Source organism: Pseudomonas sp. GL_139_B (genome assembly GCF_057834475.1).
The window spans coordinates 4600382-4657205 of sequence record NZ_CM174403.1 but is presented as its reverse complement, the minus strand read 5'-3'; the positions used below and the strand labels follow the sequence as shown (position 1 = coordinate 4657205).

General features: G+C 57.7%; 56 protein-coding genes (2 of these 56 cut by a window edge). 49 read left to right on the top strand and 7 right to left on the bottom strand.

The features are described from left to right. From AC3ISI_RS21315 to arfB, 7 genes are all read left to right on the top strand, one after another. A protein-coding gene (locus tag AC3ISI_RS21315) for a segregation and condensation protein A (protein ID WP_489333668.1) crosses the window boundary here: on the top strand, positions 1 to 782 show its 3' portion. It extends 40 nt beyond the left edge of the window; 782 of the gene's 822 nt are visible here — the last part of the coding sequence; its start codon lies off the left edge, out of view; its stop codon occupies positions 780 to 782. An 11-nt stretch (positions 783 to 793) separates the two neighbouring features. Further along, positions 794 to 1759, top strand: coding sequence for an SMC-Scp complex subunit ScpB (gene scpB / locus AC3ISI_RS21310; RefSeq protein WP_489333667.1), 966 nt, complete (start codon positions 794 to 796; stop codon positions 1757 to 1759). 303 nt (positions 1760 to 2062) lie between these two features. Next, positions 2063 to 3349 carry a 23S rRNA pseudouridine(2605) synthase RluB gene (gene rluB / locus AC3ISI_RS21305; RefSeq protein ID WP_223519546.1) on the top strand — a complete coding sequence of 429 codons (1287 nt, stop codon included), beginning with the start codon at positions 2063 to 2065 and terminating at the stop codon, positions 3347 to 3349. Between the two features lie 803 nt (positions 3350 to 4152). Then, positions 4153 to 5574: an amino acid permease gene (locus AC3ISI_RS21300; protein ID WP_150781131.1), complete on the top strand. Its 1422-nt coding sequence runs from the start codon at positions 4153 to 4155 to the stop codon at positions 5572 to 5574. 236 nt (positions 5575 to 5810) lie between these two features. Next, positions 5811 to 6311, top strand: coding sequence for an Hcp family type VI secretion system effector (locus tag AC3ISI_RS21295; protein WP_489333666.1), 501 nt, complete (start codon positions 5811 to 5813; stop codon positions 6309 to 6311). Further along, a complete protein-coding gene (locus AC3ISI_RS21290; protein ID WP_489333665.1) occupies positions 6304 to 6990 on the top strand; it encodes a DUF4225 domain-containing protein in 687 nt (228 codons plus the stop codon). The genes AC3ISI_RS21295 and AC3ISI_RS21290 overlap by 8 nt, the downstream gene beginning before the upstream one ends. A 435-nt stretch (positions 6991 to 7425) precedes the next feature. Then, positions 7426 to 7839, top strand: coding sequence for an alternative ribosome rescue aminoacyl-tRNA hydrolase ArfB (gene arfB / locus AC3ISI_RS21285; RefSeq protein ID WP_489333664.1), 414 nt, complete (start codon positions 7426 to 7428; stop codon positions 7837 to 7839). Here the strand turns inward: arfB and AC3ISI_RS21280 are convergent. The 6 genes from AC3ISI_RS21280 to phhA all read right to left on the bottom strand — a co-directional run bounded on the left by AC3ISI_RS21280 (position 7836) and on the right by phhA (position 12263). Next, positions 7836 to 9035 (bottom strand): MFS transporter, encoded by a 1200-nt coding sequence (locus tag AC3ISI_RS21280; RefSeq protein ID WP_489333663.1) that lies wholly within the window; start codon positions 9033 to 9035, stop codon positions 7836 to 7838. The genes arfB and AC3ISI_RS21280 overlap by 4 nt on opposite strands. A gap of 104 nt (positions 9036 to 9139) precedes the next feature. After that, complete coding sequence (locus AC3ISI_RS21275; protein WP_489337765.1) at positions 9140 to 9322, bottom strand: hypothetical protein; 183 nt, start codon at positions 9320 to 9322, stop codon at positions 9140 to 9142. Positions 9323 to 9398: 76 nt separating this feature from the next. Then, a complete protein-coding gene (locus tag AC3ISI_RS21270) occupies positions 9399 to 9530 on the bottom strand; it encodes a hypothetical protein (protein WP_489333662.1) in 132 nt (43 codons plus the stop codon). A 280-nt stretch (positions 9531 to 9810) separates the two neighbouring features. Then, positions 9811 to 11004: an amino acid aminotransferase gene (locus AC3ISI_RS21265; RefSeq protein ID WP_489333661.1), complete on the bottom strand. Its 1194-nt coding sequence runs from the start codon at positions 11002 to 11004 to the stop codon at positions 9811 to 9813. Beyond that, positions 11004 to 11360, bottom strand: a complete 357-nt coding sequence (locus AC3ISI_RS21260) for a 4a-hydroxytetrahydrobiopterin dehydratase (protein WP_489333660.1) — start codon at positions 11358 to 11360, stop codon at positions 11004 to 11006. Before AC3ISI_RS21260 ends, AC3ISI_RS21265 begins: the two co-directional genes overlap by 1 nt. A 117-nt stretch (positions 11361 to 11477) precedes the next feature. Then, complete coding sequence (phhA, locus tag AC3ISI_RS21255; protein ID WP_489333659.1) at positions 11478 to 12263, bottom strand: phenylalanine 4-monooxygenase; 786 nt, start codon at positions 12261 to 12263, stop codon at positions 11478 to 11480. Positions 12264 to 12589: 326 nt separating this feature from the next. Between phhA and AC3ISI_RS21250 the strand changes: the two genes are divergently transcribed. From AC3ISI_RS21250 to flhB, 40 genes are all read left to right on the top strand, one after another. Continuing rightward, entirely contained in the window at positions 12590 to 14149 is a 1560-nt protein-coding gene (locus AC3ISI_RS21250) for a sigma-54-dependent transcriptional regulator (RefSeq protein ID WP_489333658.1), read from the top strand. Between the two features lie 163 nt (positions 14150 to 14312). Next, entirely contained in the window at positions 14313 to 14480 is a 168-nt protein-coding gene (locus AC3ISI_RS21245; protein WP_489333657.1) for a periplasmic nitrate reductase, NapE protein, read from the top strand. A 40-nt stretch (positions 14481 to 14520) separates the two neighbouring features. Further along, on the top strand, positions 14521 to 14787 hold the full coding sequence (locus tag AC3ISI_RS21240; RefSeq protein ID WP_489333656.1) for a chaperone NapD: 267 nt from the start codon (positions 14521 to 14523) through the stop codon (positions 14785 to 14787). After that, positions 14778 to 17282 (top strand): nitrate reductase catalytic subunit NapA, encoded by a 2505-nt coding sequence (napA, locus tag AC3ISI_RS21235; protein WP_489333655.1) that lies wholly within the window; start codon positions 14778 to 14780, stop codon positions 17280 to 17282. Before AC3ISI_RS21240 ends, napA begins: the two co-directional genes overlap by 10 nt. An 11-nt stretch (positions 17283 to 17293) precedes the next feature. Beyond that, the gene (locus tag AC3ISI_RS21230) at positions 17294 to 17785 is read left to right on the top strand and encodes a nitrate reductase cytochrome c-type subunit (protein ID WP_489333654.1); all 492 of its coding nucleotides are present in this window, start codon (positions 17294 to 17296) and stop codon (positions 17783 to 17785) included. A 9-nt stretch (positions 17786 to 17794) separates the two neighbouring features. Then, on the top strand, positions 17795 to 18391 hold the full coding sequence (locus AC3ISI_RS21225) for a cytochrome c3 family protein (RefSeq protein WP_489333653.1): 597 nt from the start codon (positions 17795 to 17797) through the stop codon (positions 18389 to 18391). Positions 18392 to 18602: 211 nt separating this feature from the next. Further along, positions 18603 to 19343, top strand: a complete 741-nt coding sequence (locus AC3ISI_RS21220; RefSeq protein WP_489333652.1) for a flagellar basal body rod protein FlgF — start codon at positions 18603 to 18605, stop codon at positions 19341 to 19343. A gap of 45 nt (positions 19344 to 19388) precedes the next feature. Next, the gene (gene flgG, locus AC3ISI_RS21215) at positions 19389 to 20174 is read left to right on the top strand and encodes a flagellar basal-body rod protein FlgG (protein WP_489333651.1); all 786 of its coding nucleotides are present in this window, start codon (positions 19389 to 19391) and stop codon (positions 20172 to 20174) included. A 52-nt stretch (positions 20175 to 20226) separates the two neighbouring features. Continuing rightward, positions 20227 to 20922 (top strand): flagellar basal body L-ring protein FlgH, encoded by a 696-nt coding sequence (flgH, locus tag AC3ISI_RS21210; protein WP_489333650.1) that lies wholly within the window; start codon positions 20227 to 20229, stop codon positions 20920 to 20922. Positions 20923 to 20949: 27 nt separating this feature from the next. Continuing rightward, positions 20950 to 22038 (top strand): flagellar basal body P-ring protein FlgI, encoded by a 1089-nt coding sequence (locus AC3ISI_RS21205; RefSeq protein WP_489337764.1) that lies wholly within the window; start codon positions 20950 to 20952, stop codon positions 22036 to 22038. Between the two features lie 11 nt (positions 22039 to 22049). Continuing rightward, positions 22050 to 23339, top strand: a complete 1290-nt coding sequence (gene flgJ, locus AC3ISI_RS21200; protein ID WP_489333649.1) for a flagellar assembly peptidoglycan hydrolase FlgJ — start codon at positions 22050 to 22052, stop codon at positions 23337 to 23339. Between the two features lie 23 nt (positions 23340 to 23362). Beyond that, positions 23363 to 25375 carry a flagellar hook-associated protein FlgK gene (gene flgK / locus AC3ISI_RS21195; RefSeq protein ID WP_489333648.1) on the top strand — a complete coding sequence of 671 codons (2013 nt, stop codon included), beginning with the start codon at positions 23363 to 23365 and terminating at the stop codon, positions 25373 to 25375. A 13-nt stretch (positions 25376 to 25388) separates the two neighbouring features. Then, positions 25389 to 26978 (top strand): flagellar hook-associated protein 3, encoded by a 1590-nt coding sequence (locus AC3ISI_RS21190; protein WP_489333647.1) that lies wholly within the window; start codon positions 25389 to 25391, stop codon positions 26976 to 26978. A 312-nt stretch (positions 26979 to 27290) separates the two neighbouring features. Next, positions 27291 to 28220, top strand: a complete 930-nt coding sequence (locus AC3ISI_RS21185) for a ketoacyl-ACP synthase III (RefSeq protein WP_489333646.1) — start codon at positions 27291 to 27293, stop codon at positions 28218 to 28220. A 249-nt stretch (positions 28221 to 28469) separates the two neighbouring features. Further along, positions 28470 to 29891: a flagellin N-terminal helical domain-containing protein gene (locus tag AC3ISI_RS21180; RefSeq protein ID WP_489333645.1), complete on the top strand. Its 1422-nt coding sequence runs from the start codon at positions 28470 to 28472 to the stop codon at positions 29889 to 29891. Positions 29892 to 29965: 74 nt separating this feature from the next. Beyond that, positions 29966 to 30316, top strand: a complete 351-nt coding sequence (locus tag AC3ISI_RS21175) for a flagellar protein FlaG (RefSeq protein WP_489333644.1) — start codon at positions 29966 to 29968, stop codon at positions 30314 to 30316. A gap of 81 nt (positions 30317 to 30397) precedes the next feature. After that, the gene (gene fliD / locus AC3ISI_RS21170; protein WP_489337763.1) at positions 30398 to 31783 is read left to right on the top strand and encodes a flagellar filament capping protein FliD; all 1386 of its coding nucleotides are present in this window, start codon (positions 30398 to 30400) and stop codon (positions 31781 to 31783) included. 154 nt (positions 31784 to 31937) lie between these two features. Beyond that, the gene (fliS, locus tag AC3ISI_RS21165; protein WP_477795284.1) at positions 31938 to 32327 is read left to right on the top strand and encodes a flagellar export chaperone FliS; all 390 of its coding nucleotides are present in this window, start codon (positions 31938 to 31940) and stop codon (positions 32325 to 32327) included. A gap of 24 nt (positions 32328 to 32351) precedes the next feature. Beyond that, positions 32352 to 32648, top strand: a complete 297-nt coding sequence (gene fliT, locus AC3ISI_RS21160) for a flagellar protein FliT (RefSeq protein ID WP_489333643.1) — start codon at positions 32352 to 32354, stop codon at positions 32646 to 32648. 175 nt (positions 32649 to 32823) lie between these two features. Then, positions 32824 to 34299 carry a sigma-54 dependent transcriptional regulator gene (locus tag AC3ISI_RS21155; RefSeq protein WP_489333642.1) on the top strand — a complete coding sequence of 492 codons (1476 nt, stop codon included), beginning with the start codon at positions 32824 to 32826 and terminating at the stop codon, positions 34297 to 34299. 110 nt (positions 34300 to 34409) lie between these two features. After that, complete coding sequence (locus AC3ISI_RS21150) at positions 34410 to 35633, top strand: sensor histidine kinase (protein ID WP_489333641.1); 1224 nt, start codon at positions 34410 to 34412, stop codon at positions 35631 to 35633. Positions 35634 to 35638: 5 nt separating this feature from the next. After that, the gene (locus AC3ISI_RS21145; protein ID WP_489333640.1) at positions 35639 to 37024 is read left to right on the top strand and encodes a sigma-54-dependent transcriptional regulator; all 1386 of its coding nucleotides are present in this window, start codon (positions 35639 to 35641) and stop codon (positions 37022 to 37024) included. Between the two features lie 238 nt (positions 37025 to 37262). After that, positions 37263 to 37592, top strand: coding sequence for a flagellar hook-basal body complex protein FliE (fliE, locus tag AC3ISI_RS21140; protein WP_007948901.1), 330 nt, complete (start codon positions 37263 to 37265; stop codon positions 37590 to 37592). Positions 37593 to 37606: 14 nt separating this feature from the next. Next, the gene (gene fliF / locus AC3ISI_RS21135) at positions 37607 to 39388 is read left to right on the top strand and encodes a flagellar basal-body MS-ring/collar protein FliF (RefSeq protein ID WP_489333639.1); all 1782 of its coding nucleotides are present in this window, start codon (positions 37607 to 37609) and stop codon (positions 39386 to 39388) included. Further along, the gene (gene fliG / locus AC3ISI_RS21130; RefSeq protein WP_223517055.1) at positions 39381 to 40400 is read left to right on the top strand and encodes a flagellar motor switch protein FliG; all 1020 of its coding nucleotides are present in this window, start codon (positions 39381 to 39383) and stop codon (positions 40398 to 40400) included. Before fliF ends, fliG begins: the two co-directional genes overlap by 8 nt. 7 nt (positions 40401 to 40407) lie before the next feature. Further along, positions 40408 to 41208, top strand: a complete 801-nt coding sequence (gene fliH / locus AC3ISI_RS21125) for a flagellar assembly protein FliH (protein WP_489333638.1) — start codon at positions 40408 to 40410, stop codon at positions 41206 to 41208. Then, positions 41198 to 42556 carry a flagellar protein export ATPase FliI gene (gene fliI, locus AC3ISI_RS21120; RefSeq protein ID WP_489333637.1) on the top strand — a complete coding sequence of 453 codons (1359 nt, stop codon included), beginning with the start codon at positions 41198 to 41200 and terminating at the stop codon, positions 42554 to 42556. Before fliH ends, fliI begins: the two co-directional genes overlap by 11 nt. A 6-nt stretch (positions 42557 to 42562) precedes the next feature. After that, positions 42563 to 43012, top strand: coding sequence for a flagellar export protein FliJ (fliJ, locus tag AC3ISI_RS21115; protein WP_489333636.1), 450 nt, complete (start codon positions 42563 to 42565; stop codon positions 43010 to 43012). Between the two features lie 81 nt (positions 43013 to 43093). After that, complete coding sequence (locus AC3ISI_RS21110) at positions 43094 to 43402, top strand: STAS domain-containing protein (protein WP_489333635.1); 309 nt, start codon at positions 43094 to 43096, stop codon at positions 43400 to 43402. Between the two features lie 5 nt (positions 43403 to 43407). Next, the gene (locus AC3ISI_RS21105; RefSeq protein ID WP_489337762.1) at positions 43408 to 45111 is read left to right on the top strand and encodes an ATP-binding SpoIIE family protein phosphatase; all 1704 of its coding nucleotides are present in this window, start codon (positions 43408 to 43410) and stop codon (positions 45109 to 45111) included. Positions 45112 to 45141: 30 nt separating this feature from the next. Beyond that, positions 45142 to 45489, top strand: coding sequence for an Hpt domain-containing protein (locus AC3ISI_RS21100; protein WP_489333634.1), 348 nt, complete (start codon positions 45142 to 45144; stop codon positions 45487 to 45489). Between the two features lie 105 nt (positions 45490 to 45594). Continuing rightward, a complete protein-coding gene (locus AC3ISI_RS21095) occupies positions 45595 to 46893 on the top strand; it encodes a flagellar hook-length control protein FliK (RefSeq protein ID WP_489333633.1) in 1299 nt (432 codons plus the stop codon). Positions 46894 to 47118: 225 nt separating this feature from the next. Continuing rightward, positions 47119 to 47616: a flagellar basal body-associated protein FliL gene (fliL, locus tag AC3ISI_RS21090; RefSeq protein ID WP_489333632.1), complete on the top strand. Its 498-nt coding sequence runs from the start codon at positions 47119 to 47121 to the stop codon at positions 47614 to 47616. Positions 47617 to 47625: 9 nt separating this feature from the next. Continuing rightward, positions 47626 to 48591, top strand: a complete 966-nt coding sequence (gene fliM / locus AC3ISI_RS21085) for a flagellar motor switch protein FliM (RefSeq protein ID WP_489333631.1) — start codon at positions 47626 to 47628, stop codon at positions 48589 to 48591. A gap of 70 nt (positions 48592 to 48661) precedes the next feature. Further along, the gene (gene fliN, locus AC3ISI_RS21080) at positions 48662 to 49120 is read left to right on the top strand and encodes a flagellar motor switch protein FliN (RefSeq protein ID WP_411741852.1); all 459 of its coding nucleotides are present in this window, start codon (positions 48662 to 48664) and stop codon (positions 49118 to 49120) included. Beyond that, positions 49121 to 49567: a flagellar biosynthetic protein FliO gene (fliO, locus tag AC3ISI_RS21075; RefSeq protein ID WP_489333630.1), complete on the top strand. Its 447-nt coding sequence runs from the start codon at positions 49121 to 49123 to the stop codon at positions 49565 to 49567. It begins immediately after the preceding gene. Beyond that, on the top strand, positions 49567 to 50325 hold the full coding sequence (fliP, locus tag AC3ISI_RS21070; protein ID WP_489333629.1) for a flagellar type III secretion system pore protein FliP: 759 nt from the start codon (positions 49567 to 49569) through the stop codon (positions 50323 to 50325). Before fliO ends, fliP begins: the two co-directional genes overlap by 1 nt. Further along, the gene (gene fliQ, locus AC3ISI_RS21065) at positions 50322 to 50591 is read left to right on the top strand and encodes a flagellar biosynthesis protein FliQ (RefSeq protein ID WP_007948918.1); all 270 of its coding nucleotides are present in this window, start codon (positions 50322 to 50324) and stop codon (positions 50589 to 50591) included. The genes fliP and fliQ overlap by 4 nt, the downstream gene beginning before the upstream one ends. Positions 50592 to 50594: 3 nt before the next feature. After that, complete coding sequence (gene fliR, locus AC3ISI_RS21060) at positions 50595 to 51380, top strand: flagellar biosynthetic protein FliR (RefSeq protein ID WP_489333628.1); 786 nt, start codon at positions 50595 to 50597, stop codon at positions 51378 to 51380. A 3-nt stretch (positions 51381 to 51383) separates the two neighbouring features. Beyond that, positions 51384 to 52523 (top strand): flagellar biosynthesis protein FlhB, encoded by a 1140-nt coding sequence (gene flhB, locus AC3ISI_RS21055; protein WP_489333627.1) that lies wholly within the window; start codon positions 51384 to 51386, stop codon positions 52521 to 52523. Positions 52524 to 52569: 46 nt separating this feature from the next. Here the strand turns inward: flhB and AC3ISI_RS21050 are convergent, their stop codons facing one another. Beyond that, the gene (locus AC3ISI_RS21050; RefSeq protein WP_489333626.1) at positions 52570 to 53685 is read right to left on the bottom strand and encodes a hypothetical protein; all 1116 of its coding nucleotides are present in this window, start codon (positions 53683 to 53685) and stop codon (positions 52570 to 52572) included. A 296-nt stretch (positions 53686 to 53981) separates the two neighbouring features. Here AC3ISI_RS21050 and AC3ISI_RS21045 point away from each other — a divergent pair, with 296 nt between their 5' ends. Together AC3ISI_RS21045 and flhA are read left to right on the top strand one after the other, a co-directional pair. Further along, positions 53982 to 54647: a hypothetical protein gene (locus AC3ISI_RS21045; protein WP_489333625.1), complete on the top strand. Its 666-nt coding sequence runs from the start codon at positions 53982 to 53984 to the stop codon at positions 54645 to 54647. Positions 54648 to 54795: 148 nt separating this feature from the next. Then, positions 54796 to 56824 carry the 5' portion of a flagellar biosynthesis protein FlhA gene (gene flhA, locus AC3ISI_RS21040; protein WP_489333624.1) on the top strand. The gene runs 101 nt beyond the window's last position, so 2029 of the gene's 2130 nt are visible here — the first part of the coding sequence; its start codon is at positions 54796 to 54798; the stop codon falls past the right edge of the window.

Below are 56824 nucleotides of genomic sequence, written 5' to 3'. Positions count from 1 at the left end.
CCCAGCAAGAGCTGCCCTTCGCGATGGTGTATGGCCAGGCGGTATTGGAAATGCCGCTGGACCTGTACATCCCGCCGGATGCACTGGAGGTATTTCTCGAAGCCTTCGAAGGCCCGCTTGACTTGTTGCTGTACCTGATCCGCAAACAGAACATCAACATCCTCGATATCCCGGTGGCGGAAATTACCCGCCAGTACATGGGGTATGTCGAGTTGATGCAGTCGGTGCGCCTGGAACTGGCCGCCGAGTACCTGGTGATGGCCGCGATGCTGGCCGAGATCAAGTCGCGGATGCTGTTGCCGCGAGCCGAAACAATTGAAGATGAAGAAGACGACCCGCGCGCCGAGCTGATCCGCCGCTTGCAGGAGTACGAGCGCTTCAAGGCGGCCGCCGAAGGCATCGATGGCCTGAGCCGCGTCGGACGTGACGTGGTGGTGCCCAAGCTCGATGCCCCGGAAGCCCGGGCGCGCAAACTGTTGCCGGACGTGCGCCTATCTGAATTGCTGTTGTCCATGGCCGAGGTCCTGCGCCGTGGCGACATGTTTGAAAGCCACCAGGTCAGCCGCGAGGCGCTGTCCACCCGTGAACGCATGAGCGATGTGCTGGAACGGCTCAAGGGCGGCGGTTTCGTGCCCTTTGTCGAGCTGTTCACGGCTGAAGAAGGACGACTCGGGGTGGTGGTGACCTTTATGGCGATCCTTGAACTGGTCAAGGAGTCCTTGGTCGAGCTGGTGCAGAATGAGCCGTTTGCAGCGATCCACGTGCGAGCCCGAGCCGAATAACGAGTTGAATCATGAACCTGACTGAACCCCGCGAGCTGGCGCCACTGCTTGAAGCCTTTCTGTTGGCCTCGGGAAAACCGCAATCGCTTGAGCGCCTGTTCGAACTGTTCGAAGAAGGCGAGCGGCCGGAGCCGCCGGTCTTCAAGAAAGCGCTGACGATATTAGCCAAGTCCTGCGATGGTCGCGCCTTCGAGCTGAAGGAAGTAGCTTCGGGCTACCGATTGCAAATCCGCGAAAAGTTTTCGCCGTGGGTCGGGCGTTTGTGGGAAGAACGGCCGCAGCGTTATTCCCGCGCCATGCTCGAAACCATTGCGCTGATCGCCTATCGCCAGCCGATCACACGGGGCGAGATCGAAGACGTGCGGGGCGTGGCGGTCAACAGTCAGATCGTCAAGACGCTGATGGAACGGGAGTGGATCCGCATCGTTGGCCACCGCGATGTGCCCGGCAAACCGGCGATGTTCGCGACCACCAAGGCATTTCTCGATCACTTCAACCTGAAAAACCTCGACGATCTGCCGCCGCTGGCCGAACTGCGTGAGCTGGAGCCGGACCCGGTGCTCGATTTTGACGATGCCCCCGTGCCTGCCAGCCTTCAGGCATTGGCAGACGCCAGCGCCGAGCCCGAGGAACCGAAGGAAGAAACCAGTTTCCACACGTTGCTGCTGGAGCTGGACACTATGGAGGAGGGGCTCAAGACTGACTTCGACGATTTGTTGCGCGATGGCGAGTTACCTGCGGTTGAGCCTGAGATCGACAGTGAACTTCAGGTCGAGTCCGAAGCCACAGTCGAAGAAGAGCCGGAGCCAGAGCTTGAAGACGACGTGCTAGGCGTCGCCGAAGCTCGCGAAAAACTCCTGGCTGCCGTCGCAGCCCTCGAACAGCCGAAACCCGAGCCCGAATTGAGCGACGAAGAAGCCGAAGCCCGGGCCCTCGCCGAAGCCATCGAAGCCGAACGCCGCGAGTTCGACGACTGACCCCAACTCTGTAGGAGCCGAGCTTGCTCGCGATGACGCCAGTACATTCAACATCAAGGTGAATGGAAGTCCGCTATCGCGAGCAAGCTCGGCTCCTACAAGCTCGATAGGCATACGGCGCCACCGGTCGGCGGAAAAGCAGGTAACTCTGCGTTCATCAGCTAGTCTCTGATGCGAAATCGCCCGCATGAGCGTATGATTCGCGACCCTTTGGCGATCCCTTCGCCCTTGCGCACAGTTTTACATCGCTTCAGGACGCTCAATTCAGGGCAGCCTGAACAGACCACACCGGGAGGTGCCCAGATGAGTATCAACGACCAGAAAGACGACCAGGAAATCGGCCCAGCAGGCGAAAAACTGCAGAAAGTCCTCGCCCGTATCGGCGTCGGCTCGCGCCGTGACGTAGAAGCCTGGATCAGCCACGGCCGCATCAAGGTCAATGGCAAAGACGCCACGCTCGGTCAGCGTGTCGACATGCATGACGCCATCACCATTGATGGCAAGGTGATCAAGCGCGAAGAAGCCGCCGAGTCGGTACGCCGCGTGATCATGTACAACAAGCCCGACGGTGAAATCTGCACCCGTGTCGACCCGGAAGGTCGTCCGACCGTGTTCGACAAGATGCCGCGCCCGAAAGAAGGTCGCTGGATCAACATCGGCCGTCTGGACATCAACACCACCGGTCTGCTGATGTTCACCACCGACGGTGAGCTGGCCAACCGCCTGATGCACCCTTCCTATGAAATGGACCGTGAATACGCGGTACGTGTGCGTGGCGAAGTCGATGACGAAATGATCGAGCGTCTGAAAGCAGGTGTCGTCCTTGAAGACGGCCCGGCCAAGTTCACCGACATCAAGCAGGCTCCCGGTGGTGAAGGTTTCAACCACTGGTATCACTGCGTGGTGATGGAAGGTCGTAACCGCGAAGTTCGTCGTCTGTGGGAATCCCAGGGCCTGGTGGTCAGCCGTCTGAAGCGCGTGCGTTTCGGCCCGGTGTTCCTCAACTCCGACCTGCCGATGGGTCGCTGGCGCGAAATGAGTCAGTACGAAGTCGACATTCTGAGTGCCGAGGTCGGCCTGACGCCGGTCGCGATGCCGCAGATGAACGCCAAGAGCAAAGACAAACTCGATCGCATGCAGCGCAAATCGTCGCGTCCGATGGGCAAGACCGAGCGCGTGCGTACCTTGCGTCCAGCGGCCGGTGCACAGCCGACTGTTGCTCCGCGTGATTCCCGTGAGCCACATATTGAAGGCGAGCGTCCAGCCCGCAAGCCAGCAGCGCCTCGTGCTGATGGAGAGCGCGGTCCGCGCACGCCACGTCCGGCCAACGGTCGCACCGAACGCGGCGAAGGCCGTGGTGCGCCAAGCGGCGGTCGTAGCGATCGCGGTGCTCCAGCAGGTCGTGGTGAGTCGGGTCGCGGTACGCCAGTGGCAGACCGTCCTTCCGACACCAAGCGCCCGGCCAAGCCAGCGCCGAAGAAACGCCCAGGGATCGTCCTGGTCGACAAGGACGCGCCATCGGGCAAGCGCCGCGGTGCGCCAGCCGGTTCGGGCCAGCGTCCGGGCTTTGGGCGTCGCAAGCCTGAGTAATCGGTAATCGCCACATAAAAAACGCCATCCCTCGGGGTGGCGTTTTTTTTGGTCTGATTTTAATAGTTGTGGTGAATGGTCGGGCGTCATCGCGAGCAGGCTCGCTCCCACAGTGGACCGAGTTCTCACGGGGAAACGCGATCAAATGTGGGAGCGAGCCTGCTCGCGATGACGGCAGTAGCGGCGCCGCAAGCTTTCTGTCGTCAACGTGCAGCCGTCTCGCGGACGAATCCGCCCAGGAAAATATTCGTTACGGCATGTAAAGAAATCTTGACGAAATATCGCCTAAAACCCGTTGGGGTGAAGCTTACTGATCGGGTGTAAGGAAAACCTGCCGAAATCAATCTGCTGAACGATCGTCCAAGGCTCTGGCCCGCTTGTTTCAGCGGCGCCGTAAGGGTCAGATGCGCCCCATGCCTGTCGTGCAGGTGCATAACAAGAAGGAGGCGCAATGTACGCCGTGACTCATCTCCATCTCCTATCGAGGGGCGATTTTTCGATTGCTCCCGTCAATGACCTGCAAAGGTCTGACTCAATTTTTGCAGCCGCCCGAGACGCTCGGGGTGGACACAGGCAATCCCGGCAAACGACACGCTGATCAGGCGGGTCTGGTAGCAGGGGGTTACAGGTGTACAATGCGCCGCGTTTTAACTGTGACCTCCTGCGCATCAGCGCAAACCTCAAGGCTATCCGCCTTGTTCACTCCGCCACGCCACGAGTGTGTCGGGTTCGATTTCGTCACAGATAAAAACAAACAGGTGACGCATGACCGTTGTAAATACGCAGAACGTGAGACCCTTTTCATGAGTGGACAAACCTCGCAGTCAGGCGAGCTCAAACGCGGCCTGAAAAATCGTCATATTCAATTGATTGCCCTTGGTGGCGCGATCGGTACCGGCTTGTTCCTCGGCTCGGCTGGGGTACTGAAATCCGCCGGCCCGTCAATGATCCTCGGCTACGCCATCTGCGGCTTCATTGCGTTCATGATCATGCGCCAGCTCGGCGAAATGATCGTTGAAGAGCCCGTTGCCGGTTCCTTCAGCCATTTCGCGCACAAATACTGGGGCGGTTTCGCCGGCTTCCTGTCGGGCTGGAACTGCTGGATCCTGTACATCCTGGTGGGCATGTCGGAGCTGACCGCGGTCGGCAAATACATCCACTACTGGGCGCCGGACATCCCGACCTGGGTCTCGGCAGCCGGGTTCTTCGTGCTGATCAATCTGATCAACCTGGCCAACGTCAAAGTCTTTGGCGAGGCCGAGTTCTGGTTCGCGATCATCAAGGTCGTCGCCATCGTCGGCATGATTGCCCTGGGTAGCTACCTGCTGGTCAGCGGCAATGGCGGCCCGCAAGCGGCGGTCAGCAACCTGTGGTCCCACGGTGGGTTCTTCCCGAATGGTGTCAGCGGTCTGGTGATGGCCATGGCGATCATCATGTTCTCCTTCGGCGGCCTGGAAATGCTCGGTTTCACCGCTGCTGAAGCCGACAAGCCGAAAACCGTGATCCCGAAAGCCATCAACCAGGTGATCTACCGGATCCTGATTTTCTATATCGGCGCCTTGGTCATTCTGTTGTCGCTGACGCCATGGGACAGCCTGCTGGCGACCCTGAACGCGTCCGGTGACTCCTACAGCGGCAGCCCGTTCGTGCAAGTGTTCTCGATGCTCGGCAGCAACACTGCCGCGCACATCCTCAACTTCGTGGTGTTGACCGCGGCGTTGTCGGTGTACAACAGCGGCACTTACTGCAATAGCCGTATGCTGCTGGGCATGGCCGAACAGGGCGATGCGCCGAAGGCCTTGTCGAAGATCGACAAGCGCGGCGTGCCAGTACGTTCGATTCTCGCCTCGGCGGCGGTAACGCTGATCGCGGTGCTGTTGAACTACCTGATCCCGCAAAACGCGCTGGAGCTGTTGATGTCGCTGGTGGTTGCGACCCTGGTGATCAACTGGGCGATGATCAGCTTCTCGCACTTCAAGTTCCGCCAGCACATGAACAAGACCAAACAAACGCCGCTGTTCAAGGCGCTGTGGTACCCGTACGGGAACTACGTCTGCCTGGCGTTCGTGGTGTTCATCCTGGGCGTGATGCTGCTGATTCCGGGGATCCAGATCTCGGTGTACGCGATTCCGGTGTGGGTCGTGTTCATGTGGGTCTGCTACGGCATCAAAAACAAACGCAGCGCCCAGCATGCACTGCACGCAGCAGGCTCCAGCGCGAAGTAAGCGCAGAGTGCAGAAACAACAAACCCGGCCAATGTGCCGGGTTTTTTGTTCTTGTTGCGTTAACTTTAGATTGCGCTGTAATCCCGCTCCCACATAAGCATTCCTTGTTTACTACAGTGATTTCTGAAATTTTTAAAAAGTTGGCTGATGCTCGTTGATTCAGAAGCAGCCTACACCCAGCCCAATGCTTTTTTTGCCATAGTCTCGCGCTCTGAATACATCAAGGATTAGCGCTTATGGCCAGTCACAGCTACATGAGTATTACCGGTAAGCGACAAGGGCTTATTTCTGCCGGCTGTTCAGGCCAAAGCTCACTTGGTAACAAGTGCCAGTTCGCGCATCAGGACGAAATCATGGTGCTGGCTTACTCGCACGATATGGTCACCGGTAATGATGGCAGCATTGCAGGTGGCCGCGGCCAGCACAGGCCGATCATGATTACCAAGGCTATCGATAAGTCATCGCCTCTATTGGCAAGTGCGCTGCATGAGCGTGAAGAGGTCGAGTGCATTATTAATCTCTTCCGTACCGCCTCGACTGGGGGGCAGGAGCGTTATTATTCTATACATCTTACGGGTGCGCGTATTGCGCATATCAGTCAGCAAGTTCCCCACGCTATTCGTATGAATGATGCAGAACCGCAAGAACTGGTGTCCATTCGTTATAGAGAGATTGCCTGGGCGCATGTTCCTGGTGCGACAAGTGCTTATAGTACTTGGGGGAATGAGGATGAATGAGACTTCCTGCGATATTCACGATGTGACTAAAGCGGCTTCTGATTTGGTGGCGGTTGGATGCAGCATTGGCATGGCGCATTTTTCTGATGGAGTTATGCGGCTTCGCTTCGGTTCAATGATTTCATCTTATGCCGATGAGGTGCTTCAGGCGGTTGATGAGGGGCTCATCAGTGCATGGCAAGGGGTTCAGGAAATCAGAGCGGAGTACGAGGAGTTGTCGTCAAAGGCTCGTTTTTACCTTCAGAACGGCATTGGGGTTGTGGCGGGTGTTATGCAGGTCAGGACAGGTGTTTCGGTCATTGGTAGCTCAGGGGGGCTAGCTGTAGTTCCGGGGGGGCTGATGGTCGGACATGGTGCAAATAATATTTATGAAGGCTTGGCTAATATCTATCATGGGCCGGGAACTCCAGGCTCGGTCGGGCCTGTTCGGCGTCTCTACAGAACTTTATTTGATGATGGTCGGGGGGATGTCGCTTATTACTCTGTGGATTTGTTTGTTTCGGGGTACGGAGTTTCTAGGAAGGTACTAAAACCTGGAGCGGTGGAGCTTTTCAGGCGTGATCCAATTAACTACGAGAGAGCTTATCGGCAAGCTGGAAAATTGGCGTTGGCTTTCGAGGCGCTAGTCGATTTTCTAACCATAAATATAATGTTTTCGGAGGAGGAAACTTCCCGTTGATGTGGTGGCATTGTGTGAGGTGAACTATTTATGTCTTTTCTCGCATTCTTTGGATGTAAAAAGCCAATCCAAAAAAAACAACAATAGCATATGTTGTCAAGTAGGTTGCATCTAAATATTTTTCATCTATGTCAATTACTTCTCTTATGCAAAATACAATTAGCCCGCTCGGCAGCCCAGAACAGCCCAAAACCATGAGGGTGACTGCAATATGGTATCGAATATTTTCAAGATTCATTAGCTAATGTAGCTCGTCGATGTGAGGTCTTAGATTAATATTGCCATTCGAAACAAGGCAACACCAACTTTGTAAATCCGAGAATGCTGTAAGAGATGTCTGGCATGACTTCATTAACTTCGCCTGCTCCAGTAATTGCCTGCTAAACAGAACCTCATTCGCGGTATCCTGACCACCCTGAACCCGGACGCTTTTCCATGCTGGTGATTTCCAACAACGTGCATCTGCCGGATGCCGAGATCGAGTTGACGGCCATCCGCGCCCAAGGCGCCGGCGGGCAGAACGTCAACAAGGTTTCCAGCGCGGTGCACCTGCGCTTCGACATTCCGGCCTCGTCCTTGCCCGATTTTTATAAGGAACGGCTGCTGGCGCTGCGCGACAGTCGCATCACCAGCGAAGGCGTGTTGATCATTAAGGCTCAGCAATACCGCACGCAGGAGGCCAATCGCGCTGATGCGCTGGAGCGGCTGACCGAGTTGATACTCAGCGCGACCAAGGTCGAAAAGAAGCGCCGCCCGACCAAACCGACGCTGGGTTCAAAAAAACGTCGACTCGAATCGAAGACCAAGCGCGGGAGCATCAAGGCCGGGCGCGGCAAGGTCGATTTTTAACGCGACTCGCGCGCTTCGCGTTGCTTTGGCGCTTGCCGATACAAGTAAACGCTCAAGGCCAAACCGCTCAGCGCGGCAATCGCAGCAAACAGAAAGATCGAAGCAAAACCAAATCCAGCCGCAATCGCTCCCGCCAGTGGCCCGGTAATTCCCAGCGACAAATCAATGAACAGCGAATATGCCCCGACGGCCGCGCCACGGCTGGAGGCGGGCACCAGGTTGACGGCCTCCACGCCCAGCGCCGGAAAAACCAGCGAAAAACCGAAGCCGCTCAGCGCTGCACCGGCCAGAGCCCAATGTGCATCCGGCGCCAGCCACAGTAGCAACAACCCCAGGGTTTCCACGGAGAGGCAGACAATCGCCACGCGGAACCCGCCGAGGCGGTTGATCAGGTTGCCAAACAGCAGGCGCGCGCCGATGAAGCTGGCGCCGAACAAGCTCAGGCACAACACCGCGTTGTCCCAGTGCTGCGTGGCGTAATACAAAGTGATGAAGGTGGCGATGGTGCCAAAACCAATGGAGCCCAGCGCCAGGCCGCAACCGTGGGGCAGTACGCGTCCCAGCACATGCATGAACGGCAAACGCTCACCCACCACAATTGGCGCAGCGGTTTTTGGCCAGGCCAGTGCCAGGCCCAGCACGGCCAGCAGCACGATGCTCACGCCCATGCTCCACAAGCCCAACTGATGAACCAGCAGCACCCCCAGCGGCGCGCCAACGGCCAGTGCACCGTAGCTGGCGATGCCGTTCCAGGAGATCACCTTGGCGGTGTTAGCCGCGCCGACCCGGCCAATGCCCCAGCCAATCGATCCCGAGCCGACCAGGCTTTCAGCGCTACCGAGCACCAGGCGGCCAATCAGCAGGCTGATCAAGCTGAGCATCGGCAGACTTTGGGTCCAGGCTGAAATCAGCATGAACACACCGCTCAAGCCGCAACCGGCCAGACCGTACATCACCGCCAGTTTGCTGCCCTTGTTGTCGATGATTTTGCCGGCATATGGTCGGCTGAGCAGGGTGGCCAGGTATTGCACGCTGATCACCAGCCCGGCGATGACGGCGCCGAAACCGAGGTCGCTGTGGACGTAGCCGGGCAATACGGCCAGGGGAATGCCGATATTCAGGTAGCCGATGAAGGTAAACAGAACGATGGAAACGACTTGCAGCGTGACCGCCAGGGGGCGCTGGTTTTCAGACATGGGTAAAGGTCCACGGGAAAGCAGGATAGATAGGCTGCTTATGATAACGGCGCGAGCGGCTGCGGGTCGTGGAAAAAGTAAAACTATTTGCCGGGCGGCGTGGATCAGGGTTTGGCGGGGGCAACCAATTGCGTCGTGACCAGGGCGGCCAGGGCGTTTTCTTGAGTGCCGAAACGGGCGAGCAGTGCAGCTTGCTTTTCGGGGGGCAGGCGATTCCAGATCTCGATCATCTTCTCGGCTGTACCGATCAGGACGCTGGCTTGGGTTTCTGAGAAGTCATCGGTCATGGTGCGGGGCTCAAGGTTCAGGCGGTGTGGAAAGCGCATGTTAGCGCTTTCCACACGGTCTGGCATTGCAGGTGTTTCAGTCTTCGCTGTTGGCCTGGCGGCTTTCAGTGGCTTCTTTTGGCTCGGGCTGTTGGGCGCCGGCTTGTTGCGTGGTTGTCTGCTCAGTTTCGTGCAGGCTTGGGAAGGGGAGATTAGGAATCTCGTGCATATTTCGCGCTCCTCGCTAAGTCTGTTGATAGATCTGGTAGATCCGCGCTTATACAAAGCTTGGGCAGGATACAGCAGTAAAAATGACAATCAGACTTTTATATCCATTTGTTTCGACGGATGGGATTGTCTAGACAGGTCTGTAGGTGGGAGCGCTGCAAAACAAATGTGGGAGCGAGCCTGCTCGCGAAAGCGGTGGATCAGTCAATGTTGATGTCGACTGATACTTCGCATTCGCGAGCAGGCTCGCTCCCACAGGGGGGATGTGTTGTACCTGATGGTTATTTGCAGACTTCGGCAATCGCCTCAGCCAGCAAGTCCAACCGCGTCGCATCAATCCCGGCCACGTTGGCCCGGCCGGAGTTGACCATGTACACGCTGTGATGATCGCGCAGCTGTTTAACCTGATCAGCCGTCAAACCGGTGTAGGAAAACATCCCGCGCTGCACGCCGATGTGCGCAAAGCGCTCACGCAGGCCATACGGTTCCAGCGCTTCGACCAGGCCGTTGCGCAACTGGGCGATACGCAAACGCATGGCTTCCACTTCGTCGGCCCAGAGGCTTTTCAGCTCCGGGTCGCCAAGAATCGTCGCGACCACGGCGGCACCGTGATCCGGCGGTGTTGACCACAGATTGCGGGCGATGTTGGCCAGTTGACTGCGGATGTCCACGAGCTTGTCAGCGGTTTTTGCGCAGACAATCAGCGCGCCGGTGCGGTCGCGGTACAACCCGAAGTTCTTCGAGCACGAACTGGTGATCAGCACTTCCGGCAACGCGCCAGCGAACAGCCGGGTCGACCACGCATCCTGCTCCAGGCCATCGCCGAAGCCTTGGTAGGCGAAGTCGATCAACGGCAACAGATCGCGACTGCGCACCACGTCCAGTACTCGGTGCCAGTCGTCATGGGACAGATCGAAACCGGTCGGGTTGTGGCAGCAGGCGTGCAGCAGCACCACGTCGCCCTTTGGTGCGTCATTGAGCACCGCGAGCATGGCGTCGACGTCGAGCCGATTGTCGCTGCCCACGTACGGGTAGTGACTGACTTTGACCCCGGCCGCCGCGAAAATCGTTTCGTGGATCGGCCAGGTCGGGTTGCTCAGCCAAACGCCACGGCCCGGCAGGCACTGCGCGATGAAGTCGGCACTCAAGCGCAATGCGCCGGTGCCGCCCGGCGTCTGGGTCGCCCCGGCGCGTTGACCGGCGATCAGTGCGCAGTCCGCACCGAGCACTAGCTCGCTGATGGCTTTGCCGAACGCCGGGTCACCGTGACCACCGATGTAGGTTTTGGTGGTTTGACGATCAACCAGACGCTGCTCGGCAAGCTTCACCGACTGCGGAATTGGCGTCAGGCCTTGGGCGTCTTTGTAGACGCCCACGCCGAGGTCGAATTTGCGCGGGTTTGGATCCTGCGCATAGGCTTCCATCAAACCGAGAATCGGATCACCGGGGACTCGGCCTATGGCGTCGAAATGCATTATTTGCGGCCCTCGGCGTCCTTGGCCACTTCGTCAGTGCGCGCGGCCATGATGAAGTCGTTGCGGTGCAGGCCCTTGATGGAGTGGCTCCACCAGGTGACGGTGACTTTGCCCCATTCGGTCAGCAGGCCTGGGTGGTGACCTTCAGCCTCGGAGATTTCACCAACGGCGTTGGTGAACGCCAGTGCGTGCTTGAAGTTTTTGAACAGGAACAGCTTTTCCAGCTGCATCACGCCGTCGCGGACTTCGATGTTCCAGTCCGGAATCTGCTTGATCAGGATCGGCAACTCTTCGTCGCTGACTTGAGGGGCGCCGGCTTGGCAGGCTTCGCAGTGGGCTTGGTTCAATGTGGACATGATGAATTCCTGAAATCGAATTATTGGACATCGGCCGTCAGCGGAACCGCGTGGTGACACCACGCTAAACCAAAGCGTCGGTTCCTGACAGGCTCACTTGATTCTAAAAGCAGCGGATCACGCAGCCTTTGGTGGAAATTTCGGGGTGTGCAAGCCCAGCTGCATACCTTGTTTGACCATGCTCATGATGTCTTCATGAGCCACATCAAACAGACGCTTGAGGTTCGGCAAGACAAAGTACAGCGGTTGCAGGATGTCGATGCGATACGGCGTACGCATGCATTCCAACGGATCGAACGTCTGATGTTCAGGCTCGTTCGACAGGCAGTAAACGGTTTCTTTTGGAGAAGAAAGAATGCCACCGCCGTAAATGCGCAGGCCTTCGGCTGTATCGACCAGACCGAACTCGATGGTCATCCAGTACAGACGCGCCAGGTACACGCGTTCCTCCTTGGTCGCTTGCAGGCCAAGTTTGCCGTAGGTATGGGTGAATTCAGCAAACCAAGGGTTGGTCAGTAGCGGACAGTGGCCAAAGATCTCGTGGAAAATGTCCGGCTCTTGCAGGTAATCAAGCTGTTCGCGGGTACGAATAAAGGTCGCCACCGGAAACTGCTTGTTGGCCAGCAATTCGAAAAAAGTCTGGAAGGGGATCAACGCCGGGACTCGGGCCACTTGCCAGCCGGTGGTTTCACCGAGGACTTTGTTGATTTCACCGAGTTGCGGAATACGGTCGTGGGGCAGACCGAGTTTTTCGATACCGTCCAGGTACTCCTGGCACGCACGACCCTCGATCACTTTCAGTTGACGAGTGATCAGCGTGTTCCACACCGCGTGTTCTTCAGCGGGGTAGTCGATAAAACCTTGCGCATCGGGCTCGCGAGCCACGTATTGCGTCTGCTTCATGCTGCTCTCCTGCAAGGGGATTCGTTCTTGTTATGTACTGCTATGGACCTAGAAATACCCCAAGGAGTGCGGCGTTGCAGCAGGTGTTCGGCGTTCTGTGTAGGAAAATTATCCATTTTTCGTAAAGTATTCGTTACGGTTTGCGGAGAAAGTCGTGTTTGCAGCGATTGCCGGGTTTGAAAAGGTCGATGCCTGTCACATAATCTTGACGACTATCTTCACGCTCGACAGAAAATTTCTTGCGGGCACGTTCAATCGAGCGCTGCGATTCCCTGTGGGAGTGCGCACAGGCATTGACCTCATTTATCGTTTTTCAGGCCATTTATATGCGTATCAAAGTCCACTGCCAGAACCGCATCGGTATCCTGCGCGACATTCTCAACTTGTTGGTGGAATACGGGATCAACGTCGCGCGTGGCGAGGTCGGCGGTGAGCATGGCAATGCGATTTACCTGCATTGCCCAAACCTGATCAACATTCAGTTCCAGGCCCTGCGTCCGAAATTCGAATCGATTGCCGGTGTGTTCGGCGTCAAGCGTGTAGGGCTGATGCCCAGCGAGCGTCGGCACATGGAACTCAATGCCTTGCTCGGTGCCTTGGAGTTTCCGGTGCTGTCGATCGACATGGGCGGTTCCATCGTTGCCGCCAACCGGGCGGCGGCGCAGTTGCTCGGGGTGCGGGTGGATGAGGTGCCGGGGATTCCACTGTCGCGTTACGCCGAGGATTTTGATTTGCCGGAGCTGGTGCGGGCCAACAAGTCGCGCATCAACGGGCTGCGGGTCAAGGTCAAGGGCGACGTGTTTCTGGCCGACATCGCCCCGCTGCAATCGGAGCATGACGACAGCGAAGCCATGGCCGGTGCGGTCCTGACGCTGCATCGCGCTGACCGGGTGGGCGAACGCATCTATAACGTGCGCAAGCAGGAACTGCGCGGGTTCGACAGCATCTTCCAAAGCTCGAAAGTCATGGCGGCCGTGGTGCGCGAAGCCCGGCGCATGGCACCGCTGGATGCGCCGTTATTGATCGAAGGCGAAACCGGCACAGGCAAAGAGTTGTTGGCGCGCGCCTGTCACCTGGCCAGCCCACGCGGGCAATCTCCATTAATGGCGCTCAATTGCGCCGGTTTGCCGGAGTCGATGGCCGAGACCGAATTGTTTGGCTACGGCCCCGGCGCCTTCGAAGGCGCGCGTGCCGAAGGCAAGCTTGGGCTGCTGGAGCTGACGGCGGGCGGTACGCTGTTTCTCGATGGCGTGGGCGAAATGAGCCCGCGCTTGCAAGTGAAATTGCTGCGCTTCCTGCAGGACGGTTGCTTCCGGCGTGTGGGTAGCGATGAAGAGGTTTATCTGGATGTGCGGGTAATCTGCGCAACCCAGGTGGATTTGTCGGAGCTGTGCGCGCGGGGCGAGTTTCGACAGGATCTGTATCACCGATTAAACGTGCTTTCGCTGCACATTCCGCCGCTGCGTGAGTGCCTCGATGGTTTGACGCCGTTGGTGGAGCACTTCCTCGATCAGGCCAGTCGGCAAATCGGTTGCCCACTGCCGAAATTGGCGCCGGCCGCGATGGAGCGGCTCAGTCATTACCATTGGCCGGGCAATGTCCGGCAATTGGAAAACGTGTTGTTCCAGGCGGTTTCATTGTGTGAAGGCGGGACAGTCAAGGCTGAACACATTCGTCTGCCGGATTACGGTGTGCGTCAGCCGCTTGGCGATTTTTCGCTTGAGGGCGGGCTTGACGAGATTGTCGGTCGTTTCGAGAAAGCGGTGTTGGAGCGGTTGTACTCCGAGCATTCCAGCAGTCGGCTGCTGGGTAAGCGCCTAGGGGTCTCTCACACCACTATTGCCAATAAGTTACGTGACTATGAAATTGGCAAAATTGAGCGTTGACGTCATCCAGTGCTGAAAAACAAGAATGGTTAGTTGTTGTTAGCCATTCTCTAGCGCTTCGAAATGTTAATTGAAGCGCTACCACCACGCCGTTGATCTGAATCATGGTTTTTGCCAAGCGCGCCATCTAGGCTCAACTCAAAGTTTGGCAGGAGCGATAACCATGCCATCAACGGATGACTCTACCCAGCAAGCGCGCAAAGAAACGCGTCTGTTCTTTTTTCTGATTGTCGTTCTTTTTCCATTGCTATCGGTGGCGATAGTGGGTGGTTACGGATTCTTTGTCTGGTTTCTGCAAATGTTGCTCGGCCCTCCTGGTTCACTTCACTGATCGTTGTCCATCTTTAGCAAAAAGACGGGGAGTACGGGTCATGGAAAAGACGCTGCATATTGCCAGTCTGGTGGTGCTTGCCCGTCCCGAGTTGTTCGAGGCGGTGAAAGCCAACTTGCGCTTGCTCAAGGGCGTTGAGCTGCATCAGGAAAGTCCCATCGGCAAACTGGTGGTTGTGCTGGAGATGGAAAAAGAAACCGAAATTTCCCAGCGCATCAGTGAGATCAACGGCTTGCCGGGCGTGCTCAATGCCGCCCTCGTTTATCACGAGATTCTCGATGTGACGGGAGAAAGCACATGCCAATGACTCGACGCGAGTTTGTCAAAGCCCAGGCTGCCGGGATCGCTGCGGCTGCAGCGGGGCTCCCGGTGTTTACATCTGCCAGCAACCTGATCACCGAAGAAGACAGGGTAGCTCTGGATTGGAATAAGGCGCCTTGCCGTTTTTGCGGGACCGGGTGCAGCGTCATGGTCGCGACCAAGGACAATCGGGTAGTCGCCACTTCCGGTGATGTGAAATCCGAGGTCAATCGCGGGTTGAACTGCGTCAAAGGCTATTTTTTATCGAAAATCATGTACGGCGTTGATCGCCTGACTCAGCCGCTGTTGCGCATGACCAACGGGCAGTATGACAAGCAAGGCGAGTTTCAACCGGTGTCCTGGGATCAAGCGTTTGATGTGATGGAGTTGAAGTTTAAGGAGGCGATAAAAAACAAGGGGGCCGAGTCAATCGCCATGTTCGGATCAGGTCAGTGGACCGTCTGGGAAGGGTATGCGGCCAACAAGTTGATGAAGGCGGGTTTTCGCTCCAATAACATTGACCCCAATGCGCGTCATTGCATGGCCTCTGCGGTCATGGGCTTTATGCGGACGTTTGGTATGGATGAGCCGATGGGGTGTTATGACGATATTGAAGTTACCGATGCGTTCGTACTGTGGGGGTCAAATATGGCGGAGATGCACCCGATTCTTTGGAGTCGGGTGGCGGATCGCCGATTAAGTCAGCCCAACGTCAAAGTTGCAGTACTGTCGACGTTCGAACATCGCAGTTTTGAGTTGGCCGACATTCCCATGGTGTTCAAGCCCCAGACGGACCTGTTTATCCTCAATTACATTGCCAACCACATCATTGAAAGCGGTTCGGTTAACAAAGATTTTGTCAGCAAGCACACCAGGTTTGCCAAAGGTACGGATGACATCGGCTATGGCCTGCGCTCCGATAATCCGCTGGAGATGAAGGCCCGTAATGCGGCCAAGGCGAACACCTGGAGTGACATCGACTTTGAGCAATTCGCGGCTTTCGTAAAACCTTACTCCCTTGAGCGTACCGCCAAGGAAACCGGCGTGCCGGCCGAGCAACTCAAGGCCTTGGCTGAGCTGTATGCCGACCCGAAGCGCAAGGTGGTCTCGTTCTGGACCATGGGCTTTAACCAGCACACGCGGGGCGTCTGGGCGAATAACCTGATCTACAACATCCACCTGCTGACCGGGAAAATCAGCGAGCCGGGCAATAGCCCTTTCTCCCTGACGGGCCAGCCTTCGGCCTGTGGGACTGCGCGGGAAGTGGGAACGTTCTCCCATCGCTTGCCTGCCGACCTGGTGGTTACCAACCCGGCGCATCGTGCCACGGCAGAGAAAATCTGGAAATTGCCGCCAGGCACCATCAATGAAAAAGTCGGGTTTCACGCCGTGCAGCAGAGCCGGATGCTCAAGGACGGCGTGCTCAATGTGTATTGGACGATGGCCAGCAACAACATGCAGGCCGGCCCCAACATCATGCAGGAAGTGTTGCCGGGGTGGCGCAACCCCGAGAACTTTGTGGTGGTCTCGGATGTGTATCCCACCGTCTCGGCCCAGGCGGCCGATCTGATTCTGCCCACCGCGATGTGGGTCGAGAAAGAGGGGGCTTACGGCAACGCGGAGCGACGCACTCAGTTCTGGCATCAATTGGTCTCGGCACCGGGTGATGCCAAGTCTGATCTCTGGCAACTGGTCGAGTTTTCCAAGCGCTTTAAAACCGATGAGGTGTGGTCCGAGGCGTTGTTGTCTGCCTCACCGCAATACAAGGGCAAAACCTTGTACGAGGTGTTGTTCAAGAATGGTCAGGTCGATCAATTTCCGCTTGATCAGATGGCGGCGGGCTATCAAAACGACGAGGCCCGGGATTTTGGTTTTTACCTGCAAAAAGGCTTGTTCGAAGAATATGCCCAATTTGGCCGTGGCCATGGTCATGACCTCGCCCCGTTTGATCTTTACCACACCGAACGTGGGTTGCGATGGCCCGTCGTCGAGGGCAAGGAAACACGCTGGCGTTTCCGGGAAGGGTATGACCCCTACGTTGAGAAGGGCAGCGGTGTGCAGTTCTACGGCTATCCCGACAAGAAGGCGATCATCTTCGCGCTGCCCTACGAGCCCCCTGCGGAATCCCCCGACGCGGACTTTCCATTCTGGTTGAGTACCGGCCGGGTGCTTGAGCACTGGCACACCGGGTCCATGACTCAGCGAGTCGAAGAGCTTTATAAGGCGGTGCCCGACGCATTGGTCTACATGCACCCGGCCGATGCCAAAGCCTTGAATGCCCGTCGAGGCAGCGAAGTGAAGCTGATCAGTCGACGCGGTGAAATGCGAGCGCGCATCGAAACCCGAGGGCGCAATAAGCCACCACAGGGCTTGGTCTTTGTACCGTTCTTCGATGCCAACAAGCTGATCAACAAGGTCACACTCGATGCGACGGACCCCATCTCCAAGCAGACTGATTATAAAAAATGTGCGATCAGGGTTGAGTTGATCAAGACGGCATAAGGAGCGCTCAGATGAAGAGTCATTCGCTGTCTTTGCTTGCCGCTCTGTTGCTGTGGATGCCAGCGGCATTCGCGGCGCAGCCCGGTTATCCGCTGGATGCTCCTGCGCCGGATGGTCGGCGACCCGGAGGAACCTTGACCCAGGAGTTTGTGGCACCGCCGATGGTTGATGACGAGAACAAGGACATCAAACGCGAGCGCAATTATCCCGAACAGCCGCCCACCATCCCGCACAGTATTCGGGGCTATCAGATCGACAAGAACAGTAATAAGTGCCTGTCTTGTCACAGCCGTGCCAATAGCGCACGCACTCAGGCGCCGATGATCAGTATCACCCACTACATGGACCGTGATGGTCAGGCGTTGGCTGCTGTATCGCCGCGTCGCTATTTCTGCACTCAGTGTCACGTGCCACAGAAAGACGTTAAGCCTCTGGTGGGCAACAACTTCAAGAACATTGACCAGGTGCTGCAAGACGAAATCAACGGCCAGCAGAAACCTTAAGGAGAGGCCATGAAATTCTTGCGAGCGCTGCTCAAAGACTATTGGGGAATTCTGCGTCGCCCCAGCGTGCATTACAGCCTGGGCTTTCTGACGCTCGGCGGGTTCATCGCCGGGGTGATTTTCTGGGGTGGGTTCAACACCGCGCTGGAAGCGACCAATACCGAGAAGTTCTGCATTTCCTGCCATGAAATGCGCGACAACGTTTTTGTCGAGTTGCAAGACACCATTCACTACACCAATCGCTCTGGCGTACGAGCCACCTGCCCGGACTGTCACGTTCCGCATGAGTGGACGCACAAGATTGCCCGCAAGATGCAGGCTTCCAAAGAAGTGTGGGGAAAGGTGTTTGGAACGATCGACACCCGCGAAAAGTTTCTCGATATGCGGCGTGAACTGGCCGAACACGAGTGGGGACGGCTCAAGGCAAACGACTCCAGAGAGTGTCGCAATTGCCATAACTTCGAATTCATGGACTTTACCCGTCAGAGTAAACGCGCCGCCAATATGCACTCCACGTCACTGGCCAGCGGTCAGGCAACCTGTATCGACTGTCATAAGGGCATTGCCCACAAACTGCCTGACATGAGCGGGGTCAAAGGCTGGTAGCCGATCCGGCCAGGTCTCCACCGTGTTGCCGTCAACCGGCATAACCGCGCCGGTTTTTCGACTTTGACACACTCCTTCATTCCTCTGCGACAACTCTCAAACCCAGTGTTTCAAGGGCTTTAAGCCTCTGTGTGCAAGTTGGTCTGCAAATTGCTTGACGCTCAGCAGTACAGCGGTGGGCGGCAAACGTCCGGCATGCAGAGGAAAGAGTGTGGACAAGTACCTTTATGTGGCAATGACCGGCGCCAGCCAGAATGCACTGGCGCAGAAGGCTCATGCCAACAACCTGGCAAACATCTCCACCAACGGTTTTCAGAAGGACCTGGAACAGGCCCGTTCGATGCCGGTGTTTGGTGACAGCTTTCCGGCGCGTGCGTTTGCCATGACCGAGCGACCGGCCACCGACTTCTCCCCTGGCTCGCTGGTTGAAACCGGCCGCGATCTCGACGTCGCGGTGCAAGGCAACGGCTGGATCGCCGTGCAGAACCCCGATGGCGCTGAAAGCTACGTGCGCACCGGCAGCCTCAACGTGGACGCCTTGGGCGTGCTGCGTGCCGGCAACGGTATGCCGGTGATGGGCAATGGCGGGCCGATTGCCGTGCCGCCCGAGCAGCAAATCGAAGTGGGTGAGGACGGCACCATCAGCATCCGTGCGATGGGCGAAGGCCCGCGCGTGATGGCGCAAGTCGACCGCATCAAGCTGGTCAACCCTGACCTGAAGAACATGACCAAAGGCCTGGATGGTTCGATCCACACCAAGGACGGCAAGCCGGCGCAAGCCGATTCCGGCGTCAAACTGGTGTCCGGGTTCCTGGAGTCGAGCAACGTCAACGCCGTGGAAGAAATGACCTCGGTGCTGGCTTTGTCGAAGCAATTCGAGCTGCACATCAAGATGATGAACACCGCCAAAGACGATGACCAGGCCATGGCTCGGGTCTTGCAGATCAGCTAATTATCAGAACGTCGCGCCGTAAAACAGGCGCACGAGGAGAATCGAATGCTTCCGGCTCTATGGGTTGCCAAAACAGGTTTGTCCGCCCAGGACACTAACCTGACCACCATTTCCAACAACCTGGCCAACGTGTCGACCACGGGTTTCAAGCGTGATCGTGCCGAGTTCCAGGACTTGCTCTATCAGATCAAACGCCAGCCAGGTGCCCAGTCGACCCAGGACAGTGAGCTGCCGTCGGGTCTGCAAGTGGGTACAGGTGTGCGCATCGTCGGCACCCAGAAAAACTTCACCGCTGGCAGCCTGCAAACCACTGAACAGCCGCTTGACCTGGCTGTCGACGGGCGTGGTTTCTTCCAGATTCTGCAGCCGGACGGCACCACGTCGTATACCCGTGACGGTACGTTTCACCTCGATTCCAACGGTCAGATCGTGAATGCCAGTGGCTTCGCCCTGGAGCCGGCCATCGTGATTCCGAACAACGCACAGACCTTCACGGTCGGTCGCGACGGCACGGTGTCTATCACTGTTCCGGGTAACCCGGCCAGCCAGGTGATCGGCAACTTGCAAACCGCTGACTTCATCAACCCGGCCGGCCTGCAAGCCGTGGGTAACAACCTGTTCCTGGAAACCGCTGCCAGCGGCGCACCGCAAGTCGGTACACCGGGCCTGAACGGTTTGGGCACCACGCTACAGAACACCCTGGAAACTTCCAACGTCAGCACCGTTGAGGAGATGGTCAACATGATCACCACTCAGCGCGCATACGAAATGAACTCCAAGGTGATCTCCACCGCCGACCAGATGCTCTCGTTCGTAACGCAGAATCTGTAATCAAGTCTATGAGGCGGCCATGAGGTCGCCTGCAACACCGTGAGGTAGGGTCATGAATCGCTTTGTATCTGTTCTGGCACTGAGTGGGGCTGTTGTGCTCGCGGGCTGCGTCCCTGTGACGCCCAAGCCAAATGACCCTTATTACGCGCCGGTGTTGCCGCGTACGCCGTTGCCGGCTGCCGCGAACAATGGCTCGATTTACCAGGCCGGTTTTGAACAGAACCTGTACTCCGATCGCAAGGCGTTCCGGGTGGGTGACATCATCACCATTACCCTGAACGAGAAGACCCAGGCCAGCAAAAACGCCAACTCGCAAATTGACAAGACCAGCAAGACCAACATCGGTCTGACCTCGCTGTTCGGCTCCACGCCCAATACCAATAACCCGTTCGGCAGTGGTGACCTGAGTCTGAACGCCGCCTATGAAGGCGACCGGGCGACCAAGGGCGACAGCAAGGCGGCGCAGGGCAACACCCTTGTGGGCTCGATCACCGTTACCGTTGCTGATGTATTGCCCAACGGCATCATCGCAGTACGGGGCGAGAAGTGGATGACCCTCAACACCGGCGATGAGCTGGTGCGGATTGCCGGACTGGTGCGCGCCGATGACATCTCGACCGACAACACGGTTTCGTCGACCCGTGTCGCCGATGCACGCATCACCTACTCGGGCACCGGTTCGTTTGCCGATGCGAGTCAGCCAGGCTGGTTCGACCGTTTCTTCCTCAGCCCGCTGTTCCCTTTCTAGGTGGCTACGTTGAATTTCAAAAGCCTTATGGTGGCTGCGTTTTTGTTGTCGGCAGCGTTCAACGCGCAAGCCGAGCGGCTGAAGGATATCGCCAGTATTTCTGGCGTGCGCTCCAACCAATTGATCGGCTACGGCCTGGTGGTCGGGCTTAACGGCACCGGTGACCAGACGACGCAGACGCCCTTTACCCTGCAGACCTTCAACAACATGCTCTCGCAGTTCGGCATCAAGGTGCCGCCGAATTCGGGTAACGTGCAATTGAAGAACGTTGCTGCGGTATCGATCAGTGCGGAACTGCCGGCGTTTGCCAAGCCGGGTCAGCAGGTCGACATCACCGTTTCCTCCATCGGGAACTCCAAGAGCCTGCGCGGCGGCACCTTGTTGCTGACGCCGCTCAAAGGTATCGACGGTAACGTCTACGCCATCGCTCAGGGCAACCTGGTGGTGGGCGGTTTTGATGCTGAAGGGCGTGACGGTTCGAAGATCACCGTCAACGTTCCATCGGCGGGTCGTATCCCCGGTGGTGCGTCGGTCGAACGTTCAGTGCCCAGTGGTTTCAATCAAGGCAATAGCCTGACGCTGAACCTCAACCGTTCGGACTTCACCACCGCCAAGCGCATCGTCGACAAGATCAACAACTTGCTCGGCCCTGGCGTTGCCCAGGCCATTGATGGCGGTTCGATTCGCGTCAGCGCACCGCTTGATCCAAGCCAGCGCGTCGACTATCTGTCGATCCTGGAAAACCTTGAAGTCGATCCGGGTCAGGCGGTGGCGAAAGTCATCATCAACTCGCGCACCGGCACCATCGTGATCGGCCAGAACGTCAAGGTTTCGCCCGCCGCAGTGACTCACGGCAGCCTGACCGTGACCATCACCGAAGACCCGATTGTCAGCCAGCCTGGCGCTTTTTCCAACGGTCAGACGGCCGTTGTGCCGCGCTCGCGGGTTAACGCGGAGCAAGAAGCCAAACCTATGTTCAAGTTCGGCCCGGGCACCACCCTCGACGAAATCGTCCGTGCGGTGAACCAGGTTGGCGCCGCGCCGGGAGACTTGATGGCGATCCTCGAAGCACTGAAACAGGCTGGCGCATTGCAAGCCGACCTGATCGTGATCTAAGGGCGGTCGACATGGATATGCGCAAGAGCGGTCTGGTCAGCAGCAGCGACTCCGGTTCCTATTCAGACTTGAATCGCTTGAACCAGCTCAAGGTGGGCGACAAGAACAGCGACGGCAACATGCGCAAGGTGGCGCAGGAGTTCGAATCGCTATTCCTCGGTGAGATGCTCAAGTCCATGCGTTCGGCCACCGAAGCGCTGGGCAAGGACAACCCGCTCAATACTCCGGCGGCCAAGCAATACCAGGAAATGTACGACCAGCAGTTGGCCATTTCCATGTCCCGCGAAGGCGGTGGTATTGGTCTGGCAGACGTGCTGATGCGTCAAATGTCGAAGAACAAACCGCTGGCGCCGGGTGAGGCGGCGGCCATGTCTGCTGCCAAGCAAGAAGCTGCAAAAGCAGCCGCGCCGACACCGATCGCGGCAGGCACTGTGGCCACCGATGGTCCGCTGTCGCGGCTCAATGGTCAGCGTCCGTTGTGGGCTTCGCGTTCGGTGAAAGCGCCGGCAGGCGAGGGCACGCATCGCAATGATATGGAGCTGATCAATCAGCGCCGTCTGGCCTTGCCGCCGAAACTGGCGGATCGCTTGTTGGCAGGTCTGGTGCCGTCGGCCGCGACTGCTTCAACCGCCAGCAAACCCTTGTTACCTGAACGCACCACGACGACTGCCGCGACCGGTGCCGGTCCGCTGTTCAATGGCGATTGGCTGGCCTCGCAAACGGACAGCAAGTCGAGCGGGCGCCTGCAGATTTACGGTCGTGCGATGGCGCAGATCCCGTTGGCTCCACCGAAGAAAGCCTTCAGCTCCGCCGACGAATTCGTCAACACCATGCTGCCGATGGCCAAGGAAGCCGCCGAGCGTATCGGCGTCGATCCGCGTTACCTGGTGGCCCAGGCCGCCCTGGAAACCGGCTGGGGTAAATCGGTCATGCGTGCCCAGGATGGCAGCAGTAGCCACAACCTGTTCGGCATCAAGGCCGGCAGCAGTTGGACGGGCGATTCGGCGCGGGCCATCACCAGCGAATTCAGGAATGGCGAGATGGTCAAGGAGACGGCCGAGTTCCGTTCCTACGACTCGTACAAAGACAGCTTCCATGACCTGGTGACTTTGCTGCAAACCAATAATCGCTATCAAGATGTCGTGAAGTCTGCCGATAACCCAGAACAGTTTGTACGCGAGTTGCAGAAGACCGGGTATGCAACCGACCCGGATTACGCAAGCAAGATCTCGCAGATCGCCAAGCAGATGACGAGTTACCAAAACTACGCTGCGGCGGGCGCTTCCACCACGCCTTTATAGGCACAAGGCATAAGGTCTGAACCATGAGTTTGCTCAATATCGGGATGTCGGGTCTGGCCGCTAGCCACGCTTCGTTGGTGACTACCGGTAATAACATTTCCAACGTCGACACCGTCGGGTACTCGCGCCAACAAACTGTGCAGAGCGCTAAAGGCTCTATTCAGTATGGCAATGTGTTCATTGGTACCGGCACGACCCTGGCCGATGTGCGTCGGGTGTACAACAGCTACCTCGATTCGCAGTTGCAGACCACCACTTCGCTCAACGGTGATGCGCAGGCGTATCTGGGGCAGGCCACTCAATTGGACAAGTTGCTGTCTGACAGTGGCACCGGTATTACCAAAACGCTGCAATCGTTCTTCTCATCGTTGCAGACGCTGTCCGCCAACTCGAACGACAACGCTTCACGTCAGGCCCTATTGACCAATGCCCAAGGCTTGAGCAGCCGCTTCAATACCCTGTCCCAGCAGCTAACTCAGCAGACCTCCTATATCAACGATCAGTTGGGCTCGATGGCCGAACAGGTCAACAAGCTGGCGTCGACCGTCGCGGCCTACAACAAGAAAATCAGTGAAGTCAGTGGTTCGGGTGGCGCGCCCAACGAGTTGCTGGACCAGCGTAACGAAACCATTCGTCAAATCAACGAACTGGTCGGCACACAGGTCACACAGAACCAAGGCCAACTGGATATTTACCTGGGCAGCGGCCAGCCGCTGGTCGTCGGCGATACCGTCAACAAGTTGCGTGTGGGCGTCGACCCGTCCGACCCGAGCCGTTCCTCGATCATCATGGACCGCAACGGTTCATCGATCGACATCACCAACGTGATGAGCGGTGGCGAGATCGGTGGGCTGGTGCGTTATCGCAATGAAGTGCTGACGCCAGCGGTCAATGACCTGGGTCGCATCGCCATGGTCGTGGCCGATCAGGTCAACAAGCAGCTGGGGCAAGGCCTGGATCAGAACGGCAACTTCGGCGCGGCGTTGTTCAACAACATCAACAGCGCAGCGGCCATCAGTCAGCGCAGCATTGCCAATGCGGACAACGATCCGGCTTCTGGCAACCTGAACGTCACCATCAAGGACACGAGCAAGCTGCAAGCCAGCGACTATCAGGTGAGCATCACTGCCACGGGCTACAACGTGCGTCGCCTGTCCGATAACACCAACATGGGCAGCTTCGCCTTCGCCACACCGCCTGCTGCTGATCCGGTCATTGATGGCTTCAGCCTGAGCCTGAACGCGGGTTCGGTCACTGTCGGCGACAGCTTCAAGATTACCCCGTCACGCGGTGCCGCCGCAGACATGACCACGGTCATGACCGACGCCAAAACCCTGGCCACGGCCGCTCCGCTGACGTCCACCAAGGCCTCGGGCAATGACGGCACCGGTGCTGTCAGCCAGCCGAAACTGAACACGACCCTGGACATCTACGATCCGGTCCAGCGTCTCGAAGTACAGACCGCGGTCAAGGCCTCGATGCCGGTTCGCATGCTCATGACCAGCGCCACAGCCTATGAAGTGTTCGACGCCAAAGGCACCAGCATCGGCACCGGCAACATCGTGCCTGGCCAGAACAATGACTTGAATATTGCGGTGCCTTACACCGATGCCGGCGGCAATGCCAAAACCTTCAGTGTGGGGATGACCGTCAGCGGCAGCCCTGCTTCAGGTGACAGTTTCAATATTTCCATGACGTCGGCCGACAGCACCGACAACCGCAACGCTCAGGCGTTGCTCGGTCTGCAAACCAAGGCGACTGTTGGCGCCACGGCCACCAACCCGGGTGTGAGTTTTACCGACGCGTATGGTGGTCTGGTGTCGAGCGTCGGCTCCCAGGCCAAGCAAGCGCAAATGGATGGCACAGCCACTGACACCATCTTGACTGGTGCCCGAAACGCCCGTGACTCGATGTCGGGTGTCGACCTCGATGAAGAGGCCGGTAATCTGACCAAGTATCAGCAGTACTACACGGCCTCTTCGCAGATCATCAAGGCTGCGCAGGAAACTTTCAGCACTTTGATCAATGCCCTTTAAGGAGCCGTAGAACATGCGAATTTCTACTGCACAGTATTACGCGACGACGGCTGCCAATTACTCTCGTAACCTCAATAACGTGATGAAGACCGCCGAGCAAGCCAGCAGCGGCGTCAAGCTTGAAACCGCATCGGATGATCCGGTGGGTGCGGCCCGATTGCTGCAGCTCGAACAGCAAAAAGCCATGTTGGGTCAGTACACCACCAACATCAACGCGTTGAACACGGCTCAAGCGCAAGAAGAGAGCGTGCTGGACAGCATCAACAATGTGCTGCAAAAAGTCAGCGAGTTGGCGGTACGTGCCGGTGGCGGTTCATTGAACGACGATGACCGTAAATCCATTGCTGCAGAACTCAAGCAGTCCGAAGAACAATTGCTGGGTTTGATGAACAGCAAGGACGCCAACGGCAAGTACATCTTCTCCGGCGCCAGCAACAACACTCAACCGTTTGCGCGCAATAGCGACGGCACCTACAGCTATCAGGGTGACCAGACTCAGCTGGAGCTGAAGATTGGCGATTCGATGTCGCTGGGCCTGAACGATACCGGTTGGGATGTTTTCCAGCAGGCGATCAATGCTGCCCGCAGTTCGACCACCATGCTCACGCCGCCAGTGGATGACGGGCGCGTGAAACTGTCGCCAGGTCTGGTGAGCTCCGGTCCGGCTTTTGATGCGAACTTCCGCAGCGGCGAGCCTTACAAGTTGCAGTTCACCAGCAGCACCCAGTACGTCATCACGGACGCCGCGGGCAACGACAGGACCGCCGAATCGACTCAGGGTGGTGTGTTCGACCCAAATGCCAAGGGCGGTTCCGACATTAGCTTCCGTGGGGTGACGTTCAAGTTGGACATCACCCCCCAGGCTGGCGATAACGCCACCAACATCGATGGTTTCATCGCCACTCACAGTTTCGAGTTGTCGGCCAAGCCGGACAGTTTCGTCAGCAACCGCGCCCCGAGCAACGTCTCGACGGTTGTCATGAGCAACGCAACAGTAAGCAACACCGCTGATTACAACAGTTTCTTCCCTGAAGGCGGGGCGGTCATGAAGTTCACCGGTCCCGGAACCTTCGATCTATACGCCCGCCCATTGACCAGCGGCAGTACGCCCGTCACTTCCGGGACCGTGGTGGCCGGCGTGGCAACAGCGGCCGGTGTTGACTTCACCCTCACTGGCGGCACTCCGCCGGGTGTGCTCAATGCGGGTGATCAGTTCGATATCGCGGTCAATACACACCAGACCCAGAACGTACTTGACACCATCAGCCAGTTGCGTTCGGCGCTCGACTCGCCAACCCAAGGTAACCCGACGGCACAGCGTTTTCTGGAAGACACGATAGCGTCGTCCATTGCCAACCTGAACAACGGCAAGAATCAGGTCGACCTGGCTCGTGGCGCGATCGGTGCCCGGGGCAATATGATGGACATGCAGACGGACCAGAACACCAGCACCAGCCTGATCAACGACTCGACGAGCAACGCGATCAAGAACACCGATCCGGCGGAAGTGCTGACCCGTCTGACCTTGCAGCAAACCATGCTGCAGGCCGCGCAGTTGGCGTTCGCCAGGGTTTCCCAGTTGAGCCTGTTCAGCAAGCTCTGAATCGGTCTTGATCGCTAGTGGCCAGTCCCGGTCAAAGGGGGCTGGCTTTTTTTTTTACTTTTTTTGAGGGGAGGCGAGGCAGGTTAGGGCGGAATCTGAACGACAAAATCAAAGAAAGCAGCGATCTCTGAGTGACCCGTCAGTCAAAACGCGCATCTTCACTGTATCCTGTCTGCGGGCGGTGAAGGTGGCGGGTTGTTCAAGGTGTTCGCTTGAGCCCCGGCGATGCCTCTTCTGGGGCCAGCCCTGACTGTAGACGCCCTCGATTTCAGCGAGCGGCGATGTTCAGCTGTTTATTATTGGGAAGCCATAATGATTGGCATAAAAAATATAGCGAGTTATGTGCCGGCAGCCGGGATTGATAATTACGCCCAGGGTGCAAAGTTCGACAAGGACGAAACCTTTATTCTAGGAAAAATCGGTTCTGCGTTTTTACCGCGCATGGGTGCCGATCAGGAAACGTCCGACCTGTGTGTCGAAGCCGCCAATGCGCTGTTCGCCGCCAGTCCCGAATTAAAACGTGAGGCCATCGACTGCTTGATCGTCGTCACCCAGAACGGCGATGAAGAAGGTTTGCCGCACACCGCTGCAATCGTTCAGGACAAGCTGGGCTTGCCGACGCATGTCGCTGCATTCGATATTTCCCTGGGCTGTTCCGGCTTCGTTTACGGCATCTATGCAATCAAAGGCTTCATGGAAGCGGCAGGGCTGAAAAACGGCCTGCTGATCACTGCCGATCCTTATTCGAAGATCGTCGACCCGGAAGATCGCAACACCACGATGCTGTTCGGCGATGCCGCTACCGCCACCTGGATGGGCGAAAACGCGGTCTGGCAACTCGGCAAGTCGAAGTTCGGCACTGACGGTTCCGGCGCACCACACTTGAAGGTCAGTGATGGTGTGTTCTTCATGAATGGCCGCCAGGTGTTCAACTTTGCTTTGTTGAAAGTCCCGGCGCATTTGCATGAGTTGCTGGAAGAATCCAATTTGCAGGCGGCTGATATTGATGCCTTCTGCATTCACCAAGGCAGTGCGGCCATCGTCGATGCCGTGGCACGCCGCTTCGAAGAAGGTGAGCCAGAGAAGTTCGTCAAGGACATGCTCGAAACCGGTAACACGGTGTCGTCGAGCATTCCGCTGCTGTTGCAGAATCATGTGTTCGATTCCAAGTGGACGCGCGTGGCCATCAGTGGCTTCGGTGTCGGTTTGTCGTGGGGCTCGGCGATTCTCTATCGCGGCTGACCCGCTCAACTATCGACGTAAAAAAACGCCCGGCAACCTGAGTTGCCGGGCGTTTTGCGTTTTTCTGGCGCCGATTTTCTGGCTTCAAGGCCTTGTAAATAAAGGGCTGGCACCCTGCCACTAAAAAATTGCAAAAAACTGCTCAAGCAAAGCCGCATCACGACGATAACTATTACGTAGGTTCTCTAGGCCACACCCGGCGGTTGCCAGGGCCGGAAGCCGCAGTATCCATCCAACGAGGATTTCGTCATGGCTTTAACCGTAAACACCAACCTTGCTTCCTTGACCGTTCAGAACAACCTGAACAAAGCTTCCGGTAACCTGCAGACTTCCATGCAGCGCCTGTCCTCCGGCCTGCGTATTAACAGCGCTAAAGATGACGCGGCTGGCCTGCAAATTTCCAACCGTCTGACCAGCCAAATCAACGGCCTGGGCACTGCCATCAAGAACGCCGGTGACGGTATCTCCATCGCGCAAACAGCTGAAGGCGCGATGCAAGAATCCACCAACATCCTGCAGAAAATGCGTACCCTGGCTCTGGCTTCCGCGAACGGCTCGCCAAGCGCTGAAGACCGTAAGTCGAACAACGCTGAATACTCGGCTCTGACTTCCGAACTGACCCGTATCGCTACCACCACTACTTTCGGTGGTCGTAACCTGCTGGACGGTTCTTTCGGTACTACTGCTTTCCAGGTTGGTGCTAACTCTAACCAGACCATCAACATGACTCTGGGTGATGTATCTGCTAACAACATCGGCTCCCAGCAAATGAAAAGTGCTTCCATCAAGCCAGGCGCTGGTGTGACCACTGGTTCTGTCACTATCGTTGGTAGTGGTCAGACAGCAACTTTGACTATCGCCACTGCTGACTCTGCTAAGACCACTGCAGCTCAGTTTAACGGCGCTATCGGTGGTCTGACTGCCACTGCCAGCACTGAAGCTCAGTTCACCTTTAACCCTGCTGTTGTCAACGCAGCTACTCCTGCTAACTTCACCATGAAGGTGGGTACTGCTTCGGTTTCCTTTGTTGGCGTAACTAGTGCTGCCGATATGGCTGAACAGTTGAAGTCCAACGCTGCAAAACTGGGTATCAGTGTTAATAACGATGCTAAAACTGGCTTGTCGATTAAGTCCGACACGGGTGAGAACATCAGTTTCACTGCTGGTGACGCCGGCGCTCTTGGTATCTCGATTGCAACCAAAAACGGCGCTGGTACTCTCGGTGCCACCACGGCGATTGCCCCAGGTGTAATTGCCACGGGTGCTATGAAGCTGAACTCCACCAACGGTTATTCTGTTAGTGGTACCGCAGCGACTGTGGCTGATTTGTTCGGTGCCACTACCGCCTCTGCCAAATTGACTGTTTCCAACACTGACGTGACCACTGCTGCCAACGCGCAAGACGCAGTTGATGTGATCACCCAGGCAATCGCCAACATCGACTCCCAGCGTGCTGATCTCGGTGCGGTACAAAACCGTTTCGATAGCACCGTGTCGAACCTGCGCAGCATCTCGGACAACTCCACCGCTGCACGTGGCGTGATCCAAGACGTTGACTTCGCGGCCGAAACTGCTCAGCTGACCAAGCAGCAAACCCTGCAACAGGCGTCCACCGCGATCCTGTCCCAGGCTAACCAGCTGCCATCGGCTGTGCTGAAACTGCTGGGTTAATTCCAGTAGTTGGTGAATGACGGAAGGGCGCGTTTACGTGCCCTTTTGTCTTTTAAGCGATGAGGAGATTTAACATGGACATGAGCGTCAAGTTGAACCTGACTTATCCCGCGGTTACCCAGCAGGGCGCAACGCCGTCTGTTAACGTCAAACAGGATGAGCCCAAGGCTGAGGCTGTCAAATCGTCGGGCTCCGAGCCCAAGCGTGACGAACTGGAAAAGGCTGTGACTGATATTCAGGAGTTCGTCCAGGCTGCCCAGCGCAATCTGGATTTTTCCATTGATGATTCCACCGGTCGGGTCGTGGTCAAGGTCATTGCCACGGAAACGGGACTTGTGATTCGTCAGATCCCGTCGGAAGCAGCACTCAAACTGGCACAAAGCCTGTCGGACGCCAGTAATTTGTTGTTTAACGACAAAGTCTGAACTGGTATAAATTTTGTTGTTGTTACCGTTTAAGACGTTCCCGGTCAAGAAAACGGCAGCCACTGGATAAGGAGAGAGATGATGGCGGGTACATCGGTTAGTGGTATTGGTTCAAACATCGATACCCAGGCGATTGTGAAGTCTTTGGTGGATTCCGAAAGGGCACCCAAGCAGACTCAGATCAATAACCAAACGCTGAAGGCAACCACCTCGCTATCGTCCATCGGCAAAATCCAGGCGGCGCTGGATGCCTTCCGTGGTGCGATGGACAACATGAAAACCACCGCCAGCTTCAGCGGGTTGAGCGGCTCGTCCTCGGATGAAAAAGTTGCCACTGTGACCACCGGTGACGGCGCGGCGCCGGGCAGCTTTTCGCTGCTGGTCACTCAGTTGGCAACGGCCTCGAAAATTTCCACGAAGGTCTTTACTGGGGGGGCTTCTTCGGTTGTTAACGCCGGTACGGATCCGTCCACACTGACCATCAATCAAGGCAGCAACACTTTCGACGTCAGCATTCCTGCTGGCGCGACGTTGCAACAGGTTCGCGACTCCATCAACTCCCAGTACGCGAACCAGGGCTTGAGCGCCAACATTCTGACCGACGCCACAGGTTCTCGCATGGTGTTGACGTCCAGTACCACCGGTTTCGATTCGGACCTGACCCTATCAGGCAACTCCGGTCTGCAAACCGGCACGTCGGTTCTCGCTACCCCCCAGAACGCCAAGTACACACTTGATGGTGTGGCGATGGTATCCACGACCAATACCATTGCCGACGCAGTAAGCGGGATTACCGTGAAGCTGACGGGGGTTTCTCCGGTTCCGTCCGGCGGCGGTGCGGCGACACCGTCCACTATCAGCGTGTCAACCGACACCACGACGTTGAAGTCGGCGGTCAAGGGTTTTGTCGACACCTACAACGCGCTTATTAGTGCTGTCAATACCGAGACGCAGGTCACTACCAATGCCGATGGTTCTTTGACGTCGGGGGCGCTCACGGGCGACTCGTCTCTGCGTTCGTTGGTATCCTCGGTGCGTAACGAGTTGAACGCCATGGGGGGGACCGGTCAAATGAAATCCCTGGCTCAGTTCGGTGTTGAAACCGACCAGAAGACAGGATTACTGTCGATCGACGATAAAGTGTTTGGTGCCGCGGCACTTACCAATGCCGCCGATATCAACGGGATTTTCTCAGGCGATACCGGTTTGCTTGCGCGCATGAAGTCCGCGACCGACAGTTTCGCGCAGACAATCACCGGGGTTTTTGCCGCGCGTTCGGCGAGCTTGAGCGACAGCCTGAGCGACCTGAAGAAGCAGCAAGACACCCTTGATGCACGCATGACCAGCCTGCAAACGAGTCTGAGCGCCAAGTACTCGGCGATGGACACCCTGGTGGCTCAGCTGCGCGCCCAAAGCGACAGCATCATGACCACGCTGAATGCGCTGAACAATCCCAAGTCGGACTGATCCGGATCAGGCATAAAAAAACCCAGGCCGTCTGAAATGACAGTGCCTGGGTTTTTTCTTTGGTGGCGGGTCTGCGTTAAAGTTATGGGTCGATCAGTCGACATAAAGATCAGAGCAATCCCTTTCAAGTTGTTGTCCGTCACGAGGTAGAAACATGAATCCCATGAGAGCCCTTCGCCAATATCAGAAGGTCAATTCCCATGCTCAGATCTCTGAAGCCAACCCCCACCGACTGGTGCAGTTGCTGATGGAGGGTGGACTGGACCGCATGGCTCAGGCCAAGGGCGCCATGGAGCGTGGCGACATCGCACTCAAGGGGTTGATGATGGGCAAGGCGGTGGACATCATCATCGGCCTGCGCGATGGCTTGAACCCGGAAAAGACCGAAGATCCGGCTTCGCTGCAGCAGCTCGACAATTTGTACGCCTACATGATGACGCGCTTGATGGAGGCCAATCGCAATAGCGATGCGGCGATCATCGACGAAGTATCCGGTTTGCTTGAAACCCTGAAAAGCGGTTGGGATGCAATTGCCAATCAATAGGCCTGCGGGTCTGAGGATGACGTCATGAGTCAAGCACTGCGGCGAATAGAGGAAACCCGTGAGGCCCTTGTCGACGCCCTGGCGGCGCGCAACTGGGATGCTATCGGCCAACTCGATACAGCCTGTCGAGAATGCGTTGACGAGGTGCTGAGCGAGGCGCCTATCGACGAAGAAGCATTGCGCAGCAATCTGGAAGGGTTGTTGGCGGTCTACAAAGATTTATTGACGGCGACGATGGGTGAGCGTCAGGCGATAGTCGATGAAATGTCTCAGATCAATCATGCGAAGAGCGCGGCAAAGGTTTACCATCTGTTCGGTTAATTAATCCTCAGTTAATCCAATGATAGTGCGCCATAAATTTGACTGTGCACGGTTTTTTGACTTAACTAGTGGCTGGTTCCAGATTTCAGTCGTCTTCAGGCATATCAGGCCTGCAAGCGTTTAGCTTGCCCCAGCATTTTTTGGGCATTGAGTTGACTAGGGAAGTTGCTATTGCATGTGGCGTGAAACCAAAATTCTGCTGATTGATGACGATAGCGTTCGCCGCCGCGATTTGGCGGTGATTTTAAATTTTCTTGGTGAGGAAAATTTACCCTGTGGTAGCCATGACTGGCAGCAGGCTGTCGGCTCTTTGTCATCAAGTCGTGAAGTGATCTGTGTCCTTATCGGGACGGTCAATGCTCCTGGCGCACTTACGGGTTTGCTAAAGACACTCGCAACCTGGGATGAGTTCCTTCCGGTTTTGTTAATGGGCGATAATTCTTCCGTTGACTTGCCAGAAGACCAGCGACGTCGAGTGCTGTCGACCCTGGAAATGCCACCCAGCTACAGCAAATTGCTCGATTCCCTGCACCGCGCCCAGGTCTATCGCGAGATGTACGACCAGGCCCGCGAGCGCGGTCGTCACCGTGAGCCTAATCTGTTTCGCAGCCTTGTCGGCACCAGCCGGGCGATTCAACACGTCCGTCAGATGATGCAGCAAGTGGCGGACACCGACGCCAGCGTACTGATCCTTGGCGAGTCAGGCACCGGCAAGGAAGTGGTTGCGCGCAACTTGCACTATCACTCCAAGCGTCGTGACGCGCCGTTCGTTCCGGTCAACTGCGGAGCGATACCGGCCGAGTTGCTGGAAAGCGAATTGTTCGGCCACGAAAAGGGCGCCTTCACCGGGGCGATCACCAGCCGTGCCGGGCGTTTCGAACTGGCCAATGGCGGCACCCTGTTTCTTGATGAAATCGGCGACATGCCGCTGCCGATGCAGGTCAAGTTGCTGCGTGTCCTGCAGGAGCGCACCTTCGAGCGCGTGGGCAGCAACAAGACCCAAAGCGTCGACGTGCGAATCATTGCCGCGACCCACAAGAATCTCGAAAGCATGATCGAGATCGGCACGTTCCGTGAAGACTTGTATTACCGCCTGAACGTGTTCCCGATCGAGATGGCGCCCTTGCGCGAACGTGTCGAAGACATCCCGTTGCTGATGAACGAGTTGATATCGCGCATGGAGCACGAGAAGCGCGGTTCGATCCGTTTCAACTCCGCTGCGATCATGTCGCTGTGCCGTCACGGTTGGCCGGGCAACGTTCGCGAACTTGCCAATCTGGTAGAGCGCATGGCGATCATGCACCCGTACGGGGTCATCGGTGTGGTCGAGTTGCCGAAGAAATTCCGCTACGTCGATGACGAAGACGAGCAGTTGGTCGACAGCCTGCGCAGCGAACTTGAAGAGCGGGTGGCCATCAATGGTCATACCCAGGACTTCACGCTCAATGCCTTATTGCCGCCGGAAGGCTTGGACCTGAAGGATTACCTCGGTGGTCTGGAGCAGGGTCTGATTCAGCAAGCGCTGGATGATGCCAATGGTATCGTGGCACGCGCTGCTGAACGCCTGCGTATTCGTCGCACCACGCTGGTGGAAAAGATGCGCAAGTACGGCATGAGCCGTCGGGACGGTGATGAACAGGCAGATGATTGACGCCTGTTTTTCAAGCCCTTCATATTTGGGCGGTTTTTTTTAGGCACGGGTATTGCTAAGTCCCTCGCAACGTTCCGTTTAACTGACGGTCAGCCAAGCGAGAGAGCACAATGCCCCAAGCCGCCCAGTTGTCTCCTGTCCCTGACGCTTCGGGACAGTCGTCGTCCGTAGAGCAGGCAAGCCGGCTTGGCCTTGAGCAGGCGTTTGCGCTGTTCAGTCAGATGTCGAATCAGCTGACCGACTCCTACAGTTTGCTTGAGGCGCGGGTCACCGAGCTCAAGGGCGAGTTGGCGGTGGTCAGCGCGCAACGCATGCAAGAGCTGGCGGAAAAAGAACGCCTGGCTAATCGTCTGCAAAATCTCCTCGACCTATTGCCTGGCGGCGTCATCGTTATCGATGCGCAGGGCATTGTGCGCGAAGCCAACCCGGCGGCGTGCGAATTGCTCGGTCTGCCGCTCGAAGGTGAACTCTGGCGCCAGGTCATCGCCCGTTGTTTCGCGCCTCGCAAGGACGACGGTCATGAAATTTCTCTCAAAGATGGTCGGCGTCTGTCGATTGCCACTCGCTCGCTGGACGCTGAGCCGGGTCAGTTGGTGCTGCTGAACGATCTGACTGAAACCCGCCACCTGCAAGATCAACTGGCCCGTCACGAACGCTTGTCTTCCCTTGGCCGAATGGTCGCCTCGCTGGCTCATCAAATTCGTACACCTTTGTCAGCTGCTTTGCTGTACGCCAGTCACTTGGCTGAGCAAGAGCTGCCAGTCTCCACGCAGCAGCGTTTTGCCAGTCGCCTGAAAGAGCGTTTGCATGAACTGGAACATCAGGTTCGCGACATGCTGGTGTTTGCGCGCGGCGAGCTGCCGCTGACCGACCGCATTACGCCGAAACAGTTGATGCAATCGCTGCAAGCGGCGGCACTGACGCATGTTCAAGGCCTGCCAATCCGTTGGCAGTGCGACGCTCACGCTGGCGAGTTGTTGTGTAACCGCGACACGCTGATCGGGGCGATTCTCAATCTGGTCGAGAATGCGATTCAGGCGAGTGCCGGCGATGTCCGCTTGAAAGTTCACTTTTATACCCGTGAAAACACCCTGCGGGTGTGCGTCAGCGACAGCGGCAGTGGCATCGACAGCCAGGTGTTGGCGCGTCTGGGTGAGCCGTTTTTCTCCACCAAAACCACTGGAACCGGCTTGGGTCTGACCGTGGTCAAGGCGGTAGCGCGTGCACATCAGGGAGAATTGCAGCTGCGTTCTCGGCCGGGTCGCGGCACGTGTGCGCAAGTGGTTCTGCCGCTTTTTTCGGGTGAAAAGCCCAGTGCCCAGGGAGTGAATTGAAAGGCATGGCAATCAAGGTTTTACTGGTCGAGGATGACCGCGCGCTACGCGAAGCATTGGCCGATACGCTGATGCTGGCGGGGCACGATTTCAAGGCAGTGGGTTCGGCAGAGGATGCGTTGGCGGCGGTGGCAGTCGAGGCGTTCAGTCTGGTGATCAGTGACGTCAATATGCCGGGCATGGACGGGCACCAGCTTCTCGGTTTGCTGCGGGCGCGTCATCCGCAATTACCAGTGTTGCTGATGACGGCCCATGGTGCCGTCGAACGGGCAGTTGATGCGATGCGCCAAGGGGCGGCGGATTATCTGGTCAAGCCGTTCGAGCCCAAGGCATTGCTTGATTTGGTGGCGCGTCACGCGCTAGGCAATCTCGGGACGATTGAGGGCGAAGGACCGATTGCGTTCGAACCGGCCAGCGCGCAGTTGCTGGAGTTGGCCGCCAGAGTGGCACGCAGTGATTCCACGGTACTGATCTCGGGCGAGTCCGGCACCGGCAAAGAGGTGTTGGCGCGTTACATCCACCAGCATTCCCATCGCGCCAGTCAGCCTTTTATTGCGATCAACTGCGCAGCGATCCCCGACAATATGCTTGAAGCCACGTTGTTCGGTCACGAAAAGGGCTCGTTCACGGGTGCCATTTCAGCGCAGGCCGGCAAGTTCGAACAAGCTGACGGCGGCACGATTCTGCTCGACGAAATTTCTGAAATGCCCCTCGGCCTTCAGGCCAAGTTGCTGCGCGTTTTGCAGGAGCGTGAAGTCGAACGGGTGGGTGCACGCAAAACGATCACGCTGGACATTCGGGTCGTGGCCACCACCAATCGCGACCTGGCCGGCGAAGTGGCGGCGGGGCGTTTCCGTGAAGACCTTTACTATCGCCTGTCGGTGTTTCCGCTGGCCTGGCGTCCGCTGCGCGAGCGCACTGCGGACATCCTGCCGCTGGCCGAGCGACTGTTGGCCAAACACGTCAATAAAATGAAGCATGCAGCGGCGCGACTGTCGCCCGAGGCGCGGGCGTGCCTGATCGGTTATCCATGGCCGGGCAATGTGCGTGAGTTGGACAATGCGATTCAGCGGGCCTTGATTCTGCAGCAGGGTGGATTGATCCAGCCGCAGGATTTTTGTTTGTCAGGGCCGGTTGCGTGTGCGCCGTTGCCGACATTGGTATCCGCACCGGTACGCGTCGTCGAAGTTGACGCTGAATCGGCTGGCGCGCTGGGCGATGACCTGCGACGTCGTGAGTTCCAGATGATCATCGATACCCTGCGTACCGAGCGCGGCCGTCGTAAGGAAGCTGCCGAGCGATTGGGCATCAGTCCGCGCACCTTGCGCTACAAGCTGGCGCAGATGCGTGACGCGGGAATGGATGTGGAGGCGTATCTGTTCGCCACCTGAGGGGTTGGCGAACAACTCTTCAGGCTGCAACACAATCATGTAGGCGCTGGCTTGCCAGCGAATCAGTGGTGGCCGTGATGCCGTCTTCGCTGGCAAGCCAGCTCCTGCATAAAGTGTGCGTGAAGTCCGTAGAGGGCTTTTGTTTGGAGTGGCCGCGGAGCTGGCACCCTTGTTGCTAACACCTCACTGCCCGCCGAGTGAGTGTCAAAAAATTGCGGGTCGCCAACGAGAATAGATCATGAGCCAAGGTATTGAATTCAATCGGTTGATGCTGGATATGCGTTCCATGCAAATGGATGCCATGTCTGCGCCTAAATCGACTGCCGCAGTCCCTGAACTGGGAGGCAGCAGCTTTTCCGACATGCTCGGTCAAGCCGTCAATAAAGTGAACGACACTCAGCAGGCGTCTACTCAATTGGCCAGTGCTTTTGAGATCGGCAAGAGCGGGGTCGACCTGACGGACGTCATGATTTCCTCGCAGAAGGCTAGTGTCTCTTTCCAGGCGTTGACGCAAGTGCGTAACAAGCTGGTTCAGGCTTACCAAGACATCATGCAGATGCCGGTTTAAGGACAAATTGAGTCATGGCAGAAGCAGTCGCCGATAACGTTCCGGCCAAGATCACTCCCATAGACGGCAAGCCGCCGTTGTTCGGGTTGTCCTTCCTGGAAAACCTCTCCGAGATGACCATGTTGCGTCAGGTGGGCCTGTTGGTCGGCTTGGCTGCGAGCGTGGCGATTGGTTTTGCCGTGGTGCTGTGGTCCCAGCAACCGGACTACCGGCCTCTGTATGGCAGCCTTGCCGGTATGGACGCCAAGCAGGTCATGGAGACCCTGGCCTCCGCCGACATTCCTTACACCGTTGAGCCAAACTCTGGCGCATTGCTGGTCAAGGCCGATGATTTGTCCCGTGCACGGTTGAAACTCGCGGCGGCTGGTGTCACTCCCAGCGACGGCAATATCGGCTTTGAAATCCTCGACAAGGACCAAGGCCTCGGGACCAGCCAATTCATGGAGGCGACCCGTTATCGTCGCGGCCTCGAAGGCGAACTGGCGCGCACCATTTCCAGCCTGAACAACGTCAAGGGCGCCCGCGTGCACCTGGCGATTCCGAAAAGTTCGGTGTTCGTGCGTGATGAACGCAAGCCGAGCGCTTCGGTTCTGGTTGAACTGTATTCCGGTCGCTCGCTGGAGCCGGGCCAAGTAATCGCGATCATCAACCTGGTCGCGACCAGTGTTCCTGAACTGAGCAAATCGCAGATCACCGTCGTCGACCAGAAGGGCACCCTGCTGTCGGATCAGGCGGAAAACTCCGAACTGACTATGGCCGGCAAGCAATTCGATTACAGCCGCCGCATGGAAAGCATGCTGACCCAGCGCGTGCACAACATCCTGCAACCGGTGCTGGGCAATGATCGCTATAAAGCTGAAGTGTCAGCCGATATCGATTTCAGCGCCGTCGAGTCAACCTCCGAGCAGTTCAACCCGGATCAACCGGCGTTGCGCAGCGAGCAGTCGGTCAACGAACAACGCACCGCCAGCAATGGCCCGCAAGGTGTGCCGGGTGCCTTGAGCAACCAGCCGCCATCACCAGCCTCGGCGCCGCAAACCACCGGTGGCGCTACCGCTTCGGCCGGCATGGTGCAGCCAGGTCAGCCGTTGATTGACGCCAACGGTCAGCAAATCATGGACCCTGCCACCGGTCAGCCGATGCTGGCGCCGTACCCTGCAGACAAGCGTCAACAATCCACCAAGAACTTCGAACTCGACCGCTCCATCAGCCACACCAAGCAACAGCAGGGCCGGTTGAATCGCCTGTCGGTGTCGGTGGTGGTGGACGATCAGGTCAAGGTTAACGCCACCAACGGCGAAACCACCCGCGCGCCGTGGACTGCCGACGAATTGGCGCGCTTCACCCGTCTGGTGCAGGACGCGGTCGGTTTCGATGCCAGTCGTGGCGACAGCGTCAGCGTGATCAACATGCCGTTCTCCGCAGAACGCGGTGAAGTGATTGCCGATATTCCGTTCTACTCGCAGCCGTGGTTCTGGGACATCGTCAAGCAATTGCTGGGTGTCCTGTTCATCCTGGTGTTGGTGTTCGGCGTGCTGCGTCCGGTGCTCAACAACATCACCGGTGGCGGCAAAGATAAACAGCTGGTCGGCAGCGACGCCGAGTTGGGTGGCATGGGCGGCCTGGACGGCGAACTGGCCAACGATCGCGTCAGCCTCGGTGGCCCGCAAAGCATCCTGCTGCCAAGCCCGAGCGAAGGCTATGACGCACAGTTGAATGCAATCAAGAGTCTGGTGGCAGAAGACCCGGGTCGCGTGGCCCAGGTCGTGAAAGAGTGGATTAACGCAGATGAGTGATAACCGAGCCGTTGCCGCCAAACTGTCCAAGGTCGACAAAGCCGCGATTCTGCTGCTGTCCCTCGGTTCGACCGATGCTGCCCAGGTATTGCGTCACATGGGGCCTAAAGAGGTTCAGCGCGTAGGTGTGGCGATGGCCCAGATGGGCAACGTGCACCGCGAGCAAGTCGAGCAGGTGATGAGCGAGTTCGTCGACATCGTCGGCGACCAGACCAGCCTGGGCGTCGGCTCCGACGACTACGTGCGCAAAATGCTCACTCAGGCCTTGGGCGAAGACAAGGCCAACGGCCTGATCGACCGCATCCTGCTGGGTGGCAACACCAGTGGCCTCGACAGCCTGAAGTGGATGGAACCGCGCGCCGTCGCCGACGTGATCCGTTACGAGCACCCTCAGATCCAGGCGATCGTGGTGGCGTACCTCGACCCGGATCAGGCCGGTGAAGTACTCGGTAACTTCGACCACAAGGTGCGCCTGGACATCATTCTGCGGGTCTCCTCGCTGAACACCGTACAGCCGGCGGCCCTGAAAGAACTCAACCAGATTCTCGAGAAGCAGTTCTCCGGTAACTCGAATGCCTCGCGCACCAACCTGGGTGGCATCAAGCGCGCGGCCGACATCATGAACTTCCTCGACAGCTCGATCGAAGGTCAGCTTATGGACTCGATCCGCGAAGTCGACGAAGACTTGTCCGGTCAGATCGAAGACCTCATGTTCGTGTTCAACAACCTGTCTGATGTCGACGATCGCGGGATTCAGGCGTTGCTGCGTGAAGTGTCCTCCGACGTGCTGGTGCTCGCCCTCAAGGGTTCGGACGAAGGCGTCAAGGAAAAGATCTTCAAGAACATGTCCAAGCGGGCGGCCGAACTGTTGCGCGACGACCTCGAGGCCAAAGGCCCGGTGCGTGTCAGCGATGTGGAAACCGCGCAGAAGGAAATCCTCACCATTGCCCGCCGTATGGCCGAAGCCGGAGAAATCGTTCTCGGCGGGAAGGGCGGCGAAGAGATGATCTAAGGTCACTATGTCGTCTAAACATGATGAGTCCCAGACCGACCTGATTCGTGGCAAGCACGTTACCGCTTTCGACGTCTGGGCGCTGCCCAGTTTCGACCCTTTCGTGCCAGAGCCCGAGCCTGAACCTGAACCCGAGCCACCGGAGATGGAAGAGGTGCCGCTGGACGAAGTCCAGCCACTGACCCTCGAAGAACTCGAAGCAATTCGCCAAGAGGCCTACAACGAAGGCTTCGCCGTGGGCGAGAAAGAAGGTTTTCACAGCACCACGCTCAAGGTTCGCCAGGAAGCCGAAGCGGCGCTGGCGCCGAAGATTGCCGGTCTTGAGCAATTGATGGTCAACCTGTTTGAGCCTATCGCCGAGCAGGACACCTTCATTGAGCGGTCCATGGTCGACCTCGTGCAGCACATCACCAAACAAGTGATTCAGCGCGAACTGGCCATTGACTCGACGCAGATCGAACACGTCATGCGTGAAGCGCTCAAGCTCCTGCCGTTGGGCGCGGGCAATGTGCGCCTGTACATCAATCCGCAGGACTTCGAACAAGTCAAAGCCCTGCGCGAACGCCATGAAGAAACCTGGCGCATCGTCGAAGACGAGTCATTGTTGCCCGGCGGTTGTCGGGTTGAAACGGAACACAGTCGCATCGACGCCACCGTCGAAACCCGCGTCGCCCAAGTCATGGCCAAGCTGCTTGATCAGTTGCATGATCAGGCGTTACACCCGTCTGCGCCGGATTTGAGCCTGGAAGTGCCTGTCGACGAAAAACCTGCTGTCGAGCCGGATCTGGACAACCCCGATGCGCCTTGATCGCACCAGCTTCGCCAAGCGCCTGGGTGGATACGTGGAGGCCACGAAGCTTGCTGGCGCGCCGGTTCTGGAAGGCCGCTTGCTGCGCATGGTCGGCCTGACCCTCGAAGCTGAAGGCTTGCGTGCTGCCATGGGCAGCCGCTGCATCGTTATCAACGACGACAGCTACCACCCGGTGCAGGTCGAAGCCGAGGTCATGGGTTTCTCCGGCAGCAAAGTCTTCCTGATGCCCGTCGGCAGTGTTGCCGGCATTGCCCCCGGTGCCCGTGTGGTTCCGCTGGCCGATACCGGCCGCTTGCCAATGGGCATGAGCATGCTGGGGCGGGTGCTTGATGGCGCCGGTCGTGCGCTGGACGGCAAAGGCGGGATGAAAGCCGAAGACTGGGTGTCGATGGACGGTCCCACCATCAACCCGCTCAAGCGTGAACCGATCAGCGAACCACTGGACGTGGGGATTCGCACCATCAACGGATTGTTGACGGTCGGTCGCGGCCAGCGGCTCGGGTTGTTCGCCGGTACCGGTGTCGGTAAATCGGTACTGCTGGGCATGATGACTCGCTTCACCGAGGCCGACATTATCGTGGTCGGGCTGATCGGTGAGCGGGGTCGAGAGGTCAAGGAATTCATCGAGCACAGCCTCGGGGCAGAAGGCCTCAAGCGTTCCGTGGTCGTGGCCTCGCCGGCGGACGATGCGCCGCTGATGCGTCTGCGCGCGGCGATGTACTGCACACGCATCGCCGAGTATTTCCGCGACAAGGGCAAGAACGTCCTGTTGCTCATGGATTCCTTGACCCGTTTCGCCCAGGCCCAGCGGGAAATCGCTCTGGCCATTGGCGAACCCCCGGCCACCAAGGGGTATCCGCCGTCGGTATTCGCCAAGTTGCCAAAATTGGTAGAGCGCGCCGGTAACGCCGAGAAAGGCGGTGGTTCGATCACGGCGTTCTACACCGTGTTGTCCGAAGGCGATGATCAGCAGGACCCGATTGCCGATGCCGCGCGCGGCGTGCTCGACGGGCACATCGTGTTGTCGCGCCGACTGGCTGAAGAGGGTCATTACCCGGCCATCGACATCGAAGCGTCCATCAGCCGGGTTATGCCGTCGGTGGTCAGCCCTGAGCACATGACCCGCGCGCAGATGTTCAAGCAGTACTGGTCTCGCTATCAGCAGAGTCGCGATTTGATCAGTGTCGGTGCTTATGTGCCGGGCGGTGATCGTGAAACCGATACGGCGATTTCCCTCCAGCCGGCCATGGTCACTTATCTGCGTCAGGGTTTGAACGACAACATCGGCATGGGCGCCAGCGTCAACCATCTCGCTTCCATCTTCGCTCCGGCAGCGGGCGGCTAACCGACCATGGCCGTGAGTCGAGCCGCGCGCCTGGCGCCGGTGGTGGACATGGCCGAAAAGGCCGAAAAAACCGCCGTCCTGCGCCTCGGGCATTTTCAGGGGCAGGTGCGTGTGGCAGAAAGCAAGCTCGCCGACCTTGAAGCCTTTCGCCTCGAATACCAGGAACAATGGATCGTGCGCGGCAGCAGCGGTGTTTCCGGTCAGTGGTTGCTGGGGTATCAAGGTTTTCTGGCGCAACTGGGCACAGCCATCGATCAGCAGCGACAGAGCCTGAACTGGCACCAGAACAACTTGAACAAGGCACGCGACACCTGGCAGCAGGCGTTCGCCCGTGTCGAAGGCTTGCGAAAACTGGTACAGCGTTACAAGGATGAGGCGCAGCAGTTGGAAGACAAACGCGAGCAAAAATTGCTGGATGAGTTGTCACAGCGCTTGCCCAGGCATGATCCGTATTGAGCAATCCTTGCGCCTTGCTCCCCTCTCTCTCAAGTGCTAAACCTTGTGCAGCACGTTACCCGATGACAAGGAAGCCGTTAAATGACAGTCGAAGCAGAAATATCTCAGGACGGGAAACAACTTACGATCTCGGTCAGAGGACGATTCGATTTCACCAAGCATCTGGCATTTCGTGAGTCTTACGAGCGCGAAGACGGCAAGATACCGAAGTCGGTGGTGGTCGACTTGAAAGACGCCACTTACCTCGATAGCTCGGCACTGGGCATGTTGCTCCTGCTGCGCGATCACGCAGGCGGAGACAGGTCCGATATTCGCGTGGTCAACACCAGTTCGGATGTGAGGAAGATCCTCGCCATTTCCAATTTCGACAAGCTGTTCCACATCAGTTGACTGCCATTCAGTCACTTGAGCCCCTGACGATCCTCATCGCCGAAGACAGCGCGGCCGATCGCATGCTGCTGTCTCGTATCGTCAGTCGCCAGGGACATGAAGTGTTGACGGCTGCCCATGGTGCCGAGGCGGTCGATACGTTTCGCCAGCAACGACCGCACCTGGTGTTGATGGACGCCATGATGCCGGTGATGGACGGTTTCGAGGCCGCGCGGCAGATCAAGTTGCTGGCCGGGGAAACCTTGGTCCCCATCATTTTCCTGACCTCGCTCAGCGAAAGCGAAGCCTTGGCCCGGTGCCTGGAGGCTGGCGGCGATGACTTTCTGGCAAAGCCCTACAACCCGGTCATTCTCGCGGCGAAGATCAAGGCGATGGATCGCTTGCGCCGCTTGCAATCCACCGTGCTGCAGCAGCGTGACCTGATCGCCAAACATCACGAGTATTTGCTCAATGAGCAGCGGGTGGCCAAGGCGGTATTCGACAAGGTCGCGCATTCCGGCTGTCTGAGTGCGCCGAACATCCGCTACCTGCAATCGCCTTATGCGCTGTTCAACGGCGATCTGCTGTTGGCCGCTTTCACCCCGGCTGGCGATATGCATGTGCTGTTGGGCGACTTCACCGGCCATGGTTTACCAGCGGCCGTGGGCGCCATGCCACTGGCCGAAGTCTTCTACGGCATGACGGCCAAGGGCTACGGTTTGCCTGAAACCCTGCGTGAGATGAACGCCAAGCTCAAACGCATCCTGCCGGTGGACATGTTCTGCTGCGCCACTTTGCTGTGTCTGAGTTTTCAACGACGCTCGGTGGAAGTCTGGAATGGCGGAATGCCGGATGGTTATCTGCACACCATCGCCACGGGTGAGCGCCAGCCGCTGACAGCGCGCCATCTGCCGCTGGGCGTGTTGAGCCCGCACACCTTCGATGACCGCACCGAAGTGTTCCCGATGGCCGTCGGGGATCGAGTGTTCCTGCTGTCCGACGGGGTCATCGACACGTGTGATAGTGACGAGCAATTGTTTGGCGTGGAGCGGTTGCGGCAGGTGTTTGCGGCCAATCGTCAGCCTGACGCACTCTTTGAAGAAGTCGAGCAGGCCCTGCGGGATTTTGGCGGCGAAGCCCGCGATGACGTGAGCATGGTAGAGGTCAGTCTGCTGGAGGCGGCGCAATTGCCCCGGCCTGCGCTGGTGTACTCTGACAGCGGGCAGTCTTGTCCGCTGGACTGGTCGGCCAGTTTTGAATTCCGCGCCGCGACCCTCAAACGTTTCAATCCGTTGCCCTACCTGTTGCAGTTACTGCTTGAGGTTCACGGGTTGCGGGCTCAAAGCGGCGCACTCTACAGTGTGCTTGCGGAGCTTTATTCCAATGCGCTGGAGCATGGCGTGTTGGGTCTGGATTCAAGCCTGAAGCGCGATGCTTTGGGCTTTGCGCGCTATTATCTTCAGCGCAACGACCGGCTGGAGGCGTTGCAGGACGGTTATGTGCGGGTGCATTTGCAGGTCACGCCAAAAGGCAAGGGCGGTTGCCTGACAGTCCGGGTTGAAGACAGTGGCAAGGGATTTGACGTGGCCCGGGTGCTGGCGCGACCGCTTGATGGTGTTCGTTTGTCGGGCCGTGGCATCAGCCTTGTTCGCCAGTTGGGCCGTAATGCGAGTTGGTACGATAATGGGCGCAGTGCACGCGTGGAGTTTTTCTGGGAGGCTCTGGCATAATCCACGCATTCTTGATCAGGGAGCGAGCAAGTGACTGACACACATCTGGACTGTGACATGCTGAGCGCGTTGCAGGAAATTATGGGAGACGGGTATCCAGAATTGCTCGATACCTTTCTCGCCGATTCCGAAGAGCGCTTGAGTCTACTGCGGCAGGCTGACGATGCCGAACAGTTAGGCGCCACTGCGCACAGTTTCAAGGGCAGCAGCAGCAATATGGGCGCCGTTCGCCTGGCTGCGCTGTGCCATGAGCTGGAGCAGCATGCCAAGCAAAAAAATTTGGCAGAGATTGAAAAACTGGTTCAAAACATCGACGGCGAGTTCGCCATCATCCGACCGCTTTATGAGGCTGAAAGGCAGCGGTCTCTGTCCGGGTAATCCGACCATTCGGTGCTTTTAACGCCACTTTGGTCATGCTGGCCCGACCCTTGCAGTCAACTCACTCAACTGTACCTACGATCCCAGTGCAGCGGAGACCGTTTTATGCCCGTTACCCCCAATACACTTCTTCAGGCCAGCCCAGCGGCCAAGACGCTTGCCGCCTCTGCCAATACCCCGGCGGTGGCTGCTGAGTCAGGGGACAAGGCGCCCAGCTTCGCTAAGGTTTATGCCAATCAGGCTCAGGGCAAGCCTGCTGCGGGCGTGAATAAATCCGCCACGTCGGCAACTGACACCGCTGCACAAGACACTGAAAAATCCGAAGTCAGCAGCGATAACGCTGCCACCCCGGAACCTGCGGTTGCCGATAGCGGCAATTCCTTGCCCGCCGAAAAACCGGCGCCGGCCGAGGATGACAGCGATCTCGCGCCGGATACCATTGAGGCGCCGGTGGTCGACACCACCCCAATGGATCCGTCCCTTGCGCCGGCCTTGATGGCGGCAGTGCAACCGCAGGTCGCGGTGCCTGTAGCTCCTGTAGCTGCCGTTTCTGCGCAAGCCACTGCAACCACCGACAGCGACTTCGATCCTGAAGCCGACCCGCTCGATGCGCTGCCAGCAGTGCGTTTGGCGATGGAGCAAAGTGGTCACGTTTCCGCTTCCAGTCAGGCCCAGCCCAAAGCCTCTGCGACCCAGGCCCAGGCTGACAGCGAACCGACCCTGACGCAGAGCTTTGCTGCCGGTATGGCGAGCATGATTGATCTGCAAACCGACAAGGACAGCACCAGCCATGGCGGCGAGAAAGCGTTCAGCGGTCTGATCGATGACGGCCTGAAAGACCTGAAGTCCGCCAGTAGTGATACCCGTGTTGATGACTTCGCCAACCGTCTGGCGGCATTGACTCAAGCGGCCACGCCTAAAACGGCCAACGCGTTACCTGTGAATCAGCCAATCGCCATGCATCAGAGTGGCTGGACCGAAGAAGTGGTCAACCGCGTCATGTACCTCTCCAGCGCCAACCTCAAGGCGGCTGATATTCAGTTGCAACCGGCCGAGCTGGGTCGGCTCGACATTCGGGTGAACATGGTTCCGGACCAGCAGACCCAAGTCATCTTCATGAGCGCCCATCCAGGCGTTCGCGAAGCGCTGGACAGCCAGATGCATCGCCTGCGGGACATGTTCGCGCAGCAGGGCATGGGGCAGGTGGATGTCAACGTGTCTGATCAGTCGCGGGGCTGGCAAGGTCAGGGCCAGGATCAGGCGCAACAGGGGCAGGCTGGTCGCACCAGCGCCAGCGGTGGTCGCGTCGACTCGATGGATGAAGAGCTTGCACCGACTGTGGCTGAAGTGGCGCAAGCCGCTACCAGCGTGATTGGCTCCAGCGCGGTCGATTACTACGCCTGATAAAAACGCTATCCCCCTGTGGGAGTGAGCCGGCTCGCGAAAGCGGTGTATCAGCCAACAACTCTGTTGGATGTGACGCTGCCTTCGCGAGCAGGCTCGCTCCCACATTTGTTTTTGTGATGTCCCTTAAATCCCCGCCCAACACCCTCCCGACACTTCTGGCATAACACTTGCTCTTGCCTTGCCGTGCGACTGTGAAAACCCGAATAGTGACGGATTATTGGCATGGCGAAGAGCGACGCTGCAGTAAAAGACCCCGCAACCAAAGGCAAAATCAAGCTGATCATTTTGATCGTGGTGGCCTTATTGCTGGCGATCGGCATGTCCGTGGGGGCGACCTGGTTCTTCATGCATAACGCCCAGAGCAAGCCTGCTGCGGTGGAAGCCGCAGTGGTCGGCAAGCAGCCCGCGATTTTTGAGCCCATGGCTCCGGCCTTCGTGGCTAACTTCAACCAGAATGGCCGCCAGCGCTACATGCAGGTGAGCATCACCCTGCAGGGTCGCAATCAGGCCGATCTGGAAGCGCTCAAAGTGCACATGCCGGTGATTCGCAACAACCTGGTCATGCTGTTCTCCGGTCAGGATTTCACCGCCCTGGCCACGCCGGTTGGCCAGGAGATGTTGCGTCAGAAGGCCACGGCCAGCGTGCAGGAAGTGGCGCAGAAAGAGCTCGGCAAAGTGGTGATCGAACAGTTGCTTTTCACTAATTTCGTACTGCAGTAGGAACACGACATGGCCGTGCAGGACCTGCTGTCCCAGGATGAGATCGATGCGCTGTTGCATGGCGTCGACGATGGTCTGGTACAGACCGATGACGTTGCTGAACCCGGCAGCGTCAAAAGCTACGACCTGACCAGCCAGGATCGCATCGTTCGCGGACGCATGCCGACCCTGGAGATGATCAACGAGCGCTTCGCCCGTTACACCCGCATCAGCATGTTCAACATGCTTCGCCGCTCGGCGGACGTTGCCGTCGGTGGTGTGCAGGTGATGAAGTTTGGCGAATACGTGCACTCACTGTACGTACCGACCAGCCTTAACCTGGTCAAGATCAAGCCGTTGCGCGGTACCGCACTGTTCATCCTCGACGCCAAGTTGGTGTTCAAACTGGTGGACAACTTCTTCGGCGGCGATGGCCGTCACGCCAAGATCGAGGGGCGTGAGTTCACCCCGACCGAGCTGCGCGTAGTGCGCATGGTGCTGGAGCAGGCCTTCGTTGATTTGAAGGAGGCCTGGCAGGCGATCATGGAAGTGAACTTCGAGTACATCAACTCGGAAGTGAACCCGGCCATGGCCAACATCGTCGGTCCGAGCGAAGCCGTTGTAGTGTCCACGTTCCACATCGAACTCGATGGCGGTGGCGGCGATCTGCACGTGACCATGCCGTACTCGATGATCGAGCCTGTGCGCGAAATGCTCGACGCCGGTTTTCAGTCGGACCTCGACGATCAGGACGAGCGCTGGGTCAATGCCCTGCGTCAGGACGTGCTGGATGTCGACGTGCCAATCGGTGCCACGGTTGCCCGTCGCCAGTTGCGCTTGCGCGACATCCTGCACATGCAGCCGGGGGACATTATCCCGGTCGAGATGCCGGAAGAGATGATCATGCGCGCCAACGGCGTGCCTGCTTTCAAGGTCAAGATGGGCTCGCACAAAGGCAACCTCGCGTTGCAAGTGATCGAGCCGATCGAGCGCTGATGACCGGCGCTCAACCCCTTTGTTTCAACAGACTGCCACTTCCTGAATTTTTGCCCGCCGAGGACAAATGATGAACGACGATATGAACGCCATGGACGACCAGGCACTGGCTGATGAATGGGCCGCAGCCCTGGAAGAAACCGGTGACGCCGGTCAGGCCGATATCGACGCCTTGCTGGCTGCCGATCGCGCTGGCTCGTCGTCCAACCGTCTGCCGATGGAAGAGTTCGGTAGCGTGGCGAAAAGCAAAGATCCGGTGAGCCTGGAAGGTCCGAACCTGGACGTAATCCTCGATATCCCGGTTTCGATTTCCATGGAAGTGGGCAGCACTGACATCAACATCCGTAACCTGCTGCAACTCAATCAAGGGTCGGTGATCGAGCTCGATCGCCTGGCCGGCGAGCCGCTGGATGTACTGGTCAACGGCACGCTGATCGCTCACGGCGAAGTGGTTGTGGTCAACGAAAAGTTCGGCATTCGCCTGACCGACGTGATCAGCCCAAGCGAACGCATCAAGAAGTTGCGCTAAGTGAAAAAGGTTCTGGGTTTTGTGCTGTCGATGCCGTTCAGTGTGCTGGCTGCCGAGCCGGTAGCGACCGCTACTGCGGCGGCCGCGCCGGCGGTCAGCACTGGCGTGGCCGGGCAATTGACGCAATTGGTATTCGGCTTGCTGTTGGTGTTGGGATTGATCTTCTTCCTCGCCTGGCTGTTACGCCGGGTCCAGCAGGCCGGGCCGGCCGGCAAAGGGCAGGTGATCGAACTGATCGGTTCTCGCGCGCTGGGTCCTCGCGACCGTTTGATGCTGGTCCAAGTCGGCAACGAGCAGATCCTGCTCGGCCTCAGCCCCGGCACCATCACCGCGTTGCACGTGCTCAAGGAGCCGGTGCAAGTGCCGGGCGGAACTGAAAAAGCCACTCCGGAGTTTGCTCAGCGTCTATTGGAGATGCTCGGCAAGGATCAGAAGGATAAGAAGTAATGGGTGCGTTACGCATCGTCTTGACGCTGGTCCTGATGCTGGCCGCGCCGCTGGCGTTCGCCGCCGATCCGTTGTCGATCCCGGCGATCACCTTGGGCACCAACGCCAATGGCGCTCAGGAATATTCGGTCAGCCTGCAAATCCTGCTGATCATGACCGCGCTGAGTTTCATTCCGGCGTTCGTCATGCTGATGACCAGCTTCACCCGGATCATCATCGTCTTCTCGATCTTGCGTCAGGCCCTGGGCCTGCAGCAGACGCCGTCGAACCAGATCCTCACGGGTATGGCGCTGTTTCTGACGCTGTTCATCATGGCGCCGGTGTTTGACCGGGTGAATCAGGATGCCTTGCAACCGTATCTGGCGGAAAAACTCACCGCACAGGATGCTGTGGCCAAGGCTCAGGTGCCGATCAAGGACTTCATGCTGGCGCAAACGCGCAGCAGCGATCTTGAGTTGTTCATGCGCCTGTCCAAGCGTACCGACATCGCCTCGCCGGATCAGGCGCCACTGACCATTCTGGTGCCGGCGTTTGTCACCTCCGAGCTGAAAACCGCGTTCCAGATCGGCTTTATGATCTTCATTCCGTTCCTGATCATCGACCTGGTCGTGGCCAGTGTGCTAATGGCGATGGGCATGATGATGCTCTCGCCACTGATCATTTCCCTGCCATTCAAGATCATGCTGTTCGTGCTGGTGGATGGCTGGGCGTTGATCATCGGCACCCTGGCGAGCAGCTTCGGCGGTGTGTCGCCATGACGCCGGAAGTCGCGGTAGACATCTTTCGCGAAGCGCTGTGGCTGACCACCATGATGGTCGCCGTGCTGGTGATTCCCAGTCTGTTGGTCGGCCTGCTGGTGGCGATGTTCCAGGCCGCCACGCAGATCAACGAACAGACCCTGAGCTTCCTGCCGCGCCTGCTGGTCATGCTGGTGACGCTGATCGTTGCCGGCCCATGGCTGGTGCAGACGTTCATGGAATACATCCTGCAGCTGTACGGCAGTATTCCTCAGGTCATCGGCTAAATCATGCCGTCGCTGTTGCAGCTGACCGACACTCAGATCAGTACCTGGGTGGCGACGTTCATGTTGCCGCTGTTTCGCATCGGCGCGTTGCTGATGGTCATGCCGGTGTTCGGTACGTCTCTTGTGCCCAAGCGCGTTCGTTTGTACTTCGCGCTGGCGATCACCGTGGTGATTGCGCCGGGCCTGCCGCCGATGCCGCCGGTGAATGCGCTGGACTTGAGCGGGCTGCTGCTGATTGCCGAGCAGATCCTGATTGGTGCGGTGCTGGGTTTTTCCTTGCAGTTGTTCTTTCAGGCCTTCGTGGTCGCCGGGCAGATCGTTTCCATTCAGATGGGCATGGGCTTCGCGTCGATGGTCGACCCCACCAACGGCGTTTCGGTGGCGGTGATCGGGCAGTTCTTCACCATGTTGGTGACGCTGTTGTTCCTGTCCATGAACGGGCATCTGGTGGTCTTCGAAGTCCTCACTGAAAGCTTCACCACCCTGCCGGTTGGCAGCGGGTTGTTGGTCAATCATTTCTGGGAGCTGGCCGGCAAGCTTGGCTGGGTCCTGGGGGCTGCGTTGTTGCTGGTACTACCGGCGATCACGGCGCTGTTGGTGGTCAACATCGCGTTTGGAGTGATGACCCGAGCCGCGCCGCAGTTGAATATTTTCTCTATCGGTTTCCCGCTGACCCTGGTGCTCGGGCTGTTCATTGTCTGGGTCGGGCTGGCGGACATCATTAATCAGTATCAACCGCTGGCCACCGAGGCCCTGCAGTTTTTACGCGAACTGGCACGGGCGCGCTGAGTCATGGCTGAGAGCGAAAGCGGTCAGGACAAAACAGAAGACCCCACGGATAAACGCAAAAAGGACTCCCGGGACAAGGGTGATGTTGCCCGCTCCAAGGAGCTCAACACTCTGGCGATCATGCTCGCCGGAGCCGGCGCGCTGCTGATTTTTGGTGGTGCCCTGGCGCAGGAAATGATGGAGCTGATGCGCATGAACTTCACGCTCTCGCGGGAAGTGATTCTGGATCAGCGCAACATGGGCAGTTTCCTGCTGCATTCGGGGCAGATTGCGCTGGTCGCGATTCAGCCAGTGATGATTACCTTGCTACTGGCCGCGTTGATCGGCCCGATTTCCCTCGGTGGCTGGTTGTTCGCGGCGGGCTCGATGTCGCCGAAATTCAGTCGCATGAACCCCGGCGCGGGGCTGAAACGGATGTTCTCGGCCAAGGCCATCGTCGAGCTGCTCAAGGCGCTGGCGAAGTTTCTGATCGTGCTGTTCGTGGCGCTCGCCGTGCTGTCTTCCGACATCGACGACTTGATGCGCATCGCGCACGAGCCGTTGGAGATGGCGGTCATTCACAGTCTGCAAGTGGTCGGCTGGAGCACCTTGTGGATGGCCTGCGGGCTGATCATCATCGCCGCCGTCGATGTGCCGGTGCAGCTATGGGAGAGCCACAAGAAACTGCTGATGACCAAGCAGGAAGTACGCGACGAGCACAAGGATCAGGAAGGGCGGCCCGAGGTCAAACAGCGCATTCGCCAGTTGCAGCGCGAGATGTCACAACGGCGGATGATGGCGGCGATTCCCGAGGCCGACGTGGTTATCACCAACCCGACGCACTATGCCGTGGCCCTCAAATACGACCCCGACAAAGGCAGCGCGCCGGTGCTGCTGGCCAAAGGTAGCGACTTCCTGGCCTTGAAAATCCGTGAAATCGCCGTGGCCAACGACGTGCTGCTGCTCGAATCGCCAGCGCTGGCGCGTTCGATCTACTACTCCACTGAGCTGGAACAGGAAATTCCTGGCGGGCTGTACCTGGCGGTTGCTCAGGTGTTGGCCTACGTCTACCAGATCCGCCAGCACCGCGCGGGCAAAGGCAAACCGCCTGAGCCGCTCAAGGGTGATTTGCCGATTCCGCCGGATTTGCGTCGCGATTCTTGATTATCGTTATTTCACTGAGTCGGGGCTTTCGGGGAGTGATGGTCTGTTAAGGCGTGAACAAAAAATGGTCCAGTCCAATCCAGTCGGATGCACTGGTTTGAATTTCAATTCGAGTAATTCCCGTCGCTGCAAACTCGAGCATATGAGCGTCGTGCCAAGATTGGCTAAACTGACTCTGCCCCAACAACTGATTGGCTGCGTTGTAATAAAACGCTGTTATGGGTGAGCTATTTACCCATGTGTGCCAAAAGCTGACCTTGGAGTAGGCTGATTTAAGATCAAGTCTGCAGCGTTGCACTCCTTGATCTTGGTAGCAGATGTTCAGTAGGTGTCCGGCACGTTTTCCAGGTAGAACCGGGTAATACACTGGTGTCGCGGAAAGTGCCACGATTCCCATTTTTCCGATACCTGAGAGAAATGTGATTGCCATGCTGGGAAATTCGATTCGCTGACCTTGTGTAATAAGTTGTGTTGGCTTGTCATCAAAGTTTTCAGACAAGATCGGTGCGCTTTCGCCCATTCTCAGCCTCAGTACTTTCGAAAACATCAAGTTCTGCCCGCTGCCCGATTTATAAACGCTGTAATTGATCCAGATATCGATGCCCTTATTCTCGGCAATCCAATATGCGGGGAGTGTGAAAGTCGGAGTAACGCCAGTCTGCACATCGCGCTCGTCACTGTCCCATGTGGTTTTGCCGGTGGCGCGTATGCGAACGGTGTATCCGGTTACCATGCCCGCATAGCTGACACTGAGGGTTTTTTGATCGCTCGACAGGGTCGGCGCAACTAGATCGAACGCTTGGGGATCGATACGCAACAGCAGATAGTCAGAATAAATCAGTGGAGTGTCTGGTGCGGTGCGCACGGTGTAGTAAACCTTGACCGTATGGCCGATGGCATCAATGACTTCAATGCGTGGAATACGGATATCGATAACCCCCGGCGTACCGACGGTCACCACCTCTGAATGATAGAGATGTCGAGGGTTTTCCCAAGTCATGCGAACTGTGTGACCCCGAGCCATGCCGGTGTAATGGGGGACTTGAGCGGTAATGTACTCGGCGTGGTAAACGCTATCAAAATCGAGTCGATCGCCGACGGCACCATAGGCTTCGAGTACTTTCGGATTTGCTGGATCTAGAGGGGTAGAAGTTGAGTGCATGAGGATTCTCCAGTTTGGCATAGTGCCCGGTTTAAAGAGCTGCTTTATCTGGCCTTTAACGTGCTGCGCCGACTACTGTCAGATGTGACAGTTGCGATCAGCGGTCTCGCACTTTTATCGAGCCGTCCGGCAAAGCCTCTGCACCACCTGTCAGTTCTGACAGTAGACAATCGGTGCTATCAAGTGCTGTCCTTGCCTTGGTAATTCTCCCGGCAATGTCCCTTCAGTTGCAGCTCTGTTCATTCGGCGCGAACGTCAGGGATCTATGCCTGTGTCAGGTCTTGGAGGCTGCAATCATGGAAGCGCAACCGTTTAAAAAGCTGCAAGGCATGGAGATGGAGTTTGTCTCGGGAGCGTTGGACGCGTATCCACGTGATCGGGCAATCGGTTACTCCGTCACGTTTAAATTGATGCTGGATTTCACGCATTTTGTGCAGATGGCAAATGTCTTCATTCCGGGCTATCTGGCAGAGCCGACTAACGCGATTCGTCCTGAATTGGGAGGGCTGGCTTATCACAATACCTACAGTCCGTTTAACGGTGCTGCCGGGAAAATCATCAACAACGCAAAGCTCTTCGAACTCTTCACGAATCCGGATTCATACATGGAAGGCTGGATCAGCGCGGCGATGGAAAGGCGCTATCACAGGCCGCAATTCAAAATAGAGGGAGACCTGATGTTTGTAACCGCCAGGCAGGATTTTCGGTGGGAAGATCCTGAGCGGCAAATCGCGATCAAAGATCTTGGGATCATCCCCTTTCATTGGGCGCTGACCCTGATAGAACAAATCAAGAAGGAACCTGAAATAGTAACCCCCGTTTCTATCGTGACGCTCATGTATACGCAGGAAGAGTCTGTGGTCGTCGACGGTGTCGCAGTGCTCAAGGGGGCACGCTACATCAATGGCAAGACGTTGAGTTTTGGTCCGATCACTGACAAACAGGTTCTGACCGCGGGATAATCAATCGAATCGTCCCTCGGCAGCTGCAACAAACCCCAACCGATCTCTCTATTTAACGCCTTGGCAAAAGTTGGAAGGCTTCTTGCAGTAGCCGCCCTGCGCCTGCTTCAGGCGTCAAAAGTTTGCTTTAAAGGAACGGGGAAAACCGGTGGATCGCTCTCAGTTATTCAACACTGCCCGCACAAACGTTGCCGACTTGAGTCGGGGCAATCTGGGTGTGCCGTTGTTGTTGCTGGTCATGCTGGCCATGATGATGCTGCCGGTGCCGCCGTTCCTGCTCGACGTGTTCTTCACCTTCAACATTGCGCTGTCGATCGTCGTTTTGCTGGTCTGCGTCTACGCCTTGCGACCGCTGGATTTTGCGGTGTTTCCGACCATTCTGCTGGTGGCGACACTGTTGCGACTGGCGCTGAACGTGGCCTCCACGCGAGTGGTGATGCTCCACGGTCAGGACGGTCATGCCGCCGCCGGTAAGGTGATCCAGGCCTTCGGTGAAGTGGTGATTGGCGGTAACTACGTGGTCGGTATCGTGGTCTTCGCCATTTTGATGATCATCAACTTCGTCGTGGTGACCAAGGGTGCGGGGCGGATTTCCGAGGTGAGCGCGCGTTTCACCCTCGATGCGATGCCCGGCAAGCAGATGGCAATCGACGCCGATTTGAACGCCGGCCTGATCGATCAGAACCAGGCCAAACTGCGCCGGATGGAAGTGGCCCAGGAAGCCGAGTTCTACGGTTCCATGGACGGTGCCAGTAAATTCGTGCGCGGTGACGCCATCGCCGGCCTGCTGATTCTGTTTATCAACCTGATCGGCGGCATGGCGGTCGGTATCTTCCAGCACAACATGAACTTCGCCGATGCCGGCAAGGTTTACGCGCTGCTGACCATCGGCGACGGTTTGGTGGCGCAATTACCATCACTGCTGTTGTCCACCGCGGCGGCGATCATGGTGACCCGTGCTTCCGGTTCGGAAGACATGGGCAAGCAAATCAACCGCCAGATGTTCGCTTCGCCAAAAGCACTGGCCGTCGCAGCGGGTTTGATGGCGGTGATGGGCCTTGTGCCGGGCATGCCGCACTTCTCCTTCTTGAGCATGGCGGCTGTCGCCGCCGGTGGCGCGTACCTGTTCTGGAAGAAGCAGAATGTGATCAAGGTCCAGGCCCAGCAAGAGATCAAGCGTCAGCAGGAACTGCTGCCTTCTCCAGCCCGCGCCATGGAGACCAAGGAGCTTGGCTGGGATGACGTCACGCCAATCGACATGATTGGTCTGGAAGTCGGCTATCGCCTGATTCCACTGGTGGACCGCAACCAGGGCGGTCAATTGCTGGCGCGGATCAAGGGCGTACGCAAGAAGTTGTCCCAGGACCTGGGTTTCCTGATGCCGACTGTGCATATCCGTGACAACCTCGACCTGGCACCGAGTGCCTATCGCCTCACGTTGATGGGGGTGATCCTGGCAGAGGCAGAGATTTACCCGGACCGCGAGCTGGCAATCAACCCGGGGCAGGTCTACGGCACGCTAAATGGCATAACCGCCAAAGATCCGGCTTTTGGGTTGGAGGCGGTCTGGATCGAGATCAGCCAGCGCGCGCAGGCGCAATCCCTTGGTTACACCGTGGTCGATGCCAGTACGGTCGTGGCCACTCACTTGAACCAGATTCTGTACAAGCACTCCAGCGAACTGATCGGTCACGAAGAAGTCCAGCAACTCATGCAATTGCTGGCCAAAAGCTCGCCTAAATTGGCTGAGGAGTTGGTGCCGGGCGTGGTTTCGCTCTCGCAGTTGCTCAAGGTGTTGCAGGCGCTGTTGGCCGAGCAGGTGCCTGTGCGAGACATTCGCAGCATCGCCGAGGCGATCGCCAACAATGCCGCCAAGAGTCAAGATACTGCCGCTCTGGTGGCCGCTGTGCGCGTCGGCGTATCTCGCGCAATCGTCCAAAGCATTGTAGGCACTGACTCCGAGCTTCCAGTGATCACTCTGGAACCAAGGTTGGAACAGATATTGCTCAATAGTCTGCAGAAGGCAGGACAAGGCTCGGAAGAGGGCGTTCTGCTGGAGCCAAGCATGGCTGAGAAATTGCAGCGTTCGTTGATCGATGCCGCGCAGCGTCAGGAAATGCAAGGTCAACCGGTGATTCTGCTGGTGGCCGGCCCGGTTCGCGCCATGTTGTCGCGAT

Excerpts from the sequence above, each read along its gene's own strand:
- AC3ISI_RS21205 (WP_489337764.1), top strand. The coding sequence starts at position 20,950 with ATGGTGGCTGCGTTTTTGTTGTCGGCAGCGTTCAACGCGCAAGCCGAG.
- AC3ISI_RS21150 (WP_489333641.1), top strand. The coding sequence starts at position 34,410 with ATGCCCCAAGCCGCCCAGTTGTCTCCTGTCCCTGACGCTTCGGGACAG.
- flhB (WP_489333627.1), top strand. The coding sequence starts at position 51,384 with ATGGCTGAGAGCGAAAGCGGTCAGGACAAAACAGAAGACCCCACGGAT.
- fliH (WP_489333638.1), top strand. The coding sequence starts at position 40,408 with ATGTCGTCTAAACATGATGAGTCCCAGACCGACCTGATTCGTGGCAAG.
- AC3ISI_RS21270 (WP_489333662.1), bottom strand. The coding sequence starts at position 9,530 with ATGCACGAGATTCCTAATCTCCCCTTCCCAAGCCTGCACGAAACTGAG.
- AC3ISI_RS21180 (WP_489333645.1), top strand. The coding sequence starts at position 28,470 with ATGGCTTTAACCGTAAACACCAACCTTGCTTCCTTGACCGTTCAGAAC.
- scpB (WP_489333667.1), top strand. The coding sequence starts at position 794 with ATGAACCTGACTGAACCCCGCGAGCTGGCGCCACTGCTTGAAGCCTTT.
- fliT (WP_489333643.1), top strand. The coding sequence starts at position 32,352 with ATGAGTCAAGCACTGCGGCGAATAGAGGAAACCCGTGAGGCCCTTGTC.
- AC3ISI_RS21245 (WP_489333657.1), top strand. The coding sequence starts at position 14,313 with ATGCCATCAACGGATGACTCTACCCAGCAAGCGCGCAAAGAAACGCGT.
- AC3ISI_RS21230 (WP_489333654.1), top strand. The coding sequence starts at position 17,294 with ATGAAGAGTCATTCGCTGTCTTTGCTTGCCGCTCTGTTGCTGTGGATG.
- fliS (WP_477795284.1), top strand. The coding sequence starts at position 31,938 with ATGAATCCCATGAGAGCCCTTCGCCAATATCAGAAGGTCAATTCCCAT.
- AC3ISI_RS21280 (WP_489333663.1), bottom strand. The coding sequence starts at position 9,035 with ATGTCTGAAAACCAGCGCCCCCTGGCGGTCACGCTGCAAGTCGTTTCC.
- fliG (WP_223517055.1), top strand. The coding sequence starts at position 39,381 with ATGAGTGATAACCGAGCCGTTGCCGCCAAACTGTCCAAGGTCGACAAA.
- AC3ISI_RS21240 (WP_489333656.1), top strand. The coding sequence starts at position 14,521 with ATGGAAAAGACGCTGCATATTGCCAGTCTGGTGGTGCTTGCCCGTCCC.
- fliM (WP_489333631.1), top strand. The coding sequence starts at position 47,626 with ATGGCCGTGCAGGACCTGCTGTCCCAGGATGAGATCGATGCGCTGTTG.
- flgG (WP_489333651.1), top strand. The coding sequence starts at position 19,389 with ATGCTTCCGGCTCTATGGGTTGCCAAAACAGGTTTGTCCGCCCAGGAC.
- AC3ISI_RS21095 (WP_489333633.1), top strand. The coding sequence starts at position 45,595 with ATGCCCGTTACCCCCAATACACTTCTTCAGGCCAGCCCAGCGGCCAAG.
- fliJ (WP_489333636.1), top strand. The coding sequence starts at position 42,563 with ATGGCCGTGAGTCGAGCCGCGCGCCTGGCGCCGGTGGTGGACATGGCC.
- AC3ISI_RS21155 (WP_489333642.1), top strand. The coding sequence starts at position 32,824 with ATGTGGCGTGAAACCAAAATTCTGCTGATTGATGACGATAGCGTTCGC.
- fliP (WP_489333629.1), top strand. The coding sequence starts at position 49,567 with ATGGGTGCGTTACGCATCGTCTTGACGCTGGTCCTGATGCTGGCCGCG.
- AC3ISI_RS21190 (WP_489333647.1), top strand. The coding sequence starts at position 25,389 with ATGCGAATTTCTACTGCACAGTATTACGCGACGACGGCTGCCAATTAC.
- AC3ISI_RS21295 (WP_489333666.1), top strand. The coding sequence starts at position 5,811 with ATGGCCAGTCACAGCTACATGAGTATTACCGGTAAGCGACAAGGGCTT.
- AC3ISI_RS21045 (WP_489333625.1), top strand. The coding sequence starts at position 53,982 with ATGGAAGCGCAACCGTTTAAAAAGCTGCAAGGCATGGAGATGGAGTTT.
- fliR (WP_489333628.1), top strand. The coding sequence starts at position 50,595 with ATGCCGTCGCTGTTGCAGCTGACCGACACTCAGATCAGTACCTGGGTG.
- AC3ISI_RS21260 (WP_489333660.1), bottom strand. The coding sequence starts at position 11,360 with ATGTCCACATTGAACCAAGCCCACTGCGAAGCCTGCCAAGCCGGCGCC.
- fliN (WP_411741852.1), top strand. The coding sequence starts at position 48,662 with ATGAACGACGATATGAACGCCATGGACGACCAGGCACTGGCTGATGAA.
- phhA (WP_489333659.1), bottom strand. The coding sequence starts at position 12,263 with ATGAAGCAGACGCAATACGTGGCTCGCGAGCCCGATGCGCAAGGTTTT.
- AC3ISI_RS21185 (WP_489333646.1), top strand. The coding sequence starts at position 27,291 with ATGATTGGCATAAAAAATATAGCGAGTTATGTGCCGGCAGCCGGGATT.
- AC3ISI_RS21175 (WP_489333644.1), top strand. The coding sequence starts at position 29,966 with ATGGACATGAGCGTCAAGTTGAACCTGACTTATCCCGCGGTTACCCAG.
- AC3ISI_RS21300 (WP_150781131.1), top strand. The coding sequence starts at position 4,153 with ATGAGTGGACAAACCTCGCAGTCAGGCGAGCTCAAACGCGGCCTGAAA.
- AC3ISI_RS21050 (WP_489333626.1), bottom strand. The coding sequence starts at position 53,685 with ATGCACTCAACTTCTACCCCTCTAGATCCAGCAAATCCGAAAGTACTC.
- fliL (WP_489333632.1), top strand. The coding sequence starts at position 47,119 with ATGGCGAAGAGCGACGCTGCAGTAAAAGACCCCGCAACCAAAGGCAAA.
- arfB (WP_489333664.1), top strand. The coding sequence starts at position 7,426 with ATGCTGGTGATTTCCAACAACGTGCATCTGCCGGATGCCGAGATCGAG.
- fliF (WP_489333639.1), top strand. The coding sequence starts at position 37,607 with ATGGCAGAAGCAGTCGCCGATAACGTTCCGGCCAAGATCACTCCCATA.
- flgK (WP_489333648.1), top strand. The coding sequence starts at position 23,363 with ATGAGTTTGCTCAATATCGGGATGTCGGGTCTGGCCGCTAGCCACGCT.
- flgJ (WP_489333649.1), top strand. The coding sequence starts at position 22,050 with ATGGATATGCGCAAGAGCGGTCTGGTCAGCAGCAGCGACTCCGGTTCC.
- AC3ISI_RS21290 (WP_489333665.1), top strand. The coding sequence starts at position 6,304 with ATGAATGAGACTTCCTGCGATATTCACGATGTGACTAAAGCGGCTTCT.
- fliD (WP_489337763.1), top strand. The coding sequence starts at position 30,398 with ATGGCGGGTACATCGGTTAGTGGTATTGGTTCAAACATCGATACCCAG.
- AC3ISI_RS21110 (WP_489333635.1), top strand. The coding sequence starts at position 43,094 with ATGACAGTCGAAGCAGAAATATCTCAGGACGGGAAACAACTTACGATC.
- flgH (WP_489333650.1), top strand. The coding sequence starts at position 20,227 with ATGAATCGCTTTGTATCTGTTCTGGCACTGAGTGGGGCTGTTGTGCTC.
- fliQ (WP_007948918.1), top strand. The coding sequence starts at position 50,322 with ATGACGCCGGAAGTCGCGGTAGACATCTTTCGCGAAGCGCTGTGGCTG.
- AC3ISI_RS21225 (WP_489333653.1), top strand. The coding sequence starts at position 17,795 with ATGAAATTCTTGCGAGCGCTGCTCAAAGACTATTGGGGAATTCTGCGT.
- rluB (WP_223519546.1), top strand. The coding sequence starts at position 2,063 with ATGAGTATCAACGACCAGAAAGACGACCAGGAAATCGGCCCAGCAGGC.
- fliE (WP_007948901.1), top strand. The coding sequence starts at position 37,263 with ATGAGCCAAGGTATTGAATTCAATCGGTTGATGCTGGATATGCGTTCC.
- fliI (WP_489333637.1), top strand. The coding sequence starts at position 41,198 with ATGCGCCTTGATCGCACCAGCTTCGCCAAGCGCCTGGGTGGATACGTG.
- AC3ISI_RS21275 (WP_489337765.1), bottom strand. The coding sequence starts at position 9,322 with ATGACCGATGACTTCTCAGAAACCCAAGCCAGCGTCCTGATCGGTACA.
- AC3ISI_RS21250 (WP_489333658.1), top strand. The coding sequence starts at position 12,590 with ATGCGTATCAAAGTCCACTGCCAGAACCGCATCGGTATCCTGCGCGAC.
- AC3ISI_RS21265 (WP_489333661.1), bottom strand. The coding sequence starts at position 11,004 with ATGCATTTCGACGCCATAGGCCGAGTCCCCGGTGATCCGATTCTCGGT.
- AC3ISI_RS21145 (WP_489333640.1), top strand. The coding sequence starts at position 35,639 with ATGGCAATCAAGGTTTTACTGGTCGAGGATGACCGCGCGCTACGCGAA.
- napA (WP_489333655.1), top strand. The coding sequence starts at position 14,778 with ATGCCAATGACTCGACGCGAGTTTGTCAAAGCCCAGGCTGCCGGGATC.